56 protein-coding genes and 1 pseudogene (2 of these 57 only partly in view) are annotated in these 56,102 nt (G+C 73.4%); 23 read left to right on the top strand and 34 right to left on the bottom strand.

The annotated features are described in order from the left end of the window. Positions 1–195 carry the beginning of a serine hydroxymethyltransferase gene (gene glyA, locus PH191_RS01665; RefSeq protein WP_274192896.1) on the bottom strand. 1,110 nt of this gene lie to the left of the window's left edge, so the window shows 195 of its 1,305 coding nt (coding positions 1–195); the start codon lies at positions 193–195; its stop codon lies off the left edge, out of view. A gap of 112 nt (positions 196–307) precedes the next feature. Here glyA and PH191_RS01660 point away from each other — a divergent pair, with 112 nt between their 5' ends. Further along, positions 308–571, top strand: a complete 264-nt coding sequence (locus tag PH191_RS01660) for a hypothetical protein (protein ID WP_274192895.1) — start codon at positions 308–310, stop codon at positions 569–571. A 27-nt stretch (positions 572–598) separates the two neighbouring features. Here PH191_RS01660 and PH191_RS01655 read toward each other — a convergent pair whose 3' ends face one another. Further along, positions 599–985 (bottom strand): ATP-binding protein, encoded by a 387-nt coding sequence (locus PH191_RS01655; RefSeq protein ID WP_274192894.1) that lies wholly within the window; start codon positions 983–985, stop codon positions 599–601. A gap of 102 nt (positions 986–1,087) precedes the next feature. On the opposite strand from PH191_RS01655, the gene PH191_RS01650 reads away from it, so the two are divergent. The 3 genes from PH191_RS01650 (at position 1,088) to PH191_RS01640 (ending at position 5,289) form a co-directional block, all read left to right on the top strand. Then, a complete protein-coding gene (locus PH191_RS01650; protein ID WP_274192893.1) occupies positions 1,088–3,400 on the top strand; it encodes a molybdopterin-dependent oxidoreductase in 2,313 nt (770 codons plus the stop codon). Between the two features lie 177 nt (positions 3,401–3,577). After that, positions 3,578–4,759: an MFS transporter gene (locus PH191_RS01645; RefSeq protein WP_274192892.1), complete on the top strand. Its 1,182-nt coding sequence runs from the start codon at positions 3,578–3,580 to the stop codon at positions 4,757–4,759. 119 nt (positions 4,760–4,878) lie between these two features. Continuing rightward, positions 4,879–5,289 carry a hypothetical protein gene (locus tag PH191_RS01640; RefSeq protein ID WP_274192891.1) on the top strand — a complete coding sequence of 137 codons (411 nt, stop codon included), beginning with the start codon at positions 4,879–4,881 and terminating at the stop codon, positions 5,287–5,289. Positions 5,290–5,302: 13 nt separating this feature from the next. Here PH191_RS01640 and PH191_RS01635 read toward each other — a convergent pair whose 3' ends face one another. After that, entirely contained in the window at positions 5,303–6,079 is a 777-nt protein-coding gene (locus PH191_RS01635; protein ID WP_274192890.1) for a class I SAM-dependent methyltransferase, read from the bottom strand. 115 nt (positions 6,080–6,194) lie between these two features. Here PH191_RS01635 and PH191_RS01630 point away from each other — a divergent pair, with 115 nt between their 5' ends. After that, a complete protein-coding gene (locus PH191_RS01630; protein ID WP_274192889.1) occupies positions 6,195–7,139 on the top strand; it encodes a Dyp-type peroxidase in 945 nt (314 codons plus the stop codon). A 113-nt stretch (positions 7,140–7,252) separates the two neighbouring features. On the opposite strand, the gene PH191_RS01625 is transcribed toward PH191_RS01630, so the two are convergent. The 14 genes from PH191_RS01625 to PH191_RS01560 form a co-directional block, all read right to left on the bottom strand. After that, positions 7,253–7,894 carry a class II aldolase/adducin family protein gene (locus PH191_RS01625; RefSeq protein ID WP_274192888.1) on the bottom strand — a complete coding sequence of 214 codons (642 nt, stop codon included), beginning with the start codon at positions 7,892–7,894 and terminating at the stop codon, positions 7,253–7,255. After that, a complete protein-coding gene (mtnA, locus tag PH191_RS01620) occupies positions 7,891–8,940 on the bottom strand; it encodes an S-methyl-5-thioribose-1-phosphate isomerase (RefSeq protein WP_274192887.1) in 1,050 nt (349 codons plus the stop codon). Before mtnA ends, PH191_RS01625 begins: the two co-directional genes overlap by 4 nt. 61 nt (positions 8,941–9,001) lie before the next feature. Next, the gene (locus PH191_RS01615) at positions 9,002–9,469 is read right to left on the bottom strand and encodes a BLUF domain-containing protein (protein WP_274192886.1); all 468 of its coding nucleotides are present in this window, start codon (positions 9,467–9,469) and stop codon (positions 9,002–9,004) included. Positions 9,470–9,566: 97 nt separating this feature from the next. Further along, positions 9,567–9,938 (bottom strand): hypothetical protein, encoded by a 372-nt coding sequence (locus PH191_RS01610; protein WP_274192885.1) that lies wholly within the window; start codon positions 9,936–9,938, stop codon positions 9,567–9,569. A gap of 95 nt (positions 9,939–10,033) precedes the next feature. Continuing rightward, a complete protein-coding gene (locus PH191_RS01605) occupies positions 10,034–11,356 on the bottom strand; it encodes an FMN-binding glutamate synthase family protein (protein WP_274192884.1) in 1,323 nt (440 codons plus the stop codon). 46 nt (positions 11,357–11,402) lie between these two features. Further along, positions 11,403–12,110, bottom strand: coding sequence for a glutamate synthase (locus PH191_RS01600; RefSeq protein ID WP_274192883.1), 708 nt, complete (start codon positions 12,108–12,110; stop codon positions 11,403–11,405). Further along, the gene (locus PH191_RS01595; RefSeq protein WP_274192882.1) at positions 12,098–12,991 is read right to left on the bottom strand and encodes a class II glutamine amidotransferase domain-containing protein; all 894 of its coding nucleotides are present in this window, start codon (positions 12,989–12,991) and stop codon (positions 12,098–12,100) included. Before PH191_RS01595 ends, PH191_RS01600 begins: the two co-directional genes overlap by 13 nt. A gap of 28 nt (positions 12,992–13,019) precedes the next feature. Continuing rightward, on the bottom strand, positions 13,020–13,283 hold the full coding sequence (locus PH191_RS01590; protein WP_274192881.1) for a hypothetical protein: 264 nt from the start codon (positions 13,281–13,283) through the stop codon (positions 13,020–13,022). Beyond that, positions 13,280–13,957, bottom strand: a complete 678-nt coding sequence (locus tag PH191_RS01585) for a hypothetical protein (protein ID WP_274192880.1) — start codon at positions 13,955–13,957, stop codon at positions 13,280–13,282. Before PH191_RS01585 ends, PH191_RS01590 begins: the two co-directional genes overlap by 4 nt. Before the next feature lie 2 nt (positions 13,958–13,959). Further along, positions 13,960–15,411: an APC family permease gene (locus PH191_RS01580; RefSeq protein ID WP_274192879.1), complete on the bottom strand. Its 1,452-nt coding sequence runs from the start codon at positions 15,409–15,411 to the stop codon at positions 13,960–13,962. Further along, positions 15,408–15,590: a hypothetical protein gene (locus PH191_RS01575; protein ID WP_274192878.1), complete on the bottom strand. Its 183-nt coding sequence runs from the start codon at positions 15,588–15,590 to the stop codon at positions 15,408–15,410. The genes PH191_RS01580 and PH191_RS01575 overlap by 4 nt, the downstream gene beginning before the upstream one ends. Further along, positions 15,587–16,030, bottom strand: a complete 444-nt coding sequence (locus PH191_RS01570) for a hypothetical protein (protein ID WP_274192877.1) — start codon at positions 16,028–16,030, stop codon at positions 15,587–15,589. Before PH191_RS01570 ends, PH191_RS01575 begins: the two co-directional genes overlap by 4 nt. Next, positions 16,027–16,326: a hypothetical protein gene (locus tag PH191_RS01565; RefSeq protein WP_274192876.1), complete on the bottom strand. Its 300-nt coding sequence runs from the start codon at positions 16,324–16,326 to the stop codon at positions 16,027–16,029. The genes PH191_RS01570 and PH191_RS01565 overlap by 4 nt, the downstream gene beginning before the upstream one ends. A 168-nt stretch (positions 16,327–16,494) precedes the next feature. Continuing rightward, entirely contained in the window at positions 16,495–17,214 is a 720-nt protein-coding gene (locus PH191_RS01560) for a FadR/GntR family transcriptional regulator (protein ID WP_274192875.1), read from the bottom strand. A 134-nt stretch (positions 17,215–17,348) separates the two neighbouring features. Here PH191_RS01560 and glnT point away from each other — a divergent pair, with 134 nt between their 5' ends. The 6 genes from glnT to purU are packed head-to-tail and all read left to right on the top strand — an operon-like array spanning position 17,349 to position 24,710. Continuing rightward, a complete protein-coding gene (gene glnT / locus PH191_RS01555) occupies positions 17,349–18,713 on the top strand; it encodes a type III glutamate--ammonia ligase (RefSeq protein ID WP_274192874.1) in 1,365 nt (454 codons plus the stop codon). Between the two features lie 47 nt (positions 18,714–18,760). Continuing rightward, on the top strand, positions 18,761–20,053 hold the full coding sequence (locus tag PH191_RS01550; protein WP_274192873.1) for a sarcosine oxidase subunit beta family protein: 1,293 nt from the start codon (positions 18,761–18,763) through the stop codon (positions 20,051–20,053). Positions 20,054–20,100: 47 nt separating this feature from the next. Continuing rightward, a complete protein-coding gene (locus PH191_RS01545) occupies positions 20,101–20,373 on the top strand; it encodes a sarcosine oxidase subunit delta (protein ID WP_274193650.1) in 273 nt (90 codons plus the stop codon). Further along, a complete protein-coding gene (locus tag PH191_RS01540; protein WP_274192872.1) occupies positions 20,370–23,204 on the top strand; it encodes a 2Fe-2S iron-sulfur cluster-binding protein in 2,835 nt (944 codons plus the stop codon). Before PH191_RS01545 ends, PH191_RS01540 begins: the two co-directional genes overlap by 4 nt. After that, the gene (locus PH191_RS01535; RefSeq protein WP_274192871.1) at positions 23,197–23,853 is read left to right on the top strand and encodes an aminomethyltransferase family protein; all 657 of its coding nucleotides are present in this window, start codon (positions 23,197–23,199) and stop codon (positions 23,851–23,853) included. Before PH191_RS01540 ends, PH191_RS01535 begins: the two co-directional genes overlap by 8 nt. Continuing rightward, positions 23,850–24,710 carry a formyltetrahydrofolate deformylase gene (gene purU / locus PH191_RS01530; protein WP_274192870.1) on the top strand — a complete coding sequence of 287 codons (861 nt, stop codon included), beginning with the start codon at positions 23,850–23,852 and terminating at the stop codon, positions 24,708–24,710. The genes PH191_RS01535 and purU overlap by 4 nt, the downstream gene beginning before the upstream one ends. A 3-nt stretch (positions 24,711–24,713) precedes the next feature. On the opposite strand, the gene ypfJ is transcribed toward purU, so the two are convergent. After that, positions 24,714–25,733: a KPN_02809 family neutral zinc metallopeptidase gene (gene ypfJ / locus PH191_RS01525; RefSeq protein WP_274192869.1), complete on the bottom strand. Its 1,020-nt coding sequence runs from the start codon at positions 25,731–25,733 to the stop codon at positions 24,714–24,716. 337 nt (positions 25,734–26,070) lie between these two features. On the opposite strand from ypfJ, the gene PH191_RS01520 reads away from it, so the two are divergent. From PH191_RS01520 to PH191_RS01490, 7 genes are read left to right on the top strand one after another with little or no spacing between them, the layout of a single operon-like run. After that, a complete protein-coding gene (locus PH191_RS01520) occupies positions 26,071–28,494 on the top strand; it encodes a molybdopterin cofactor-binding domain-containing protein (protein ID WP_274192868.1) in 2,424 nt (807 codons plus the stop codon). A 10-nt stretch (positions 28,495–28,504) separates the two neighbouring features. After that, positions 28,505–28,981 (top strand): (2Fe-2S)-binding protein, encoded by a 477-nt coding sequence (locus PH191_RS01515; RefSeq protein ID WP_274192867.1) that lies wholly within the window; start codon positions 28,505–28,507, stop codon positions 28,979–28,981. Between the two features lie 58 nt (positions 28,982–29,039). Next, positions 29,040–29,312, top strand: coding sequence for a Sec-independent protein translocase subunit TatA (gene tatA / locus PH191_RS01510; RefSeq protein WP_274192866.1), 273 nt, complete (start codon positions 29,040–29,042; stop codon positions 29,310–29,312). Between the two features lie 3 nt (positions 29,313–29,315). Then, positions 29,316–30,206: a twin-arginine translocase subunit TatC gene (gene tatC / locus PH191_RS01505; RefSeq protein ID WP_274192865.1), complete on the top strand. Its 891-nt coding sequence runs from the start codon at positions 29,316–29,318 to the stop codon at positions 30,204–30,206. Between the two features lie 11 nt (positions 30,207–30,217). Then, positions 30,218–30,580: a Sec-independent protein translocase protein TatB gene (gene tatB, locus PH191_RS01500; protein WP_274192864.1), complete on the top strand. Its 363-nt coding sequence runs from the start codon at positions 30,218–30,220 to the stop codon at positions 30,578–30,580. Positions 30,581–30,619: 39 nt separating this feature from the next. Next, positions 30,620–32,134, top strand: a complete 1,515-nt coding sequence (locus tag PH191_RS01495; RefSeq protein ID WP_274192863.1) for a flavin-containing monooxygenase — start codon at positions 30,620–30,622, stop codon at positions 32,132–32,134. Further along, the gene (locus tag PH191_RS01490) at positions 32,127–32,702 is read left to right on the top strand and encodes a P-loop nucleotide/nucleoside kinase family protein (RefSeq protein WP_274192862.1); all 576 of its coding nucleotides are present in this window, start codon (positions 32,127–32,129) and stop codon (positions 32,700–32,702) included. Before PH191_RS01495 ends, PH191_RS01490 begins: the two co-directional genes overlap by 8 nt. 228 nt (positions 32,703–32,930) lie before the next feature. Here PH191_RS01490 and PH191_RS01485 read toward each other — a convergent pair whose 3' ends face one another. Together PH191_RS01485 and PH191_RS01480 are read right to left on the bottom strand one after the other, a co-directional pair. Continuing rightward, positions 32,931–34,793 carry an FAD-dependent monooxygenase gene (locus tag PH191_RS01485; protein WP_274192861.1) on the bottom strand — a complete coding sequence of 621 codons (1,863 nt, stop codon included), beginning with the start codon at positions 34,791–34,793 and terminating at the stop codon, positions 32,931–32,933. A 134-nt stretch (positions 34,794–34,927) separates the two neighbouring features. Then, entirely contained in the window at positions 34,928–35,986 is a 1,059-nt protein-coding gene (locus PH191_RS01480; protein ID WP_274192860.1) for a YihY/virulence factor BrkB family protein, read from the bottom strand. Positions 35,987–36,171: 185 nt separating this feature from the next. Here PH191_RS01480 and PH191_RS01475 point away from each other — a divergent pair, with 185 nt between their 5' ends. Then, positions 36,172–37,143: a mechanosensitive ion channel family protein gene (locus tag PH191_RS01475; RefSeq protein ID WP_274192859.1), complete on the top strand. Its 972-nt coding sequence runs from the start codon at positions 36,172–36,174 to the stop codon at positions 37,141–37,143. 117 nt (positions 37,144–37,260) lie between these two features. On the opposite strand, the gene PH191_RS01470 is transcribed toward PH191_RS01475, so the two are convergent. Genes PH191_RS01470 through PH191_RS01460 form a run of 3 tightly spaced genes read right to left on the bottom strand, consistent with a single transcriptional unit; the run spans position 37,261 to position 39,385 of the window. Next, positions 37,261–38,508, bottom strand: coding sequence for an alpha/beta fold hydrolase (locus PH191_RS01470; RefSeq protein WP_274192858.1), 1,248 nt, complete (start codon positions 38,506–38,508; stop codon positions 37,261–37,263). Continuing rightward, positions 38,505–38,747: a hypothetical protein gene (locus tag PH191_RS01465; protein ID WP_274192857.1), complete on the bottom strand. Its 243-nt coding sequence runs from the start codon at positions 38,745–38,747 to the stop codon at positions 38,505–38,507. The genes PH191_RS01470 and PH191_RS01465 overlap by 4 nt, the downstream gene beginning before the upstream one ends. Next, positions 38,744–39,385, bottom strand: coding sequence for a VOC family protein (locus PH191_RS01460; RefSeq protein ID WP_274192856.1), 642 nt, complete (start codon positions 39,383–39,385; stop codon positions 38,744–38,746). Before PH191_RS01460 ends, PH191_RS01465 begins: the two co-directional genes overlap by 4 nt. Positions 39,386–39,593: 208 nt before the next feature. Between PH191_RS01460 and PH191_RS01455 the strand changes: the two are divergent. Beyond that, positions 39,594–40,409 (top strand): annotated as a pseudogene (locus PH191_RS01455) (enoyl-CoA hydratase-related protein). Here the strand turns inward: PH191_RS01455 and PH191_RS01450 are convergent. The 4 genes from PH191_RS01450 to PH191_RS01435 form a co-directional block, all read right to left on the bottom strand. Beyond that, on the bottom strand, positions 40,373–41,578 hold the full coding sequence (locus PH191_RS01450) for a CaiB/BaiF CoA transferase family protein (protein ID WP_274192855.1): 1,206 nt from the start codon (positions 41,576–41,578) through the stop codon (positions 40,373–40,375). The pseudogene PH191_RS01455 and the gene PH191_RS01450 overlap by 37 nt on opposite strands. After that, the gene (locus PH191_RS01445) at positions 41,575–42,876 is read right to left on the bottom strand and encodes an MFS transporter (protein ID WP_274192854.1); all 1,302 of its coding nucleotides are present in this window, start codon (positions 42,874–42,876) and stop codon (positions 41,575–41,577) included. The genes PH191_RS01450 and PH191_RS01445 overlap by 4 nt, the downstream gene beginning before the upstream one ends. A gap of 115 nt (positions 42,877–42,991) precedes the next feature. Then, positions 42,992–44,011: a LysR family transcriptional regulator gene (locus PH191_RS01440; protein WP_274192853.1), complete on the bottom strand. Its 1,020-nt coding sequence runs from the start codon at positions 44,009–44,011 to the stop codon at positions 42,992–42,994. A gap of 40 nt (positions 44,012–44,051) precedes the next feature. Continuing rightward, positions 44,052–44,783, bottom strand: a complete 732-nt coding sequence (locus PH191_RS01435) for a TetR/AcrR family transcriptional regulator (RefSeq protein WP_274192852.1) — start codon at positions 44,781–44,783, stop codon at positions 44,052–44,054. A gap of 110 nt (positions 44,784–44,893) precedes the next feature. Here PH191_RS01435 and PH191_RS01430 point away from each other — a divergent pair, with 110 nt between their 5' ends. From PH191_RS01430 to PH191_RS01420, 3 genes are read left to right on the top strand one after another with little or no spacing between them, the layout of a single operon-like run. Then, a complete protein-coding gene (locus tag PH191_RS01430) occupies positions 44,894–45,259 on the top strand; it encodes an ArsR/SmtB family transcription factor (RefSeq protein WP_420791733.1) in 366 nt (121 codons plus the stop codon). Next, entirely contained in the window at positions 45,256–45,723 is a 468-nt protein-coding gene (locus tag PH191_RS01425) for an SRPBCC family protein (protein ID WP_274192850.1), read from the top strand. Before PH191_RS01430 ends, PH191_RS01425 begins: the two co-directional genes overlap by 4 nt. Next, a complete protein-coding gene (locus PH191_RS01420; RefSeq protein ID WP_274192849.1) occupies positions 45,720–46,151 on the top strand; it encodes a nuclear transport factor 2 family protein in 432 nt (143 codons plus the stop codon). The genes PH191_RS01425 and PH191_RS01420 overlap by 4 nt, the downstream gene beginning before the upstream one ends. A 19-nt stretch (positions 46,152–46,170) precedes the next feature. On the opposite strand, the gene PH191_RS01415 is transcribed toward PH191_RS01420, so the two are convergent. The 7 genes from PH191_RS01415 to PH191_RS01385 all read right to left on the bottom strand — a co-directional run. Then, complete coding sequence (locus tag PH191_RS01415) at positions 46,171–46,929, bottom strand: maleate cis-trans isomerase family protein (RefSeq protein WP_274192848.1); 759 nt, start codon at positions 46,927–46,929, stop codon at positions 46,171–46,173. Beyond that, the gene (locus PH191_RS01410; protein ID WP_274192847.1) at positions 46,926–48,533 is read right to left on the bottom strand and encodes a (2,3-dihydroxybenzoyl)adenylate synthase; all 1,608 of its coding nucleotides are present in this window, start codon (positions 48,531–48,533) and stop codon (positions 46,926–46,928) included. Before PH191_RS01410 ends, PH191_RS01415 begins: the two co-directional genes overlap by 4 nt. Next, complete coding sequence (locus tag PH191_RS01405; protein ID WP_274192846.1) at positions 48,530–50,188, bottom strand: FAD-dependent monooxygenase; 1,659 nt, start codon at positions 50,186–50,188, stop codon at positions 48,530–48,532. Before PH191_RS01405 ends, PH191_RS01410 begins: the two co-directional genes overlap by 4 nt. A gap of 12 nt (positions 50,189–50,200) precedes the next feature. Beyond that, positions 50,201–52,522 carry a hydantoinase B/oxoprolinase family protein gene (locus tag PH191_RS01400; RefSeq protein WP_274192845.1) on the bottom strand — a complete coding sequence of 774 codons (2,322 nt, stop codon included), beginning with the start codon at positions 52,520–52,522 and terminating at the stop codon, positions 50,201–50,203. Between the two features lie 3 nt (positions 52,523–52,525). Beyond that, positions 52,526–54,661 carry a hydantoinase/oxoprolinase family protein gene (locus tag PH191_RS01395; RefSeq protein WP_274192844.1) on the bottom strand — a complete coding sequence of 712 codons (2,136 nt, stop codon included), beginning with the start codon at positions 54,659–54,661 and terminating at the stop codon, positions 52,526–52,528. 204 nt (positions 54,662–54,865) lie between these two features. After that, the gene (locus tag PH191_RS01390; RefSeq protein ID WP_274192843.1) at positions 54,866–55,681 is read right to left on the bottom strand and encodes an alpha/beta fold hydrolase; all 816 of its coding nucleotides are present in this window, start codon (positions 55,679–55,681) and stop codon (positions 54,866–54,868) included. Between the two features lie 104 nt (positions 55,682–55,785). Beyond that, positions 55,786–56,102, bottom strand: the end of a protein-coding gene (locus PH191_RS01385; protein WP_274192842.1) for an SDR family NAD(P)-dependent oxidoreductase. The gene runs 511 nt beyond the window's last position; the window shows 317 of its 828 coding nt (coding positions 512–828); the start codon falls outside the window, past its right edge; its stop codon occupies positions 55,786–55,788.

Here is a 56,102-nt window from a genome sequence, read left to right as displayed (position 1 = left end):
GGTCAGGACCGAGCCCTGCGCCTCCATCACCGCCCGGGGCGCGAAGTTCTCGCTCGCGATCATCTCGAGCGTCCGGTGCTGACGGCTCCGCTCGTCGGCGATCCGGGCGTGCACCTCGGGATCCGCCTGCGCGAGCGACCGGTCGAGGACCGACGCGACGGGCGTCCGACCCTCGGGGGCGATTGTGACCGACATCCGCGATCCTCATCGTAGCCAATTGATATATCTGCTGGCGCAGACTGTAGACACAGCGGGTCGGCAGGGTCAACACTCGTGCCGTCGCCGACGACAGGACGGAGGTCAGGGGATGACGACGGAGACGTCAGGGGACGCGAGGGTCGCGGCCGGGAGCGCCGCCGACTGGTGGGAGGCCGGCTTCGAGATGGGCCGCCTCGACCAGCAGCTCGCCGCGCGGGTGCTCCCGGACCGGGTCGGGCTGACGATCCGCCGGGTCAACCGCGGCGGCGCCGAGGTGATCGCCCGGCGGCGCGGCTACGCGCTGCACGTCCAGGAGGTCGAGGAGCCCGATGCCCTGTGGGCGGAGTTCTGGCCGATGGACGAGCGCCCCTGACGGCTGGAGCCGCCCGTCAGGAGCCGTTCAGGGCGAGGTCAGCTCGAACCAGACCCGCTTGCCCCCGTCGCGCTCCTCGCTGCCCCACCGGTCGGCCAGCTCCGCGACGATCTGCATCCCGCGGCCCCGCGGGGCGGTGTGGTCGAGCTCCCGGACCACCGGGCGGATGGTCGAGCCGTCGGCGAGCCCGACCCGCAGCCACCCGTCGGAGACGGTGACGTCGAGCTCGAGGACGACGTCGCTGCCGGCGTGGTCGACGGCGTTGGAGATGAGCTCGGTGACGAGGACCTTCGCGTCGACGTGCAGCGTCGCGTCGAGCGACCACGCGTCGAAGAGCTCCCCGAGCAGGCGGCGGGCCCGACCGGGAGCGTGTGGCGACGGCGGGAACTCGAACGACGCGCGGAACGTGCCCACAGCCGTGGCCTCCCCGGTGCCGGTGTCTCGACGCCCTCCAGTGTCTCGCGCGACCGGTCGGGGATGGCGCCGGGTCCGTGGTGCGGGCGAGGATCGTCGGCGATGACCATCCACGGGTCCCACTGGGGCGCCTTCCGCCCGCGTGTCGAGAGCGGGCGCCTCGTCGAGGCCGTCCCGTTCGAGGGCGACACCGACCCCTCGCCGCTGCTGCGCTCGGTGCCCGGCGCGGTGCACGCCGGCAACCGCGTCACGCGGCCCGCCGTGCGCGGGTCGTGGCTGGACGGCACCGGCGGTCGGCGCGGCGCCGACCCGTTCGTCGAGGTGTCCTGGGAGACCGCGCTCGACCTGGTGGCCGGCGAGCTGCGCCGGGTCCACGCCGAGCACGGCCCGGAGGCGGTGTTCGGCGGCTCCTACGGGTGGTCGAGCGCCGGGCGGCTGCACCACGCGAAGACCCAGCTCAACCACTTCCTCGCCTGCGCCGGCGGCTACTCGGGCCAGGTGTCGAACTACAGCTACGGGGCCGCCGAGCGGCTCCTGCCCCACGTCCTCGGGGACACCGCCCCCGTCACCGGGCAGGTCGCGACCTGGGACGACATCGCCGCGCACACCGACACCGTGCTCATGCTCGGGGGCTTCCCGGCGAAGAACGTGCAGCTGGAGTCCGGGGGCACCGGGGACCACACCGCGCGCCTCGGGCTGGCGCGGGCGCTCGAGGCCGGCACCCGGGTCGTCAACGTCAACCCGGTCCGCAGCGACGCCCCCGACCACCCCCGCGTCGACTGGGTCCCGGTGCGGCCCGGCAGCGACACCGCGCTCCTGCTGGCCCTGATGCGCCGCCTCGACGTCCTGGGCGCCGTCGACGAGGAGTTCGTGGCGCGGTGCACCGTGGGCGACGACCGCCTGCGCGCCTACCTGCGCGGGGACGTCGACGGGCTCGACAAGACGCCCGCCTGGGCCGCGGCGCTCACCGGCGTGCCCGCCGCGACGATCGAGGGTCTCGCCGACCGGCTGCGCACGGGGCGCACCCTCATCACGGCCACCTGGGCGCTGCAGCGGGCCGAGCACGGCGAGCAGCCCTACTGGGCCGTGGTCGCCCTCGCCGCCTACCTCGGGCAGATCGGCCTGCCCGGCGGCGGGTTCGGGTTCGGGTACGGCTGCGTCGCACGCTTCGGCGCCACGTACCGGACGTTCGGGACGCCGGCCTTCACCGCGCGCTACAACGACTGCCCCGTGCGGGTCCCCGTCGCGCGCCTGAGCGACATGCTGCTGCACCCCGGCGAGGAGTACGCGTTCGACGGGGCCGTGCACCGCTACCCGGACGTGCGGCTCGTCTACTGGGCCGGCGGCAACCCGTTCCACCACCACCAGGACCTCAACCGCCTCGCCCGGGCCTGGCAGCGCCCCGAGACGGTGGTCGTCCACGAGCCGTGGTGGACCCCGACCGCACGCATGGCCGACATCGTCCTGCCCGCCACCACCACCCTCGAGCGCGACGACATCGGGGCCGCCTCGGGGGAACCGTGGCTGATCGCGATGCAGCGCAGCGTGGACGCGCCGGGCGAGGCCCGCAACGACCGGACGATCTTCGCGGCCCTGGCCGAGCGGCTCGGTGTCGCGGACGCGTACACCGGTGGGCTCGACGACGCCGGGGCGCTGCGGGCGATGTACGACCGGGCCCGGCGCTCCGCCGCCGAGCACGGCCACCCGATCCCCGACTTCGACACCTTCTGGGCCACCGGGCACCACCGCTACGACCTGCCCGCGCCCCCACCGCCGTACGCGGCGTTCCGGCGGTCCCCGTCCGCGGCCCCGCTGGCGACACCGTCGGGACGGATCGAGCTGTTCTCCGCGACGATCGACGGGTTCGGCTACGACGAGTGCCCCGGCCACCCGACGTGGCTGCCGCCCACGGAGTGGGCCGGGAGCGCGACGGAGCGCTTCCCGATCCACCTGCTCTCGCCCCAGCCGGGCACCCGCCTGCACAGCCAGCTCGACATGGGCCCGGTGAGCACGGAGTCGAAGGTCGCGGGCCGGGAGCCGTGCGTGGTGAACGCCGCGGACGCGGCGGCGCGGGGCATCGCCGACGGCGACGTGCTGCGCCTGTGGAACGAGCGCGGCGAGACGTTCGTGGGCGCGGTGGTGTCCGACGACGTCCTCCCCGGCGTGGCCCTCCTGGCCACCGGCGCCTGGTACACCCCGCTCGACCCGGCCGCCGACGACAGCCCCGAGCTGCACGGCAACCCGAACGTCCTGACCCGCGACGTCCCCACCTCGCGCCTCTCGCAGGGCACGAGCGCCCAGACGGTGCTCGTGGAGATCGCCCGCGCCGAGAGCCCGGCCCCCTACCGCGACCCACACTCGCTGCCCGCGTTCGCGCTGCGAGGGGCACGTTCGGCAGGCGGCGGCGCTCGTTGATCATGTCGAACGTGCCGCTCGTGGCCGAACGCCTCGGGCCGGCGCGCGGCCTACGGCGACGGGTGGACCTCCCCACGAAGCTTCGGATTCCGAAGTATCGATCGGCGTGGGACGGATCGCCTCCACAGGACGAGATCCGTGATCGCGCGCGCAGGCGCGACAGGCCAAGCTGTGCCCGTGACTCGCGCCGCCGCGGTGTCGACGCCCGCGCGGGCGTTGTGGATCGTCGTGTTCGTCGTCGCCTACGGGACGAACGTGCCGACGCCCCTGCTGCTGGTCTACCGGGACACGCTCGGACTCGGTCCCACCGCCCTGACCGCCGCCTTCGGCGTCTACGCCGCGGGGCTCATCCCGGCGCTGCTGCTGTCGGGGCCGGCGTCCGACCGCCTCGGACGACGCGCGGTCGTGGTGCCGTTCGTCGTGCTCGCCGGCCTCGTGTCGCTGCTGTTCCTCGGGGCCGCGTCGTCGGTGGCGGTGCTCTTCCTCGGTCGGTTCCTCCAGGGCGCCGTGTCCGGGGTGGTGTTCAGCGTCGGGACGGCGTGGCTGGGCGAGCTGGTCGGCGAGCCGGGGCGCTCGGCGCGGCTCACGACCGTCGCGCTCGCCGCGGGCTGGGCGCTCGGGCCGCTGTTCACGGGGCTGCTGGCGCAGTGGGCGCCCGCCCCGACGGTGCTGCCGTACCTGCTGCACGTCGTCCTCATGATCGGCGCGATCGCCCTGCTGCGCGGCATCCCCGACACCCTCCCGCCGGACCGCCGGCGCCACGGCGGTCCCGTCGTGAACCTCGGGGTGCCGGTGGACGCCCGGCGGCCGTTCGCGCTGGTCGTCGTCCCGGTCGCGATCGGGGTGTTCGCCTTCCCGTCCACCGCGGTCACCCTGCTGCCACTGCTGCTCACCCCGCAGATGCCGTCGATCGCCGTCGCCGTCACCGGCCTGGTGGCGGGTCTGACCCTGGCGACGGGCGCGCTCGTGCCGCCGCTGGCCCGGCGCCTCGGGGCGGAGCGGGCGGGCCCGGTGGGTCTGGGGATCGGCGCGGTCGGGCTCGGGATCGCCCTCCTCGGGGTCGCGCTGACGGCGTGGCCGCTGCTCGTGCCCGTGGCGCTGCTGCTCGGCGTGGGCTACGGGCTGTGCCTGGCGTCGGGGCTGACGACGGTCGCGCGGCTCGCGGCCCCGAGCGAGCGCGGCGCACTCACCGGCACGTTCTACGCCTGCGCCTACCTCGGCTTCGGGGTGCCGTACCTGCTCTCGGCCCTCGCCGGCGCCGGCGGTCTCGCCGGGCCGCTCGCCGGGCTGGCGATCGTCTCGGCAGTGGCGGCGCTGCTGCTCGGGCTGCCCGCCGCGCGACGGCTCGTCACGCCCTGACCTGCACCGTCCGGCCTGCACCGTCGGGCTACCTCCCCTGGGTCCGACGCCCGAATTGTGGTAACCAGTTCCGTCACCGCACCGTGCACCGCGCACGGTCCCCGGGCAGGGAGACGGACATGTCCCACGCTGCGCGCCCGGCGCGTCCCGCCAGCAGCTCGTCCCGCTCGGTCATGGTGTGGCGGCTGCTCAGCGCCCTCGCCCTGCTGGCGATGGGCGGCATCCACCTCTACCTGGTGCTCACGAGCACCGGCGGCGTGCTCGGCATGCTGTTCGTCCTCAACGCGATCGGCGGCCTCGTGCTGGCGATCGCGATCACCGTGCTGCAGGGACGGCTCCTGCAGGTCGCCACGGTGCTGGGCCTGCTGTTCATGGCGGGCACGCTGGCCGCGCTGGTGGTCGCCCTGACGGTCGGGCTCTTCGGGATCGAGTCCAGCCTGGACTACGCCCTGGCGCCGACCACCCTCGTCGTCGAGACGGCCGGCACGATCGTCCTGCTGATCACCACTGCACTCGTCCTGCGCCGCTGACGGGCCCGCCGGATCAGGCGGGTGGGCGGCCCGGGACCCAGCCCTTGACGAAGGCGAAGTGGTCCTCGAACCGCAGCACCGGGGTGTCCCGGTAGGACCGCCGGAACTGCGCGATGCCCTCCTGCAGCTCCTCGTCCGAGAACTCGCCGAGCACCGACATGTACCGCGCCTCGAGCATGCGGACGTAGCGCTCGCGCTCGATGGCCACGTGGAACGTCCGCTGGCTCACCGACGCCCGGAGCCCGGCTGCGGACACGATCTCCTGGATGTCGGCGGGGTCCGGCTGCAGCTCCCCGAAGCGCTCGTGCGCCGCCCGGAACAGCGGGTGGTGGATGGCCTTCGGCAGCATCACGACGAGGATGCGGCCGTGGCGTGACAGGAGCCGGACGAGACCGTCGAGCGTCCCGCGCCGATCCGTCATGTGGTGGATCGACTCCTTGATGATCATCGCGTCCAGCGGCGCCGACTCCGGGAGCGCGACGCGTCCGGACGCCAGGTCCTCGGCGCTGGCGTGCAGCGGCTGCAGGGACGGCGACCTCGGGAGCTGATCGAGCATCGCCGACACCGGGTCGACGCACAGCACGGGCCGGGTCGGGCGGACGTCGTCGGCGATGTGGCGCGTGTAGAGGCCGGTGCCGCAGCCGATGTCGGCGATCGCGTCGGAGCGCGTCAGGCGCAGCGCGTCGCTCATGGCGTGGGCGAGCTGCCGGACGTAGTCGGGGTCGTAGGTCCAGTGGTCGTTGTAGGTCGCGGCCACGCGCTCGTAGTGCTCGGCGATCTGTTCGGTCACGGCGGACTCCCCTCGCGCGTTCCTGGACGGCGGTGTCGCGGCGACAGCCTGACAGGTCGGCGGCCCGGTGGCGGAACCCTGCTCCTGCGCCGACAGCGCCTCTAGGGTGCGGCGCATGGTCCACGGTGAGCCCCAGCCGGTCCTGGCCCCGATCACGGAGGCGTCGATCTTCCTGACGCTGACGTTCGACGCCGGGGGCGACGCGGCGGCGGTGCGCGATGTGCTGTCCGACGTCGCCGGCCTCAAGCGCTCGGTCGGGTTCCGGCTCCCGGAGGGCGAGCTCACCTGCGTCGTCGGGATCGGGTCGCAGGCCTGGGACCGGCTGTTCGGCGGCCCGCGCCCGGCGTCCCTGCACCCGTTCCGCGCCCTGCACGGTGCGCACGAGGCGCCGTCGACGCCCGGAGACCTCCTGTTCCATCTCCGCGCCCACCGCCTGGACATGTGCTTCGAGCTGGCCCAGCTGCTGGTCACGCGCCTGCGGCCGCACGCCACCGTCGTCGACGAGGTCCACGGGTTCCGCTTCTTCGACGAGCGCGACCTGCTCGGCTTCGTCGACGGCACCGAGAACCCCGACGGCGCCGCGGCCCGCGAGGCGGTGCTCGTCGGCGACGAGGACCCCGGGTTCGCCGGCGGCAGCTACGTGATCACCCAGAAGTACCTGCACGACATGGACGGCTGGAACGCGCTCACCGTCGAGGAGCAGGAGCGCGCGATCGGCCGGACCAAGCTCCAGGACATCGAGATCCCCGACGACCAGAAGGCGCCGAACTCGCACGTCGCGCTGAACGTCATCGAGGACGAGAACGGGCAGGAACAGCAGATCCTGCGCGTCAACATGCCCTTCGGCCACGTCGGCGCCGGGGAGTACGGCACCTACTTCATCGGCTACGCCCGGGATCCCGGGGTCACCGAGCGGATGCTGGAGAACATGTTCGTCGGCACCGCCGAGGGCCACCACGACCGCATCCTCGACTTCTCCACCGCGGTCACCGGCGCCCTCTACCACGTGCCGACGGCCGACTTCCTCGACGACCCGCCCGACGGTCCCTCGGACTCGTGATCGACGACGAGGCGCTCGCCGCGACGTCCGTCGGCGAGCGGCGGGCGCCGGCGTGCTCCGCAGGCGGATGCCGTGACCCGTCCCTCCTGGCGCGGCCCTGCGCCCGACGGGCCTCAGGCGCGCGGCTGCGGCCCGTAGTCCGCGAACGCCGCCGTGGCGCCCGCGATCTGCGCCTCGTCGAGCAGGCGCGGCTCGCCGAGCTTCCGGGCCTCGACGTAGAGCCGGCAGAGCCACTCGAGGTACTCGGTGCGCGTGTAGGCCTGCGCGAGGTCGGCGCCGTACGAGGTGGCGCCGTGGTTCGCGAGGATCACCGCGGACCGCCCGGCCAGGCCCTCGACCCCGAGCCGGGCGAGCTCCTCGGTGCCGTACGGCGCGTAGGGCACGACGCGGACCGGGCCGCCCAGGTGCGCGATGATGTAGTGGATCGCGGGGAGCTCGTCGACCAGCGTCGAGAGGACCGTCGCGAACACCGGGTGGGTGTGCACGACCGCCGTGGCGTCGGTCTCCCGGTACACCGCGGTGTGCATCGGCAGCTCCGACGACGGCCGCAGCCGCGCGTCGACGGGCCGGCCATCGAGGTCCACGACGCTGACCGTCTCGGGGGTCAGCTGGTCGTAGGGCAGCCCGCTCGGGGTGATCGCGAGGAGGTCGCCGGCGCGGACCGAGAGGTTCCCCGAGGTGCCGACGGTGAGGGCGTCGGCGTCCATCCGCCGGGCGTGGGCGACGACGGCCTCGCGCTCGTCGCGCAGCTTCACCGAGCGGCTCCCGAGGTCACCGGCGCTGGAGCCGGCGCCGGGACCTCGACCGTCCAGACACCGTCCCGGAACGTCGCCGCCTCGGTGACCACCGCGGCGAGCAGCGCGCCGGGCGTGACGTCGAAGGCGGGGTTGTAGACCGGGGTGTCCGGCGGCGCCGTCGGCACGCCCGCGACGGTGCGGACCTCGTCGGCCGCCCGCTCCTCGATGACGATGTCGGCGCCCGACGGCGTCGCGTGGTCGACGGTCGACTCGGGCGCCACCACGACCACCGGGACGCCGTGGCGCGCCGCGGCGCAGGCGTGCGCGTAGGTGCCGATCTTGTTGGCGGCGTCGCCGTTGGCCGCGACGCGGTCGGCGCCGACGATCACGACGTCGACCAGCCCCCGCGCGATCGCCGACGGGCCCGCCGAGTCGACGCACAGCCGGTGCGCCACGCCCATCTCCCGCAGCTCCCACACCGTGAGCCGCGCCCCCTGGAGCAGCGGGCGGGTCTCGCAGGCCAGCACCTCGGCGATCCGGCCCCGCCCGGCGAGCTCGCGGACCGCTCCGAGCCCGGTGCCCCAGGCGACGGCGGCGAGCGCCCCGGAGTTGCAGTGGGTCAGCACCCGCAGCGGGCGGTCGGGACACAGCGCGGTGACGAGGTCCGCGGCGCGCCGGCCCATCCGCCGGTTGGTCGCCTCGTCCTCGTCGAGGAGCGCGCACGCCTCGGCGAGCACGGCGTCGGGACCGTCATCGAGCCGTGCCAGGGCCCGCTGCACGCCGCGCCGCAGGTTCACCGCGGTCGGACGGACCGCCGCGACCCGCTCCGCCTCGTCGCGCACCCGGGCGGGGTCGCCCGCGTGACGACGGGCGGCGAGCGCGACCCCCAGCGCCCCGGCCGCGCCCAGCGCGGGCGCGCCGCGGATCGTCAGGTCGGCGATCGCCGCCACCAGCTCGTCCACGGTCGCGAGCCGGCGGATCCGGTACTCGCCCGGCAGCGCGCGCTGGTCGACGGCGCTGACGGCGCCCTCGCCCGAGCCGTCCCAGTCCACCGTGCGGTCCATGCCACCACTCTCGTCGCGACCCGGGTACGGGCGCCAGCGACCTGACGGTGTCGCCCGGAGATCAGGCCGGCTGGGCCCCGCTGCGGGCGGCCTCCCGCATGTCACCCAGGACGGCCTCCTGGTCCGGCGTCGTCGGGCGCGGGGCGGCCGGGGAGATGCCGCCCTTGTCCCGGTTCATCAGCAGGGGGATGTCGGGCTCGTCGCCGTCGCCCACCCGCGCCATCGACCAGCGACCGAACACCCGCTCGGCGGCGGGGTCCTCGCTGATGATCGCGACGCGCTCGTGGCGGGCGTCGCGGTGGATGCGGTCGTAGAGATCGCGCACCACGGTCTCGTCGCCCTCGAGGGTCTGCACGAAGAACTCGTCCCACACGAGCAGCGCGCCGGTCACGCCGAGGCGCTTGTTGTTCGACCGGGCGACGCTGAAGATCTCCCCCAGCTCGGCCTTGCGGACGTCGGACGTGATCCGCATGTGGCTGCGGTAGATCAGCCGGAAGACGGTCTCGGACGCAGCGGGGGTGTCCACCATGGCTTCGGGCTCCTGGTCACGTCGGGGCGGGACGGGCCCGGTGGGCCACGACGGCGACGCTAGCTGATCGTGACCCGGAGCACACCGGTCCGGGTGGTCAGCGCCCGTCCAGCACCGCGATCGGCGCGGTGGGCTGGTGGGTCGCGTAGCGCCGCGGGCGCCCGTCGCGCGGGGGTGGCGTCGACGTCGGCACGCCGCGGGTGTCGGCGGAGGCGAGGATCTCGGCCCCGAACGCCCACCCGGTCCGGCGGGCGGTGCGCGCGGCCTCGGCGAGGTCCTCGAGCGGCCGGCCGCTCACGCCCTCGGCCACCGGCCTCGACCCGGGACGCGGCCCGGCGGGACCCATCTCGGGCCGCGCCTCGGGCACGACCGGCGCCCGGGTCTCCGCGCGGTGGGAGCCGTGGGCCTCCTGGACCACGGGCGGTCCGTCGTGACGCCGGGTCGACCGGCCCTTCCGATGGTGCCCCATCGCCGACGCTCCTCGGGGTGAGCCGTGCCGTGACGCCGTGCCGTCACCACCGAGAACGAGCGACCCGCCGAAAGGCGACGGGGATCGGACGAGGGCTACAGGCCGTGCCCCGGGATCCACGACGTGCCCGCCAGCGGCACCCGGGCCATGGCGGCCGCCTCGATGGTCAGCGCGACCAGGTCCTCGGGCTCGAGGTGGCGCACGTGCCCCTTCCCGCAGGCGCGGGCGAGCGTCTGGGCCTCCATGGTCAGCACCCGCAGGTAGTTCGCCACGCGGCGCCCGCCCTCGACGGGGTCGAGCCGCGCGGACAGCTCGGGATCCTGGGTGGTGATCCCGGCCGGGTCGCGCCCGTCCTGGAAGTCGTCGTAGTACCCGGCCCCCGACCCGAGCGCCTCGTACTCCGCGGCGTACTGCGGGTCGTTGTCGCCCAGGGCGATCAGGGCGGCGGTGCCGATCGCGACGGCGTCGGCGCCCAGGGCCATCGCCTTCGCCACGTCGGCGCCGGTGCGGATGCCGCCCGAGACGATGAGCTGCACCTTCCGGTGCACGCCGAGCTCCTGCAGCGCCAGCGCGGCCTGCGGGATCGCGGCGAGGATCGGGATGCCGACGTGCTCGATGAACACCTCCTGCGTGGCGGCCGTGCCGCCCTGCATCCCGTCCACCACCACGACGTCGGCGCCCGCGGCCACGGCGAGCTTCACGTCGTAGTACGTGCGGGTCGCGCCGACCTTGACGTAGATCGGCTTCTCCCAGTCGGTGATCTCCCGCAGCTCGCCGATCTTGATGGCGAGGTCGTCGGGACCCGTCCAGTCGGGGTGCCGGCACGCCGAGCGCTGGTCGATACCGGGCGGCAGCGTCCGCATCTCGGCGACGCGGTCGGAGATCTTCTGGCCGAGCAGCATCCCGCCGCCGCCGGGCTTGGCGCCCTGACCGAGCACGACCTCGATCGCGTCCGCGGCCCGCAGGTGGTCGGGGTTCATCCCGTACCGGCTCGGGAGCAGCTGGTAGACGAGCGTCTTGGACTCGCCGCGCTCCTCGTCGGTCATGCCGCCGTCGCCGGTCGTGGTCGACGTGCCGACCTCGCTGGCCCCACGCCCGAGGGCCTCCTTGGCCTGGGCGGAGAGCGCGCCGAAGCTCATGCCGGCGATCGTGACGGGGATGTCGAGGTGCAGGGGCCGCGTGGCGTGGCGGTCGCCGAGCACGACATCGGTGTCGCAGCGCTCGCGGTAGCCCTCGAGCGGGTAGCGCGACATCGACGCCCCGAGCACCAGCAGGTCGTCGAAGTGCGGTACGGCGCGCTTGGCGCCCCAGCCGCGGATGTCGTAGACGCCCGTGCGGGCGGCGTGCTGGATCGCGGCGATCGTGGCGCGGTCGAACGTGGCCGACTCGCGCAGCCCCCGCTCGGCGGGATCCTTCATCGGGTCGAGCTCCGCTCCGCGTCTGCCGCCGTCAGTAGCCCCGCCATCAGTAGCTCCCGTGGTCGCCGGTGAAGTGGTAGAGCCCGCGGGCCGAACCGAAGCGCCGGAACTCCTCGGGCCGATGATCGAGTCCGGCGGCGTCGAGCAGCTCTCCGAGCTCGGCGACGTGCTCGTCGCGCAGCGGCTTCTCGACGCAGTCGGCGCCGAGGGTCCCGACGGAGCCGCGGACGTAGAGCCGCGCCTCGTAGATCGAGTCGCCCAGCCCGTCGCCGGCGTCGCCGCAGACGACGAGCCGCCCCGCCTGCGCCATGAACGCGCTCATCGGGCCGACGGAACCGCCGACGACGATGTCGATGCCCTTCATCGAGATCCCGCAGCGCATCGACGCCGAGCCCTCGATCACGAGCAGCCCGCCGCGCCCGGTGGCCCCGGCGGACTGCGATGCGTCGCCGCGCACCCGCACGGAGCCCGACATCATGTTCTCCGCGACGCCGTTGCCCGCCGAACCGTCGACGACCACCCGGCCGAGCTTGTTCATCCCCGCGCAGAAGTAGCCGGCGTGGCCGCGCACCGCGACGTCGATCTCGTCGTGGATGCCGGCGCCGAGGGAGTGCGCGCCCTGCGGGTGGAGCACCTCGTAGGAGGTCGCGGTCGGGGCGTGGAGCTCGGCGTTGAGCGCGCGGACCGTCGTCTCGTGCAGGTCGAACACCACGGGGGACCGGGCGTCCGCCTCGGCCCGGCTCAGCGCTGCCATGCGTAGACCTTGCCGGGATCGGGCTCGAAGACGCGGGCCTCGTCGATCCCGGGGAGGTCCGCCAGCGCGCGGAACTCCGACGCCATGGCCACCCAGCGGGGGTGCTCGGCGATCACGGCCGGCTTGCACGCGATCTCGTCGCGCACCACGGCGAAGCCGTCGGCGGTGGTGACGAGCAGCGTGTAGAAGCCGTCGAAGGTCTCGCCGAGCCGCAGCAGGGCCTTCTCGAGGTCGTCGCCCTCGGCGAGACAGGCCGCGACGAAGCGGGCGCCGACCTCGGAGTCGTTCTCCGAGTCGAACGTGACGCCCTGGCGCTCGAGCTCGCGGCGGATCGTGGCGTGGTTGGAGAACGAGCCGTTGTGCACGAGGCACTGGTCGGCGCCGACCGAGTACGGGTGGCAGCCCTCGGGGTTGATCGCCGACTCGGTGGCCATGCGGGTGTGGGCGACGCCCTGCCAGCCGCTGACCTCGCGGAGCCCGTAGGTGCGGGCGAGATCCTGCGGGTGCCCGGCACCCTTGTAGACGACGAGGTCGTTGCCGCTGCCCACCACGAGCGCCTCGGGCGCCGCGGCGGCGACGGCGGCCGTGAGCGCCTCGACCCCGACCGGCGCGCTGAGCACCGTGGTGTCCCCCGCCACCTGCGCGGTGACGGTCGGCGTGCCCGGCAGGAGGGCACCCGCCGACGCCGCGAGGTCGCCGGGCGCCCGCAGCACGGACACCGCGGAGTGGCCCTCCGGGTTGCGCTCCCCGTCGCCGTAGACCGCGATGCCCACCGAGTCGGGCCCGCGCTCGGAGACCCCGCAGAGCATGTCGTCGAGGAGGCGACCGAGCATCGGCGCCAGCTCGGGGTCGCGGAGGTGGAGACCGATGATTCCGCACATGGGAGTCGGGCCTTCCTGCGATCGGGGACTACTGCTGCGAAATTACGTTGCTTCGTACGAAACGTCGAGTGGCCCAGGTGTAGGCGTCCAGCAGGCTGATCGCGTACACGAACAGCCCGCCGGCGAGGCGCCCGACCAGCGAGATCTCCGGTGTCGTGAGCTGCCAGGTGATCGCACCCAGGAGCACCGTGTAGAAGGCGAACATGAGGCCCCGCACGGGCATGCGGAGGAGCACGTGACCCATCCCGGGGAGCACGACGGCGACGGCCAGCACCAGCCAGGAGCGGGTCACGACAGGACCTCCCCGGCCGACACGCGGTCACCGGTCGCGTCCAGCACCGCCACCGCCCGCAGCACCGCGTCGGGGTCGACGCGCGGGTGGTCGAACACCGCGCGCCGCGCGCTCCGGTAGCTCGCCTGGTCGCCCTCGGCGACCCGCAGGACCACCCGGAGCCCGCCCCGGCCCACGCCCAGCTCCTTGGTCGCGGGGTCCCCGCAGAGCTCCGTCGCGGGCGCGATCAGGTCGGCCAGCACCTCGGGCGACGGCGCCCGGTCCGCCGACGCGCACGCGACGCGCACCGGGCGGGGCAGCCCGGGCGGCGGCGCCAGCTCGTGGGCGAACCCCGCGTCCGGCGAGAAGAACTCGGTGCCCAACGGGCGCAGCAGGACGTTCACCGTGCCCTCGACCGCCAGGGCGCGGTGCACGACGAGCTCCACCCAGAGCACGGGCAGCTTGCGCAGCGTCACCGCGTCGACGATCGGCCGCAGGGTCACGGGGTGGCCGCCGAGACGGCCGGTGAGCACCGGGTAGCCGCCGCTCTCGCGGGTGAGGCGCGCGTCCTGCACCCGCGGCACCACCCGCTCGAAGAGCCGCGCGCGGTCCGCGGCGTCGGCACGCTGCGACCGTCGGTGCAGGACCGAGAGGACCACGACCGCCACGACGATCACCACCAGGGCGCCGGTCATGCTCAGTACCCCTCGGGACGCGGCAGGTCGGCGGTGAACTGCGCCCCCCGTCGCACGAACTTGTAGCGCCGGAGCACGAACCAGATCGACGCCAGCAGGTAGAAGGCCAGGATCGACAGGAGCGCGGCGCCGTAGCCCAGGAACGTCGCGAAGAAGACGACGGCCGAGAGCGCGAGCAGGGCGATCGCCGGCGCCGGGTGCAGGGGCAGCGTGTAGGCCCGGGTGATCTTGCCCAGCGGCCACAGCCGCCGGAAGCGGATGAAGCTCGGCCCCATGAAGCTGTACATGAGCAGCCCCGAGAGGATCGAGAACGTGATCACCGTCGACAGCAGCGTCGGCTCGGAGAGCAGGACCGGCAGCAGCGCGAAGGCGATCGCCACCGGGACGAGGAACACGATCGCCCGGAACGGCGTGTGGTACTTCGGGTGCACCGCGCCGAACCACTCCGGCAGGTAGCGGTCGCGGCCCATCGAGAACCACGCCCGCGAGGCGTCGTTGATGCACCCGTTGGCCGAGGCGAGCGTGGCGCACAGCGTCCCCAGCAGGAGCAGCACGACCAGGACGTCCTGCCCCGAGACGAGCGCGGCGTCGAACAACGGCGTGATCGCCGTGCCCAGGTAGTGCCACGGCAGCGTCCCGGCGCAGACGAACCACGTCAGGGAGGCCGCGATGATCAGGGTCATGATCCCGGCGAGGCTGCCCAGCGGCACCGAGCGCGGCGCCGAGCGGCACTCCTCCGCGGCCTGCGCGGTGCCCTCGATGCCGAGGTAGAACCACATGCCGAACTGGAAGGCCGCGATCACGCCGATCCACCCGTAGGGCAGGGCGTTCGTCGCGTCCCCCGCGAGGCCGGCCAGGTCGAGCTCGCCCGACGGCGACCACGCCCGCAGGCCGACGAACAGCACGAGGATCGTCGCGAACGCGAACCCGGTGATGACGAGGTTGAGCGTCAGCGAGGCGAACACCCCGCGGTAGTTGAGGAACGCCAGGGCGAGGATCGCGAGTACCGCGAAGGGATAGGGCGAGAGCTCCTGCTCGCTGCCCATGAGCCCGGACAGGGTGCTCAGCAGGTCGGACAGGACGTTGGCGTTGGCCGCCTCGAGCATGGTGTACGCGAGCGTCAGGTAGAGCCCGACGTTGAACGCCATCAACGGCCCGACGGTGTGCTTGGCCTGCGCGTACTGCCCGCCGGCGGCCGGGATCGCCGAGGTGACCTCGGAATTGATCATGACGATGCACGTGTAGAGCAGCCCGACGACCCAGCAGGCGACCAGGGCGCCGTACATACCGCCCTTCTCCACCGCGAAGTTCCAGCCCATGAACTCGCCGACGAGCACGATCCCGACCCCGAGGGCCCAGATGTGCATCGGCGCGAGCACCTTGCGCAGGGCCGGCCGCTCCTGGGCCGCGGTGGTCGACGGTGCGGCGACGGGGGCGTCCTCGGTGGCGCTCATGCCGACCTCACCCCCGACCCCTCGACGGTGCCCGGCGGCTCCTCGAGCGGGTCCGGCGCGTTCACCAGGGTCGACTCGTCGTGGTGACGGGCGACCTTGAGGACGTCGAGGACCAGCCAGCCCGCGATGAGCGCACTGACCACCCAAGCGATCAGTTCCACCACGGCCACGGTGCTCATGACTGCCTCCCGGACTCGCCGTCGACGTCGCTGGGCCCGAACTTCTCCTCCACGACCTCGCGGTACTCGCGGAACGACACGCGGTAGACGAAGCCGAGGTAGAGGGCGAGCAGCACCGCCGTCCCGAGCAGGGCCAGGACGTCGATCTCGTACTTGTCGGCGCCGGCCTGGTTCGCCTCGACGCCCGCCGAGATCGTCTCCAGGTCGGCGACACCGGTGTCGATCATCTTCTGGTACTGCACGCGCTCGCCCGGCGTGATGGGGAGCTCGGCCAGCGGACGCACGGCGCCGCCGCCGGTGTCCTCGGACTCGATCAGATAGGTCGTCCCGAACAGGGTCACGAAGATCAGCGCGAGGACGACGAACGCGTCCAGGAGCTGGCCCCGGACCGACTGCTTCGGCGGCTCGTAGGCCGCCCGCCGCCCGGCGTCCGCGGTCACGAGACGCTCCCGTGCTTCGCGGCCCGCTGGGCGTCGAGGTTCTCGATGTCGGGTCGGTAGACCTGGTCCTTCGCCGCCCGGTAGCGCCGGATCAGCGCCGCGGCCGAGGCGGTGTTCAGGCCGCCGAGCGCCACCATCGCGACGCCGAGGACCACCAGCAGCGTGGTCCCGGGCACCGTGGGCGCCGCGGCGAGGAAGACGAACACCAGCACCACCCACATGGCGACGGTGCTGCCGATCGCGAGGAGCCGGTCGCGGCGCAACAGCCCCGCGATGCGGTCGTCGAGTGAGCTCATGACCGTGCCTCCGATCGCGCCGTGGCCGCCGTGGGCACGGGTCGATGACGGGGTCCGCTGCCGGGCCGGCGCGAGCGGCCCCGCATTGGTCTCATCTGCAGACCAAGAACGAGCTGACAATAAGAGACCCACGCCACACCGTGTCAACCCCATGTGAGGTCACGACCGTCAGTCGGTGGGCCACTCCGCGTCGTCGGCGGCGCCGAACACGATGAACCGCAGCTGGCGGCGCGCCCGCTCGAGGTGCGCCCGCATGGCCTCGGCGGCCTCGCCCTCGTGACCGGCCGCGACGGCCTCGTAGATCGCCTGGTGGTCGCGGAGCGTCTCCTCGACCGGCTCCCGGAACGGCAGGAGGTCGCGGGGACTGAAGAGCTCACCGCGCGCGGCCTCGACGGCCTCCTCGAGCCGCTCGTTGCCGGCGGCGCGGGCCAGCGCGACGTGGAAGCGGGAGTCGGCCTGCCGGAAGGCCGTGCGCCCGATGACCCCGCTGAGCGCCGCGATCGCGTCGCGGATCGGCACGAGGCCGGCCTCGGTGTGCCGGCGGGCGGCGAGCGTGGCGGTCTCGGTCTCGAGCGCGATGCGGAAGTCGAGGATGTCGTCCATCTCGCCGACCTGCTCGCGCATCCGGGACCGCCAGGCCTCGGCCGGGCGCCGCAGTTCGGTGACGTACGTGCCGCCGGTGGAGCCCCGCCGGACCTCGACGTAGCCGTCCTCGCGCAGCTGCCGGATCGCCTCCCGCAGGCTGATCCGTGCGACGCCCAGCTGCTCGGCGAGATCCCGCTCCGCGGGCAGGCGCTCCCCCGGGCTCACGTCGCCGCGGTGGATGCGCATCCGGAGGTGGTCGGCCACGGCCTGGGCCAGCGTCGTGGAGGTGACCTGCCGGGCCATGGCGGGAGGCTACCGCGTTCCGGTCACGGTGCGTGTCCGAGCAGACGGGTTGTGCGCGGGCGACCGTGACGGGGTTGACACCTTTCGGCGCGGGCGTGAATGGTTCTAAGTCCACACCTTCCCGGGGAGGCGGCATGGACTCTGCTGACGACAGGGCACGCAGCGACCTGCGGGAACGCGCCGAGGCGGACGGCATCGAGTTCTTCCTGGCGATGTTCGTGGACCTGCACGGGAAGCCGTGCGCGAAGGCCATCCCGTTCTCGTCGTTCGACCTGCTCATGGACGGCGGGGCCGGGTTCGCCGGCTACGCCGCGGGCGACCTCGGGCAGTCGCCGGCCGACCCGGACGTGCTCGTCGTCCCGGACCCGGCGTCCTACACGCCCCTGCCCTGGAAGCCGGGCGTCGCGGTGCTGCACTGCGACCCGCACGTCGAGGGCAAGCCCTGGCCCTACGCCCCGCGCGTGATCCTGCGCCGCCAGCTCGCGGAGCTCGCGGAGAAGCGCGGCTGGGTGCTCAAGACCGGCACCGAGCTGGAGTACAGCCTGCTGCGCCGCCGTGAGGACGGGACGCTGGAGGTCGCCGACCCGCTCGACACCGCCGCGAAGCCCTGTTACGAGGTCAAGGGCCTGACGCGGATGTGGGACCACTTGTCCACCGTGTCGCGGAACCTCAACACCCTCGGCTGGGGCAACTACGCGAACGACCACGAGGACGGCACCGGCCAGTTCGAGAACAACTGGCACTACTCGGATGCGCTGACCACGGCCGACCGCACCATCTTCTTCCGGTACATGATCCACATGCTGGCGCACGACGCCGGCATGGTCGCCACGTTCATGCCCAAGCCGTTCAGCAACGTCACCGGCAACGGGCTGCACATCCACCAGAGCCTGTGGTCGCAGGACGACACGCCGCTGTTCGAGGACGAGTCCGACCCGCTGGGCCTCTCGCCGCTCGCCCGCCACTACCTGGGCGGGCTGCTCGAGCACGGCCGGGCGGTCGCCGGGATCATCTGCCCGACGGTCAACTCCTACAAGCGCATCGGCGTCGGCGCCCCGACCTCCGGCTCCACCTGGGCCCCGGCGTACGTGGCCTACGGCGGCAACAACCGCTCGGTGATGCTGCGCGTCCCCGAGGGCGGACGCATCGAGCACCGGGGGGTCGACGGCTCCGCCAACCCCTACCTCGCCGCCACCGCCCTGCTGGCGGCCGGCCTCGACGGCATCGACCGCGAGATCGACCCGGGCGCCTGCACCGACGACAACCTCTTCGCCCTGCACTCCGACGAGGTGCGCGCCCGCGGCATCAAGCACCTCCCGAAGACGCTGGACCGCGCGGTCGAGGAGCTCGTCGAGGACGACGTCCTGCGCGCCGCGCTGGGCAAGACCACGGGCGGCGACTTCATCGACTACTTCGCCGCGGTCAAGCAGCAGGAGTTCGACGAGTACCACGCGTCCGTGTCGGACTGGGAGGTCCGGCGGTACCTCACGCAGGCCTGAGAACCGGTGCGCGACTTCCCGGCCCGCAACCCTCGGAAGGACCCCGGGTGACCAGCACGAACGGCAACGGCCACCGCAACGGCATCGGGCGCGTGCGGGGCTACTCGGCGTGGAGCCTCCTGCGCCACGGGCTCTCGCGCTCCGACTGGCCGCGGGCCTGGCACGACCGGGAGCTGCGCCCCAGCTACGACGCCGTGATCATCGGCGGCGGGGTGCACGGCCTGGCCACCGCGTACTACCTCGCGAAGAACCACGGCATGACGAACGTGGCGGTGCTGGACAGGTCCTACATCGGCGGCGGCGGGTCGGGCCGCAACACCTCGATCCTGCGCTCGAACTACCTCACGCCCGAGGGCGTGCGCTTCTACGACCGCTCGGTGAAGCTCTACGAGCACCTGGCCGCGGATCTGAACTTCAACGTCATGTTCTCCCAGCGCGGGCACCTCACGCTGGCGCACAACGACGCGTCGATGCGCACGATGGCCTGGCGCACCGAGGTCAACAAGCTCCAGGGCGTCGAGTCCGCGGTGATCGGGCCGGGCGAGGTGAAGGAGCTCGTGCCGTACCTCGACACCTCGGCCGAGACCCGCTATCCGATCCTCGGCGCGCTGTACCACCCGCCGGGCGGCGTGGTCCGCCACGACGCGGTGGTGTGGGGCTACGCCCGCGCCGCCGACGCGCACGGCGTGCACATCCACCAGAAGACCGAGGTCACCGGGATCGACGTCGAGCGCGGGCGCGTCACCGGCGTGCAGACCACCCGCGGGCGGATCGCGACGCCGGTGGTGCTCAACGCCACCGCGGGCTGGTCCAGCCTCATCTCGGACATGGCCGGGGTGGCCATGCCGGTGCAGACGTTCCCGCTGCAGGCCGCGGTCACCGAGCCGGTCCGCCCATTCCTCGACACCGTCGTCGTCTCGGGGACGCTGCACGTGTACGTCAGCCAGACCGACCGTGGCGAGCTGGTGTTCGGTGCGAGCGTCGACCCCTTCGCGTCGTACTCGATGCGCGGCTCGCTGGAGTTCACCGAGGGCATCGCCGGGCACGTCCTGGAGCTCATGCCGGCGCTCGCGAAGATGCGCCTGCTGCGCCAGTGGGCCGGGCTCTGCGACATGACACCGGACTACTCCCCGATCATGGGCCCGACGCCGGTCGAGGGCTTCTACGTCGACGTCGGGTGGGGCACCTACGGCTTCAAGGCCGGCCCGGTCTCCGGGGAGGCGATGGCGGCCTGTCTCGCCGAGGGCAAGCCGCCGGAGATCATCTCGGCCTTCGGGCTGGACCGCTTCCTCTCCGGGCGGCTCGTCGGGGAGAAGGGGGCGGCCGCGGTGGGCCACTAGTCGCCGGCGCCCCTCGTCCTTCGCCCGTCATGAGGTGACCTGTCGTGATGCTGCTTCCCTGCCCCTGGTGCGGGCCCCGCAACGCCGGAGAGTTCAAGTACGCCGGTGAGGGCGGCGCGCGACCCGACCCGGCGACGACGACGCCCGAGGAGTGGCGGCGCTACCTGTACTTCCACGCCAACACCCGCGGCTGGGTCACCGAGAGCTGGTACCACGGCGCCGGCTGCCGCCGCTGGCTCGTCGTGGAGCGGCACACGCTCACGCACGAGGTCCGCGAGGTCCGGGACGCCGTGCAGGTCGCCCGGGAGGGAGCCCGATGAGCATCCTGCCGACGACACGGCGCCGCGGCGCCGACGACGCCACCGACCGGCGCCTCCCGCCCCGCGAGGGCGAGGTCATCGACCGGCGGCGCACCGTCGGTTTCACCTGGAACGGCACCCGCTACACGGGCCACCCCGGCGACACGATCGTCTCGGCGCTCGCGGCCGCGGGCGAGCGCGTGTTCTCGCGCAGCTACAAGTACCACCGGCCCCGCGGGCTGCTCACCGCGAGCTACCTCGACCCGGGCACCATGGTGCAGGTCGGCGACGAGCCGAACGTCCGCGGCGCGCACCGCCTGCTCACCCCGGGCCTCGAGGTCAGCTCGCAGAACACCTGGCCGTCCCTGCGCTTCGACGTCAAGGCCGTCAACGGGCTCGCCGAGCGGTTCCTGGCCACCGGCTTCTACTACAAGACGTTCATCAAGCCCGAGCGGCTGTGGCCCGCGTACGAGAAGGTCCTGCGCACCTTCGTGCACGCCGGCGAGGTGCCGCCCGACACCGACCGCGGCTACTACGACAAGCGCCACGCCCACCCCGACGTGGTGGTCGCCGGCGGCGGACCCGCGGGGATGGCCGCCGCGGTGGCGGCCGCCCGCGCCGGCGCGTCGGTGATGCTCGTCGAGGAGGAGCACCAGCTCGGCGGGCACCTGCGCTGGGGCGGGCCGGGCGACCGGGCGGCGCTCCGGGATCTCCGCGCCCAGGTCGCCGCGCAGCCCGGCATCGAGGTGCTCACCGACTCGGTGGTCGCCGCCCGCTACGACGACAACTGGATCCCGATCGTGCAGCGCAGCCTGCCCGGCGTCGACGAGCGGCTGATCAAGGCCCGGGCGGGCGCGTTGGTCGTGGCCCCGGGGCTGATCGAGCGCCCCTACGTCTTCGCCGGCAACGACCTGCCCGGCGTGGTGCTCTCGACCGCCGTGCGACGGCTGATCAACCTCTGGGCGGTGCAGCCGGGGCAGCGCGCCGTGGTGCTCACCGCGAACCCCGAGGGCGACGCCGCGATCGCCGACCTCGAGGACGCGGGCGTGGAGGTCGCCGCCGTCGTCGACGCGCGCCGGGGCGAGACGATCACCGCCGCCCACGGGCGGCAGGGGGTGCGCGCGGTCGAGCTGGGCGACGGCAGCCGGGTCGAGGCCGACCTGCTCGTCACCGCCGTGGGGTGGACCGCGCCGACGTCGTTGCTCAACCAGTCCGGCGACAACCCCGTCTACGACCCGCGCACCGCGCGGTTCCGGCCCGACCCGGCGCGCATGCCCGAGGACGTGCTGGCCGCCGGCGGGATCGTCGGCGAGGGCGACGTCGCGCAGGTGGTGGAGCACGCCGACGCGGTGGGCCGCGAGGCGGCGCGGCGGGCGCTGCGGACAGCGGGGACCGCCGTGACCGTCCCGGATCTGGCCGTGGCCGACCACCCCGAACTGTTCACGAACGGCACCGGCGGCTTCGTCGACCTCTCCGAGGACGTCTCGGCCAAGGACATCATCACCGCCGCGGCGGAGGGCTACGACTCGGTCGAGCTCGTCAAGCGCTACACCACCGCCACCATGGGGCCCGGCCAGGGCAAGCTCGAGACGGTCAACACCGTCGCGGTCCTCGCCGAGGCCACCGGCAGCACGATCGCGGAGACGGGCACCACCACGTGGCGCCCGATGTACGCGCCGGTGACCCTGGGCGCGCTCGCCGGCCGGCCGCGCGAACCCGTGCGGTACTCCCCGATGCAGCCGTGGCACGAGCGCCACGGCGCGGTCCCGCTCGTCGCCGGCCAGTGGATCCGTCCCGACCACTACGGCGACCCCGCCGGCGAGGTGACGGCCGTGCGCACCGCGGTCGGGCTCATCGACGTCACCCCCATCGGCAAGCTCGACCTGCGCGGGCCGGACGTACCGGAGCTGCTCGAGCTGCTCTACGTCAACAAGTGGCAGAAGCTCGGCGTCGGCCGCGTGCGCTACGGGGTCATGTGCGCCGAGGACGGGGTGGTGCTCGACGACGGCGTCACCGGACGCCTGGGCGAGCAGCACTACCTCATGTCGACGACGTCCTCGGGTGCCGCCGCGGTGTGGGAGTGGGCGGAGCGCTGGCTGCAGACGGCACGCCCGCAGTGGCAGGTGCACGTCACCCCGGTGACCACGGCGTACGCGAGCATCAACGTCGCCGGGCCCCGGTCGCGCGAACTGCTCGGCCGGCTCACCGACCTGGACCTGGGGTCCGAATCCTTCGGCTACATGAGCGTCCGCACCGGCACGGTGGCCGGCGTCGCCGACTGCGTGCTCTGGCGGATCGGGTTCACCGGCGAGCTGTCCTTCGAGGTCCACGTGCCGGCCGCGTACGGCCTGCACGTGTGGGAACAGCTGATGGCCGCCGGCGAGGACCTCGGCGTGCGCCCCTTCGGCGTGGAGGCGCAGCGCGTCCTGCGCCTGGAGAAGGGGCACGCGATCGTCGGGCAGGACACCGACGGCCTGACCCAGGGCTTCAGTGCCGGTGTCGACGAGCTGATCAAGCTCGACAAGCCGGACTTCGTCGGCAAGCCTGAGCTGGTGTGGCAGCACGGCCGCGACACCCACCCGCGCCTGGTCGGCCTGCGCACGCTCGACGGGACGATCGTGCCCCCGGAGGCCAGCCAGATCCTCGACCGCGCCGGCGGCATCGCCGGGCGCGTGACGTCCAGCCGGATGTCCCCGACGCTCGGGCGCTCGATCGGGCTGGCCCAGCTCGACCGCGAGCTGGCGGCCGTCGGCACCCGTGTCACCGTCCGCCTGCCCGACGGGCGCGACGTCGTCGCCGAGGTGACCGACCGCGTCCACGTCGACCCCGAAGGAGAGCGCCAGCGTGTCTGACACCGCTGCACCCCTGGCACGCAGCCCGATCGCCCCCTCCCCCGCCACCGTCCTCGACGGGTGGGAGGTCAGCGCGCGCGCCGCGACCGGCGCGTCCACGCTCTCGGACGAGACCCCGCTCGCGAAGGTGCTCGTCCGCGCCCCCTTCGACGGTGCGGGTCGCGAGGCCCTGGGCGTGGGGTTCGGGCGCACGCTGCGCACCGACCTCGGGTCCGGAGCGGTGCTGCTCGTCGGGTCCGCCCCCGGGGAGTGGCTCGCGCTCGGCGCGCCGGGCACGGCCCCGGCGCTGCGCACCGCCCTCGAGGAGCGCCTGGCCGGCACCGGCGAGCTCACGTCGGTCCTCGACCTCACCCACGGCCGCGCGCTGGTGCGGCTGCAGGGCCCGGCGGCCACCGCCGTCCTGGCCGGCGTCTGCGCGATCGACCTCGCCGACACCGTCACCCCCGACGGGACGGCGCTGCGGACGTCGGTCGCGGCCGTGGTCACCGACGTCGTGCGCGACGACGTCGCCGGCGTGCGGTCCTACCTGCTGCACTGCGAGCGCTCGTCGGGCCAGTACCTGTGGGACGCGCTGCTCGACGCCGGCTCCCGCTCCGCGGTGGAGGTCACCGGCTTCCGGGGGCTCGGGTCCGGCGGGACGGCCCGGTGAGCGACACCGACGTCGGGCGGCTGGTGGTCTCCTGCCGCGACCAGCCCGGACTGGTGGCGGCGATCAGCTCGTTCCTGCACGCGCACAACGCGACGATCGTGCAGTCCGACCAGGACACCACCGACCCCGAGGGCGGGCACTTCGTCATGCGGCTGGTCTTCCGGCTGCCGGGCCTCGAGGAGGCCCTCGACGAGCTCACCGCCGAGTTCGGCGAGGAGGTGGCCGACCGCTACGACATCACCTTCCGGCTGCGCATCGCCGCCGAGCGCACGCGGGTCGCGGTGTTCGTCTCGAAGCTCGACCACTGCCTGCTCGACCTGCTGTGGCGGCAGCGCCGCGGCGAGCTCGGCGTCGACATCGTCCAGGTCGTGTCGAACCACCCCGACCTCGCCGACGAGGTCGCCCGGTTCGGCGTGCCCTACGCGCACATCCCCGTCACGCGGGACACCAAGGACGTCGCCGAGAAGCAGCAGATCGAGCTGCTCGACGGCCGCGTCGACCTCGTCGTCCTCGCCCGCTACATGCAGATCCTGAGCGGCGGCTTCCTCAACGCCCTCGGCGTGCCCGCGATCAACATCCACCACTCGTTCCTGCCGGCGTTCGTCGGCGCCGGGCCCTACGCGCAGGCGAAGGAGCGCGGGGTGAAGCTGGTCGGCGCCACGGCGCACTACGTCACCGAGGACCTCGACCAGGGCCCGATCATCGAGCAGGACGTCGCCCGCGTCTCGCACCGCGACACCGTCGCCGACATCACCCGCCGCGGCGCGGACGTCGAGCGCAGCGTGCTGGCCCGCGCCGTCGCCGCGCACTGCGCCGACCGCGTCGTCGTCACGGGACGGACGACGCTCGTCTTCTGATTCTCAGCCCAGGTCGTTCGTCCGGAACGTGTCGCAGCGGGCGGGGTCGCCGGTGGTGAACCCCGTGGTGAGCCACTTCTTGCGCTGCGCCGACGTGCCGTGGGTGAACGAGTCGGGGTCGACGGTGCCGCCGCCGAGCTGGCCCTGGATGTAGTCGTCGCCGATGCGCGTCGCGGCGTCGACCGCGGTGTCGAGGTCGGCCTGGGTGATCTCGGTGATGAACGCGGGCCGCCCACCCTGTGGCCTGGTCGCGTTGTTCATCCAGACGCCGGCGTAGCAGTCGGCCTGCAGCTCGACGCGCACCGCCGCCGACGACGCGCCCTGCCGGGCCGACGCGGACTCGGTGGTGCCGAGGGTGCCGAGCTGGTCCTGCACGTGGTGGCCGTACTCGTGGGCGAGCACGTAGGCGTTGGCCAGCGGGCCGCCCTGAGCGCCGAACTGCTGGCGCAGCTGGTCGTAGAAGGTCAGGTCGATGTACACGAGGTCGTCGGCCGGGCAGTAGAACGGCCCGGAGCTGGAGTCGGCGCTGCCGCAGCGGGTGTTCACCCGGCCGCTGAAGAACACGGTGTCGACGTTCTGGTAGCGCGGCTGCGCGCCCCGCACCCTCGACGCGATCTGCGCGTAGCCACCGCCCGCCCAGTACGCCTGGATCGAGTTGATGTCGGCGACGATCGCGCAGTCGGGGTTGGTGTTCGCGTCCGCGCCGGTGCGGCACTCGCCGGCCAGCTCCGACGTGCCCGCCACCGCCGGCCCGCCGGGTTCGCCGAACGCGCCCGCGATCGACGACCCCTGGCCGCCCCCGCCACCGAGGAACGTCACGGCGAGGAAGCCGACCACCACGACGACGATGAGGACCCAGCTGACCTTGCCGCTGCGTCCGCGGAAGAGCAGCCCGATGAGCAGCGGCAGGAGGCCGCCACCACCGCCCCCGCCGAGTCCCCCGAAGCCCGAGCCGGACCCGCCCTGGCCACGGGTGTCCGTGACCTCGGAGGCGTCGAGCTGGGCGTCGTCGTCGTAGCGCATCGGCAGGCCCGTCGGGGTGGAGGGAGGTGTGGAGCCCTGATCCTGGCCCAGACCGGGCCGTCGGCGCGCGCATCGCCGTGAGGCGCCCGCGCCGAGATCCGGTTCCGGCGGAAAAGTCCTGATCACGGACGTGATCGAGCTTGTTCGCCGACACAGTTTAATGATCTTGACAGGCGTCCGTTACCGTCCCGTGATCGAAGTCGTTAGTCCTTCAAGCGCTATGGACTACACCGAACGGCTCCACCACGCCGAAAGGACCGCGATGCCGGCCAAGCACCGCTCCGCCCCGCGACCGTCCCGCCGACCGGCGGACAGGACGCGGCCCACCGTCGCCGGCATGGAGCGTCGCCGCTTCCTCGGGTACCTGATCGCCGCCCCGACCCTCGCGGTCGGCGTGAAGCTGACCGCCGACTCGGTCCTCGAGGCCAACGCGCTGCCCTCGCCGGCCCCCGAGGTGTCGGAGGTCTACGACCTGTCCGACCTGCTGCTGGACTCCACCCGCGCGACGGCGAACCTCATCACCGTCGTCGTCAACGAGGACGGCACCGTCTCGTTCAGCATCCCGCGGGCCGAGAGCGGCCAGGGCATCACGACGACGGCGGCGGTGCTCATCGCCGAGGAGATGGGCATCGACGTCTCCGACGTCAACGTCACCCTCGCCGACGCGCGCCCCGAGCTGCTGTTCAACCAGCAGACCCAGGGTTCGGCGTCGGTCATCTCCATCTACACGCCGGTCCGGGTGGCGGCGGCGCTGGCCCGCGGGCAACTCGTCGAGGCGGCGGCGACGATCCTCGGCGACGAGGCCGAGAACCTGCGCACCACCGGCGGCCGGGTGCTCTCCACCGCCGGGTCGAGCGTCCCGTTCGCCGAGCTGGCCACCGCGGCGGCGAACTCCGTGACGCGGGAGGCGATCACCGAGCTCAAGCCGGTCGACGACTTCACCGTCATCGGCACCGACACGCGCCGCGACGACGTGCGCGCGGCGGTGACCGGGAGCAAGAAGTACACGATGGACCTCGACGTCCCCGACGCACTGCCGACCATGATCGCCCGGCCGCCGACGATCAAGGGGACCGTGGAGTCGGTCAACAACCTCGACCAGGTCCGCACCATGCCCGGGGTCACCGACGTCGTCGAGATCTCCACCGACGCGGAGCCCGGCCGGGGGACCACCTCGTCCGCGGTCGCGGTGCGCGCCCGGACGTTCGGGCAGTGCATCGACGCGGTCAACGCCCTGGACATCACCTGGGGCGGGGGCAACGTCGACGACGAGTCGGACGAGACGATCCTCGAGCAGCTGCGCGCGGCCGACGCGCCGGCCAACCTGCCCTCGCCGACCCCGCTGGACGAGGTGGGCGGAGTGGTCCCCCTCGCCACCGACGCCCTCGGGGCCGTCGGCCCGGTCGAGGCGCTCGAGCAGGAGTTCGTCTTCTACTGGCGCAGCAACGCCGCGATGGAGCCCAACGTCGCCATCGCCGACGTCCGCGACGGCGAGGCGGAGGTCTGGACGCCCAGCCAGATCCCGATCGTCACCCAGAGCCAGCTCGCCCAGGTCCTCGGCATGACCCCGGCCCAGGTGACCGTCCACGTCCCCCGCGGCGGCGGCGCCTTCGGTCGCCGGCTCTTCAGCGACGCCGCGCTCGACGCCGCGCGCGTGTCGCAGGAGATCGGCAAGCCCGTGCGGCTCATGTGGCACCGCGCCGACGAGTGCCGGGCCGGCCGCGTCCACCCGATGTGCATCTCGCGGGTGAAGGCCACCTACAGCCCGGGCCTCGGCGAGGTCGTCAGCTTCGAGCAGCGGCAGACGAGCGTCGCCACCGACTACACCGAGTCCTTCGGCGACATGATCACGTCGCAGGCCGCGAAGCTGCCGTTCGCCAACGAGCTCACGCTCTCGCAGACCGTCTTCCTGCTGACCGCCAGCGTGCCGTACGACCTCGGCGCCATCGTGTTCGGCTACAACGAGATCTTCGACTTCGACCGGTTCGCCACCGGCAGCGTCCGCAACCTCAACAACCAGGACTTCCGGCCCGCGCAGGAGCTCATGGTCGACCAGCTCGCCGAGCGCCTGGGCAAGGACCCGATGGACTTCCGGATCAACCGCGTCGAGGACGAGCGGGCCAAGGCCGTCCTGGAGGCGGTCCGGGACGAGGGCGACTGGGGCCGGGACCTGCCCGAGGGCGTCGCCCAGGGCGTCGTCGTGCACAACGAGTACAAGGGCTCGGTCGCCGTGCTCGCCGAGGTCGACACGCGTCCGGCGACGGCCGAGCGCGAGATCCGCGGGGCCACCACCGGCCCGCGGGTCCGCAAGGTCACCGTGGCCGTCGACGTGGGCCTGGCCATCAACCCGCTCGGCCTCAAGGCCCAGATGGAGGGCGGGGTCATGACCGGGATCTCCCACGTGTTCACCGGCAGCCTGCACCTGCGCGACGGCAACTTCCTCGAGGGCAGCTGGGACGACTACCGCTACACCCGGCACTGGAACGCCCCGCCGGAGATCGACGTGATCGTCATGCCGCCCAGCGGCGACCGGCCCGGCGGCGCCGGCGAGCTCGCCGTGGGTGCGGCGACGGCCGCGGTGGCCTGCGCCTACGCCCGGGCCGTCGGGGAGATGCCCACCAGCTTCCCGATCGGCCACACCAAGGACGTGCCGTTCGAGGTCAAGAAGTTCGTCCCGCCGCTGCCCCCGTCCCCCACGGACGGCCTCACGGCGTACCCGACGCCGTCCGCGGCCGGCCCGGCGTTCAACCCCGCGAGCTGAGGAGCCCCGCATGCCTCCCCGCACCTTCAAGGTCAACGGCCGCCCCGTGACGGTCGACATCGAGGACGACGTGCGCCTGCTCTGGGTGCTGCGCGACGTCCTCGGCATCACCGGGCCCAAGTACGGCTGCGGCATCAACGTCTGCAAGGCCTGCACCAGCCACATCAACGGCCGGGCGTTCAACCCCTGCTCGGTGCCGGTCAGCGCGATCCAGCCCACCGACGAGGTCACCACGATCGAGGGCCTCCCCGACACCGTCGGCGCCGACCTGCACCCGATGCAGGAGGCGTGGATCGACCGGGACGTCCCGCAGTGCGGCTACTGCCAGCCCGGCCAGATCATGGCCGCCGTCGACCTCGTGAAGAAGGTCGAGGCCGACGGCGGATCGATCACCGACGACGACATCGACGAGATCCGCAACATGTGCGCCTGCGGCACGTACTCCCGCATCCGGGAGGCCATCAAGCAGGGCGCCGAGAACATGTAGCGCTCCTGCTCCCCCGTCTCCACCCCGCTCCCCCTGATCTCTGTCGGAAGGAACCGTCATGACCGGAGCCCTCAGCCCCACCCACTGGCTGGTCATCCTCGTCGTCGTCCTGCTGCTCTTCGGCGCCAAGCGCATGCCCGACGCCGCCCGCGGCATCGGCCGGTCGCTGCGCATCTTCAAGGCCGAGACCAAGGCCCTGACCGACGACGGTGAGTCCCCGGCGCCCGCACCGGCGCCCGCCGCCGTCGAGGCCGGGCCCGCGCGGCCCGCCGGCATGACGCCGGCGGCCGACCCCGCCCCGGCGAGGTCCACCGACGCCTCGACGGTCTAGGCCGTGCCGGACCTGGGGCGGCTGCGGTCGAGCCGGTGGTGGCCCGGCCGCCGGCGCCGGAACCCCGACGCCACGATGTCGGTGCTCGACCACCTGCTCGAGCTGCGTCGCCGACTTGCCTGGGCGCTGCTCGCGGTGGCGGTCGGCACGGTGGCCGGGTTCGTCTGGTACGAGAACGCGGTCTTCGGGGCGCCCACCCTGGGCGCCCTGCTGCTCGAGCCCTACTGCTCCCTGCCGTCGACGGCGCGCGCCGGGTTGGGCGCCGGCGAGTGCCGGCTGCTCGCCACCGGACCGTTCGACCAGTTCGTCCTGCGGCTCAAGGTCGCGATCACCGCCGGCGTGGTCCTGTCCTCGCCGGGGTGGCTCGGGCAGCTGTGGGCGTTCGTCACCCCCGGGCTGCGGCGCCGCGAGCGCCGGGGCGCGGTGCTGTTCGTCAGCAGTGCCTCGGTGCTCTTCGCCGGGGGCGCGGTGATCGCGTACCTCGTCGTCGCCGAGGCGCTCGGGTTCCTGCTCATGGTCGGCAACAGCGTCCAGACCACGGCGTTGCGCGGCGACGAGTACTACTCGCTGGTCCTGTCCCTCATGGTGGTCTTCGGCGTCGCGTTCCTGACCCCGCTCGTGGTGATCATGCTGAACCGCGTCGGGGTCGTCTCCTACCGGAAGCTGGCGAGCTGGCGCCGCGGCATGATCTTCGGCGCGTTCCTGTTCGCCGGGGTCGCGACGCCCGGCGGCGACCCGATCTCCATGGCGGTGCTGGGCGCCGCGCTCTGCGTGCTGCTCGAGGCCGCCACCCAGGTCTGCCGGCTGCACGACCGACGCCGCGCCCGCCGCGACCCCGGCTGGGAGGACCTCGACGACGACCAGCCGTCGCCCCTCGAGAAGGAGGTGAGGTAGCCGTGTTCGGGATGAGCATGGGTGAGCTGCTCCTGCTCGCCCTCGTCGGCTTCTTCGTGATCGGCCCGGAGCGGCTCCCCGCCGCGATCCGCGCGGTGGCCGGGATGGCCACCCAGGCCAAGCAGTACGCCACGGCGGTCAAGGACCAGGTGGGCGAGGCCGCCGACCTCGCCGAGGTCCGTCGCCAGCTCGACGAGCTGCGCGAGCCGCTCGCCGAGATCCGCTCGGCGGACCCGCGCCGTGCCTGGCGCGAGGCGTTGCGGGACGAGCCCGCCGCGCCGGCACCCGCCCCCCGGCCCGTCCGGCGGTCGGGGAGGCCGGGGATGCCGGTGGCCCCGCCCGCAGGAGCGGCGAGCGAGGCCCCGGTGCCGTAGCGCCTCGCCGCGCACGCCGGGGCGCGGCAGGATGCCGGCATGCAGGTCGTGATCCACCGACCGACCGACCGGGACGGTGAGGTGACGGTGGAGGAGCTCGACGCCGTCGTGATCGGCGCGGGCGTCGCCGGGCTGTACCAGCTGCACCTGCTGCGCGCGCAGGGTCTGCGCGTGCGCGCCTACGACGCCGCCGAGGACGTCGGGGGCTCGTGGTGGTGGCACGGCTACCCGGGCTCACATCTCGACTCCGAGGGGCCCGGGTACCAGTACCTGTTCTCCGAGGAGCTCTACCGCGACTGGGGCTGGAGCGAGCGCTACCCCGCCGGGTACGAGGTGCAGCGGTGGCTGCGGTTCGTCACCGACCGGCTCGACCTCCGCCGCGACCTCCGCCTCGGCACCCGGATCGTCGACCTGCACCTCGACGAGGAGCGCGGCCGCTGGACCGTGCGCACCGACCGTGGCGAGACCCTCGACACGCGGTTCGTCGTCGCCTGCACGGGCCTGCTGCCGGAGCGGACCATCGACCTGATCGGCGGGGGCTTCGCGGGACCGGTCCTCGACACCGCGCACTGGCCGGAGGGCCGGTACGACCTCACCGGACAGCGGGTCGGCGTCCTCGGGAGCGGCGCGGCGGCGGTCCAGCTCGTGCCGACGATCGTCGATCAGGTGTCCCGGCTGACGGTCTTCGCCACCCGTCCCGTCGACCTCCTGCCCCGCGCGAACCCGGTGTTCGGCTGGCGCGAGCGGGACGCCTACCGGAGCCGGTTCGCCGCGCTCCGCGACACCGTCGTCCACACCCTCACCGGCGACGAGGAGCGCGCGCCGGTGCTCGGCGACGGGACGAGGTCGGCGTGGACGGGTGCCCTCGGCGCTCCTGGGGACGCGGGCGAGGCCGTGCGGGCGGCGATGCGCGCACGGCTGTCCGATCCCGGCCTCGCCGACGTGCTCGTGCCGCGGGGCGTGTTCGGGGTGCGGCCCGTCCGCCTGGACTCCGGCTACCTCGAGGTGTTCGGCCGCGACGACGTCGACCTCGTCGACCTGGCGCACACGCCGATCGACCGCCTCGTCCCCGAGGGGATCGAGCTGTCCGACGGCACGGTGCACGCGCTCGACGTGATCGTCCTGACCTCGACGTTCGACGGCGGACCGGACGCCCTGACGCGGGTCGACGTGCGCGGACGCGGCGGGCAGGTGCTGGCCGAGGAGTGGGGACGGGAGGCGCGCAGCACGCTGGGGCTCGCGAAGCACGGCTACCCGAACCTGTTCACCACCGCCGCCCCGCTCACGCCGCCGTCCGACCGGTGCCTCATGACGACCTGCCGGCAGGTGCAGGTCGAGTGGATCGCGCAGGCGATCGCCGACCTGCGCGCCGCGGGCGTCGGCACGCTGGAGGCGACGGCGGCGGGCGAGGACGCCTGGATCGCCCACCACCACGAGGTCGCCGGCACGATGCCCGTCGCGTCGTCGTCCGACTACGCCGGCGGCATCGGCCTCTACCGGGAGCGGTGCCTGCGCGAGGCCGCCGCCGGCTACCCCTCCTTCCGCCGTGCCTGAGCCGGCAGAGGTCTGGGTGGTGGCAGGGCCGCCCGGGTCGGGGAAATCGACGGTGGCCGACCGGCTGCTGGCCCTGCTGCAGCCCGTGCCGGCCCTGCTGGACAAGGACACGATGTACGGCGGCTTCGTGTCCGCGACGCTGGCGGCGGCCGGGCGTCCTCCCGGCGAGCGCGAGGGGCCCTGGTACGACGAGCACGTCAAGGTGCACGAGTACGGCGGGATGACCGCCGTCGCCCGGGAGATCCGTGCCCGCGGGTGCCCGGTGCTGCTGAGCGCACCGTTCACGGGCCAGATCCGGGACCTCGGGCGCTGGCGGAGGTGGGTGGACGAGCTCGGCGGCGAGCCCGTGCACCTGGTCTGGGTCGCGTCGGACGCCGCCACGCTGCGCCGGCGGATCGCATCGAGGGGCCGGGACCACGACGCGGGCAAGCTCGCGTCCTTCGACGCCTTCGCCGCGCGGATGCAGCCGGACGTCCCGCCGCCGGTGCCCCACCTCGCGGTCGACAACCGCACCGACGGCCCCGAGGGCATCGACGCCCAGCTGCGGGCGGGGTGGGGCCGAGAGTGACCGGCCGGACGCTTCGAAATCCGAAGCTTCCGGGCTTCGGGCCGGCCTGCTGCGGGCCGACGCCCGGGCCTGACCGAGGAGGCCGCCACACCCGACTCCGGGGGCCGAGGACCACCAGCTGGAAGCTTCGAAAACCGAAGCGTCCTCCGGGACGGGGTCGACCTGCCGTCGAAGCCCGGGGACGAGGAGGGAGCCCACGCGCCGCGTCGCCGCGTCGGGAGGGGTTGGCTACCGCGCCTCGGTCAGCACCCCCGCGAAGAAGGCCGCCAGTTCGGCGTGCGCGTCCAGCGGCAGGACGTGCGCCACGTACTGGTCCGGGCGCACGATCACCGCGCAGCCCGCGCGGTCGATCCCGCGCAGGTCGAAGACGTCGACGGCGGGGTCGGGGCAGAAGGCCTTCTCGTAGTCGACGAGACCGAAGCGCCCCTTGCGCGGGAGCAGGGCCGGCGGCAGGTCGGTGACGGCGAGGTCGCGGTGCCCCTGCTGGAACACCGCCCGGACGTCGATCACCTCGTCGGGCTCGGCGCCGGGCGGGGTGTGGCGCACGACCGGGGACGCCGGCGAGGCGAGGAACGCGCACAGCGCGCGGAGCCGGGACCCGTCGCGGTCGGCGAAGAGGTGGAGCCGCCAGGCGCCGTCGGCCCGGGCGACGTGCCCGAGGTGCATCGGCTTGGCGTCGGCCAGCCGGATCACCGGCGCGGAGTGGAACCGCATGCCCACCGGCAGACCCTCGGCGAGGTGCTGGTGCGGCGCGCCGGACGTGATCATCGACGGCGCGTAGCGGACCGCGACGCCCGCGGTGAAGCGGCCCTGGTCCCGGAAGTAGCGCTGGAACTTCTCCGGGTCCGCCCCCTGCCCCCCGGGGTGGGCGCTGAACATGGCCGCGAACTCGCGGTCGAAGTCGATCAGCTCCCGCGCGACCTCGTGGCGCTCCTCGGAGTAGGTGTGCAGCAGCTCCGGGCGCGCCCGGCCCCGCAGGACGGCGGCGAGCTTCCAGCCGAGGTTCCACGTGTCGGCCATCGACACGTTCATCCCCTGGCCGGCCTTCGCGCTGTGGGTGTGGCAGGCGTCGCCGGCGATGAACACCCGCGGCAGACGGTCCTCGGAGCCGGCGGGCACGTCGTCGAACCTGTCGCAGAGCCGCTGCCCGACCTCGTACACCGACCACCACCCGACGTCGCGCACCTCGAGCACGTACGGGTGGAGGATCCGGTTGGCGACGGCCGCGAGCGTCTCGGGCGTGACGTCGCGGACGCCGTCGACGGAGTCCAGCTCGATGTAGAGCCGCACCATGTACCCGCCCTCGCGCGGGATGACCAGGATGCTGCCCTCGGCGGAGGTGATCGCGCTCTTGAGCCGGATGTCGGGGAAGTCGGTGACGGCCAGGACGTCCATGACGCCCCAGGCCTGGTTCATCGGGTCGCCGACGAGCTCCCGGCCGATCGCGGTGCGGGTGGCGCTGCGGGCGCCGTCGCACCCGACGACGTAGCGGGCCCGGATCGTCGACGTCTCGCCGGTCGCCTCGCCGCCCTCGACGTGCGCGAGCGTCACCGTCACCGGCTCGTCGCCGGTCGCGACCGCGATCCCGTCCACCTGCAGGCCGTAGAGGGGCTCGAGCCGGGCCGCCGACCGCGCCATGTGCTCGCGCAGGTAGGTGAGCATCCGCGCCTGGTTGACGATCACGTGCGGCATCTCGGACAGGTCGTCCTCGACGTCCTGGATCCGGCCGGTGCGCCTGATGGCGGAGGGGTCGTCGGGGTCCGGGCGCCAGAAGGCCACCTCGTTGACCTGGTAGCCCTCGGCGATGACGCGGTCGGCGAGGCCGAACGCCCCGAACATCTCGACGGTGCGGCACGCGACCCCGTCGGCCTGCCCGATCTCGAGCGGGCCGTCCCGGCGGTCGACGACCACCGTGCGGAGGTCGGGGAAGCTCGCCATCTGCGTCGCCAGCACGAGGCCGGCCGGCCCGCACCCGACGACGAGGACGTCCGTGGTCTCCGGGAGCCCGTCCGGGCGGTCGCGCACCGAGGGATGCGGCTCCTCGAGGAACGGATCGCCCGTCCGGTAGCCGTCGACGTAGAACTGGACCACGTACCCACCGTAGGAGCGTTTCTGCCCCTGGACCGCGCCCTGCGTCGCGCAGTTCCTTCGCGAAACGCCATTTCGGCCCGGAAGTGGCGACGTGGTGTCGTCCATCGGCACCCCGCGGGCGAGCGTCGGGTGTCTCAGGCGTCGACGGCGTCGTCCGCCTTCGCGGCGCCTCGGGAGCCCATCGGCTGCGGGGGCCCGCGCGTGGTGTCCTGCTCCGTCTGGTACTCGGCCTCCGAGTTCACCTCGGCGCCGAGCAGCACGATGTAGCTGGTCAGGTAGAGCCACAGCAGGAACACGACGACGCCGGCGAGGGCGCCGTAGGTCTTGTTGTAGCTGCCGAAGTTGTCGACGTAGAGGCTGAAGGCCACGCTGCCGACGACCCACAGCAGCGTCGCGACGACCGACCCCGGGGTCACCCACCGGAAGCGCGGGGCGTCGCGGTCCGGGGCCACGCGGTACACCACGGCGAGCCCGAGGACGACGAGCCCGACGAGCAGCACCCAGCGCACGACCTGCGCGAGGATGCGGCCCGCCGTCCCGAGTCCGTCGAGCAGGACCGGGGCGACGGCCACGAGCGCGACGGCCACGACGACGAACAGGATCGCTCCGACCGTCAGCGCCAGCGCGAGGGCCCGCAGCTTCACGGCGCTGCGGCCCTCGTCCTCGTCGTAGGCGATGTTGATCGCCGCCATCAGGTTCTGCGTGCCGCTCGACGCGCTGAACAGGGCCGCGAGCACCGAGATGACGAGCCCGACGGTCAGGCTCCCGGTGCCGGCGTTCACGACCGACGCGATCTGGCCGACCACCAGGTCCCGGGCACTGGCGGGCAGCGCCGAGCTGAGGTTCTCGATCGTCGCCGCGACCTGGGCGGGGTCGGCGACGAGCCCGTAGAGCGACACGAGGGCGATGAGCGCCGGGATGATCGCGAGGAAGCCGAAGAAGGCGACACCGCCCGCGAGCATGCTCACGTTGTCGGCGCTGCTCTCGGCGAAGGCGCGGCGGACGATCTGCCACCAGCCACGCGCCGGCACCTCCTGCGGAGATCGCGCGCGTGCCCCGGGCACGCCCGGCGCCTCGCCGGAGGTCCCGGTCGCGGGCACCGGTGGGCGGCGGGACGGGCCGTCCTGGTCGGGACTCCGCACGATCTGGCGGACGACGAGCACGGCGGAGAGCAGTCGGATGACGGCACCCACGATGGCCCTCCTCGGGGATCGGATGCCGCCGCAGATACCCGATACGTGCCCGGTCCCACCATCGAGTGGTGTGACGCCTCCGCGCCGCCGGGCCGGACACGACGAACGGGGGACGAAACGGTTACCGCCGACGCCGATCGGGGACCACGGGTATTCCGCGACCGATTGAGGAGAAGGAGAACCGTATGCCACCCGCATCGTCCGGAGGCGGTGGATTCAATATTCTGCAGAGCCTGCAGAATGCCTTCACCACCCTGCTGAACTACGTACCGAACATCATCGGTGCGCTGCTCGTCCTGCTCATCGGTTACATCATCGCGCGGCTCCTCCGGGCCGGGATCACGAAGCTGCTGCGGCGCGTCCGCCTCGACGAGCGGCTGACCCACGGCCGCGGTGGCGAGTACGTCGGACGCTTCTCCCCCGACGGCAGCCCGTCCAAGCTCGTCGGTCTGGTCGTGCAGTGGGTGCTGCTCGTCTTCGTCATCGTCTCCGCGGTCGGGACGCTGAACATCCCCGCCGTCACCGGGTTCGTGAACCTGGTGCTCTCGTACCTGCCGAACGTCCTCGCCGCCGTGCTGATCTTCCTGGTCGCCGCGGCGATCGCCGCCGCCGTCGGTGGACTCGTGCACCGCACCATGGGCGACACGCCCACCGGCCGGGTGGCGCGCAGCGCCGCCCCGACGCTGGTCATGGCCATCGCCGTCTTCATGATCCTCAACCAGCTCGGCATCGCGCAGACGATCGTCACCGCCACCTACATCGCCCTGATCGGCGCGGTCGCGCTGGGCTCGGCGCTCGCGTTCGGTCTCGGCGGGCGTGACGCCGCCGCCGACCTGATCAACTCCGGCTACCGCAAGGCCCAGCAGCAGTCCGACCAGGTGCAGCGCGACATGCAGGTCGGGCGCGAGCGGGCCGAGGCGGACGCCCGGGCCCACGCCCCGAGCGGGATGCGCGGCAACGGGCACGACGGTGCTCACGACGGGGGGGCTCCCCCGACCGCGCCGACGCCGCCGCAGGGGACGGCCGTCCCCGGGGGCAACCCGTACGCCCAGCCCGGTCAGGCGGGTCCGGCGACCCGGCCCGGCGACCCCTACGGCGCCGGCGCCACCGAGCCCGTGTCGCCCGGCACCCCGCCGGGAGGCGCTCCTCGGCGCTGACGCCCCGACGACCCGCACGACCGCCCCGGCGCGCCCCGCGTGCCGGGCGGTCGTGTGTCCGGCGGCGTCGCGACGACTCCGCCGGGAGTGCTGCGGAATGCTTCGGTTGCGGGAACGTCAGGTCGGCGGCGCGAGCTCGTGACGCGCGCCGACCCACGTCGCGATCCGCTCCGCGGCGAGCGCGTTGCCCGTGGGTTCCCCGGGCGCGATCGCGCCGCCGAAGTGCGTCCCGCGCACGCTCTCGTGCGTGAGGTCGGTGCTGCCGAGCGCGGCGACCATGCGGCGCGAATCGGACGGGAAGGCGGCCTGGTCGCCGGTGAGCTCGAGGAACAGCGTCGGCACCGTGACGCCGGGCGCGCACCGCACGAAGTCGGCGTTCGAGCTCAGGCCCGACCACGTCGAGAGCCACGCCTCCGGCGTCGTCAGCCGGCCGAACCCGACCTGCCCGTAGTTGATGAGGTCGGGCCGGGCGCCGAAGAGCGAGCCGTAGGGCCGGTCGCTCGGGTCGAGCGAGAGGTCGACCGTGCGGGGGTCGGCGTCGGTGCGGAACACCGTCATGATCTCCGGCGCCAGCGCCCGACGACGATCCGCGACCGCACCCGTGCGCTTGTGCAGGGCCCGCGCCTCGGCGGTGCGGGCGAGGTGCGCCTGGGCCCGTGCGTCGAGGCGGGCGACACGCGCGACCTGCGCCGCCCGGTAGCGCTCGAGGAACTCCGCGGAGTACGAGGCGCTGGTGGGCGGCTCGGCGAAGCCGTTGCGGGGGTCGAACGCGTCGAGCTCGGGCACCGCGGCGAGGGGGTCGGTCTCGTCGGCGACCGAGGGGTCGATGCAGCCGAGCAGCAGGCGCCCCTGCCCCGGGTGCGGAGCGAGGAACACGACGCCGTCGACCGTCGGCATCGTCGCGTCGGCGAGCGCCGTCGGCCGCCCGCCCGGCGTCGTCGCGATCCGGTCGGCGCCCGCCAGCCCGGCCTGCTCGAGGTAGAAGGCGAAGAGCGTGCCGCCGCCGGAGTGCCCGAGCGGGACGATCGAGGTGTAGCCCTGCTCGCGCAGGAGCACCATGCCGGCCGCGACGTCGAGCAGCGCCTGCTCGTGCACCAGCGTCAGGTCGTTGTTGACCGAGCGGGTGTGCTGGGTCCACACCGCCGTCCCGGCCGCGAGCAGGTGTGGGACCAGCGCGTGATGGGTGACGTCCTGGCGCGGGTGCACCAGGGCGACGACCGTCCGCGCGCCCGGCACCGTCGCGAGCACACCGCGCACCGTGGCGCCGTCGGCGGTGGTCAGCTCGTGGACGCTCGTGACCGTCGCGGCCGGACGCTCGTCCACCGCGACGTAGCGCCCCGCACCGAGGCGGGTCGGAGCGCTCATGCCGGGTCGACCCGCAGGGCGTCCTTGTCGTGCTGCACCACCGTGCCGCCGGCCACGCCCGCGATGCAGCTGTACCAGACCGCGTGCCGGCAGCCGGTGGCGCGACGGTCGACGACGATCGACTCGTCGGCGGTGATCTCGAAGTACGGGCCAACCCTGCCGACGGCCGCGCCCGCCTCCGCCGCGACCTTGGCCACCGACGTGTTCTCGGGGACGTCGAGGACGTAGAACGCGGTCATCGGTCGGCCTGCGCGAGCTCGCGCTGCGCCTGCTCCCACGCGCCGGCCCGCTCGACGATCAGCTCGGCCTTGCGGGCGAGGAGCTTGCCGAACGACGGCTCGGGCTCGGCGACCACGTCGAGCAGCGCGTCGATCGTCAGGGTCGCGTCGAGGTCCTCCTGCGGCGTCACGGGACGCATCGCGCGGGTGAACTCGACCATGTAGCCGTTGGGGTCGTGCGTGTAGATCGACTCGATCGTCTCGTGCTGGATCTGCATCTCGACCGGCCACGAGGAGTCGTCGAGCCGTCGGCGGTACTCGAGGAGGTCGTCCTGGTCGTCGACGTGGATGGCGAGGTGACGCGAGCGCACGAAGAACTCCGGCACCTCGGGCCCGAAGCCGGCGTAGACGTCGCCGCGCGCCTGGTCGTGGATCGGCTCGAGGCCGAAGTAGTAGAAGAACGCGATCCGGTCGTCGTTGCCGATGTCGAAGAAGAAGTGGATGAAGTCCGGGTGGTCCTCCGGGCCCCAGCCCGCGGCACAGATCGAGTGCACGACCGGGAAGCCGAGGACGTCGCGGTAGAAGCGCACCGTCCCGGCGGGATCGAACGTCGGGAACGCCGTGTGGTCCACGCCGCGGACCTTGTGCTCGAGTGTCATCGTCGAACCTCCTGCCCTCAGGCTAGGAGAGCTCGACGCAAGCGTCAATCTTTCGACGTTGTCGTCGTACCGCGCTGCCTGGGAGTAGTCCGGTGATAGGGCCGAACTATCACCGGGCGCGATCTTTCGTCTTTGACCCGCGCTACGGCACCTCCTTGACTGGTCCGGGGCCGCACCGGGCGGCCCGACCCCGGGGAGGAGGTCCGGCGTGCCCGCGTTCGTCGACCGCACGAGAGCCGGCAGTGTCGTCCGTCTGACCCTGTGCCACGAGAGCCGCGGCAACGCCGTGTCGGTCGACCTCCTCGAAGACCTCGACCGTCGGCTCGAGGAGATCGAGGCCGACCACTCGGTCCGCGTGGTCGTCCTGACCGGCCGGGGCCGCGCGTTCTCGGTGGGTGCCGACCTCGCGGCTCCCCCCGAGCAGCGGTGGCTGCGGCGGGACACCGTCGCCGCCGACCTGTCCCGGCTCCGCCGAGCGACGCGCATCGTCGAGCGCCTGCACCTCCTGCCGTCGGTGACCGTGGCGGCGGTCAACGGGGCCTGCGCGGGCGCCGGCCTCGCGCTCGCCCTGGCCTGCGACCTCCGTGTCGCCACCTAGGGGGCGGTGGTCAACACCGCCTTCCTCAGCGCCGGGCTGCCCGGCGACTTCGGCGGGATCTGGTTCGCGACCCGCATGCTCGGTGCCGCCCGCGCCCGGGAGCTCTTCCTCCTGCCGGGCAAGCTCTCGGCGTCCGCCGCGGCGGACGCCGGCCTGGTCTCGCGGGTCGTTCCGGACGACGGTCTCGAGGCGGCGACCGACGACCTCGCCCGCCGCCTCGCGGCGAACGCCCCGGGTGCCGCACGGGCGATGAAGCAGAACCTGCAGACGGCCGCGACGACGACGCTCGCCGACTACCTCCGTGTGGAGAGCGAGCGCATGGTCGCCGGCTTCCACGGCGACGAGGCCCCCGAGGCGGCCCGGGCGTTCCTCGAGCGCCGGACGCCGGTTTACGCCGACGGCAAGGAGGTCGCCGCCGGGACGTGAACGACGCCCGCGGCGGCGAGCGCGTCCACCTCGTCCGGGGTGCAGCCGATCTCGGCGAGGACGTCCGCGGTGTGCTCCCCGAGCGCAGGGGCGTGGCGCGCCCGAGCCGGCCGGCCGTCGCCGTCCCGCCAGGGCACACCGACGACGCGGTGGGGACCCGCTGCCGTGGAGACCTCCGTGAAGATGCCGGTGGCCAGCACGTCGGGGTTGCGCTCGACCTGCTCGTAGGAGTCGATCGACGCGGCGACGAGTCCGTGGCCGACGAGCAGGTCGAGTGCCGCACGGCGGGGCATCGCCCCGAACGCGACGGAGAGCTCGGCGAGCAGGGCGTCCCGGTGGACGACGCGGTCGGCGTTCGTGGCGAACCGCGGGTCCTCGGCGAGGTCCGGTCGCTCCAGGACGGCGCACAGGCGCGCGAAGTGGGCCGGGGTGTAGGCCGACACCACGATCGGTCCGTCGGCGGTGTCGACGAGATCGGCGGCGGGCGCCACGGTCGGCTGCCCGTTCCCCTTGCGGCTCGGTGGCTGACCGGTGGCGAAGTACTCACCCCACACCGTGCCCTGCAGAGCGATCGCCACCTCGAGCAGCGACACCTCCACGTGCCGCCCCTCACCGAAGCGCAGCCGGCCGATGTAGGCGGCGAGCACCGCCTCGGCGAGCACGTGTCCGGCCGCGGCGTCGACCACCGGGAAACCGACGCGCTGCGGGGGTCCGCCCGACTCGCCGGTGATCCACATGATCCCGCTCTCCGCCTGCGCCGCGATGTCGAAGCCAGGACGGTGCGCCGACGGCCCGGACCGGCCGAAGCCGGTGACCGTGCCGTACACGACCGTCGGGTTGGCCCGCCGGACGGCCGCCGGGCCGAGGCCCGCGGCGTCGAGGGCCCCGTGCCGCGAGTTCTGCAGCACGATGTCGGCGCGTTCGACGAGCCGCTGCGCGAGACGGCGACCGTCCGCCGAGCGCAGGTCCACCGCGATCGCGCGCTTCCCGCCGTTGTGGGTCCGCACCATCGCGTCGCCGTAGACACCGATGTGCCGTGCACCCTCCCCCGCGACCGGTTCGAGCTTGACGACGTCGGCACCCATCTCCACGAGCGCCTGGCCCGCGACGGGAGCAGCGATGAACTGGCCGAGGTCGACGACCCGGACCCCGGAGAGCGGGGCGGTCACGCGGTCGCCCGCTCGAGCCGGGCGGCGTCGCGCTCCGGGTCGATCAGCGGGACCGAGAGCAGGCCCCCGACGACGATGACCACGCCGCTGATGGCGAACCCGACCCCGTACCCGGCCGCGCCGCCACCGGCGCCCTCGACGGCGAAGCCCAGGACGAGCGGGGCGATCACCCCGGCCATGCTGTAGATCGCCACCAGGACGCCGAGCACCGCGCCCCGGTGGGCCGGGTCGACCAGGTCGGCGACGACGGTGAGCGCGACGCCGTAGGACGCCGAGTTCAGCGAGAACGCCAGGACGGTGAACACCATCTGGGCGAGGCCCGGCCCGACGACGGTGAGGAGGACCATGCACGCCCCGCCCGTGACCACGAAGGCGGCCGAGAGCCAACCGCGCGCGATGCGGCGGGCGACGCCCCGGGCGACCATCCGGTTCGACAGCAGTCCGGCGCCGATGGCCGCGACCGCGGCGACGGCGTACGGGAGGGTGACCAGCCGGCCGGCGCTCGTGGTGTCGTAACCGAGGCCCTGCTCGAGGTACAGCGGCAGCCAGGACACCCGCAGCGTCGTGGTCCAGTAGCCGACGAAGGTGAGCAGGCCGACGCCGAGGATCGTCGGGGTGGCGAGCTGCCGGCCCACGAGGCGCCAGTCGGTGCGCTTCCGGGGAGCGTCCGCCGCGGCCGTCTCCTCCGGGGAGGGCCGGCCGAGGACGGCCCACGCCACCACCCACAGCAGGCCGAGGACGATCAGGACGCCGAACGCGGCGTGCCAGCTCCACGCCACGATGACCCAGGTGAGCACGGGTGCGGCGACGAGCGGGCCGACGGAACTGCCGGCGCTGATGACCCCGGCCGGCAGGGCCCGCTTCTCGGCCGGGAACCACGAGTGCACGACGTGGGTGGCGAGCGCGTAGGCCGGACCCTCGGCGAACCCGAGCACGACGCGGCAGGCGAGCAGGACACCGAAGCTCACCGGCGTCAGCAGCGGCACCATCGTGAGCACCCAGACGACCATGAGCGCCGGCATGAGCCAGCGCGTGGAGACCCGGATGCTCAGCGCGCCGACGATCAGCGCACCGGCCGCGAAGAGCCAGAAGAAGGCGCTCTGCACCAGGCCGAACTCGGCCGGACCGATGCCGAGGTCGCGCATGACCCGGCTCCCGGCGAAGCCCAGGACGGACTTGTCGGCGAAGTTGAGGACCATGAACGCGAAGGCGAGCGCGGTCGCCGTCCACGCTCCACGCCGGACGCCGGCGGAGGTCCGGCCCGGGGTGGCGACGTCGACGTCGGGCGTGGGCGGCATGGGGGTGCTCCCGCGGATCGAGAGACCGCGCGGTGTGCGCGATGTGTGGCGCAAGTCAAGGACACTGCTTCGACAGGGTCAAAGACGTGCTGAGCGGCCCACTGATCGGCGATGCCTATCGATCCTCGTGGGCGGGCACGGGCGGGTCCGAGGCGAACCCCGACCGCAGTCGGTGACGCACCGACCGCTCGGTGGAGGCCGCCGCCTCGATCAGGCCTGCCCCGGCCCGGCGTCGCCGGTCGACCGCCCGGCTCCACGACGCGACGCCGTCGCGGGTGTGGGCCAGGAACGCCGCGGCCGCCGCGGTGAGGGCGCCCGGGCGGTGGAGCAGGCCCACCTCCCGGGTCAGGGGCGGATCCAGCTCGCGCACCACGGCGTCGTGCAGCCGCGCGTCGAGAGCGAGACGCAGCGGCACCACGGCCGCGCCCGCGCCGTTGAGGACCATCGGGATGACGGCGCCGCGCTGTGGGACCTCGACCGCGACCGACGGCTCGACCCCGTGGGCGCGCAGCGTCGACTCCACCCACTCCCGCGTGGTCGCGTGCCGCTCCCCCATCACGAGGGGGACGCCGCTCAGGGAGGGCAACGACACCGTCGGCGGGAGCGCCTCCTCGGTGCCGGGCGGGGTGATCAGCACGAAGTGCTGGGTGAGGAGCCGCTCCTGGGTCAGGTACTCCTCCGGCAGCGGCAGGACCGTCACGCCGATCTCGCACTCGCCCGTGCGCACCAGGTCGGCCACCTGTGCCGCGTAGCCGCGTTCCTCGACCCGGGCCGTGACCCCACGGTTGGCCACCCGGAACCGCGCGACCCAGATCGCGGTCGGGTCGGCGGAGAGGTCGGCGAGCGAGGCCACGTCGAGCCGGCCGGCCTCCACGTCGGCGACCTCGCGGACGGCGTCGTGGGCGGCGTCGAGGGTCCGCAACATCTGGCGGGCGGGACCGATCAGTGCTTCCCCCGCGGGCGCGAGCACGAGCCGGCGACCGATGCGGTGGAAGAGGTCCGCCCCGAGATCGTGCTCGAGCTTGCGGATGGCCTGGCTCAGCGACGGCTGGGCGACGTGCAGGGCAGCAGCCGCCCGGTGTACGCCCCCTTCCTCGACGACGGCGAGGAAGTAGCGGAGTTGCCGCAGGTCCACGTGGCGACCGTACGGCGTTCCGTCGGTCGGAGCGGGCGCCTCAGTGCCCGTCCGAGCCCTTCGTGATCACGCTCTCCAGGTAGTCCAGGTCCTGGCGCAACAGCCGCAGCGCGGCCGCGGGGTCGTCGGGACGCGGCGCGTCGGGCGTGCGGTCGGGGGCCTGCGCGACCAGCGCGAACGCCATCTCCGCCATCTGCTCCGCGACCTCCTCGGGCGACTGCGGACCCGCGGGGTTGAACCACCACGCGACCCAGTTGCACATGCCGATCAGGGCGAGCGCGGTCGTCCGCACCGGGCGCGGGCGGAACTCGCCGCTGCGGACGCCCTGGTCGACGATGCGACCGAACCCGTCGAGCACGCGGCGCTTCGCGGCCTCGTGGGCGACGGCGAGGTCGTCGGGGAGCTCCGACTCCGACCGGATCACCAGCTGGAACCGCGCCGCGTGCCGGGCCTGCTGCCCGGCGATGAGCCGGACGAGCTCGCGCAGTTTGGTCGGCGCGTCGGCGTCGCGGTCGGCGATCTCCTCCGTGGCCGCCGCCGGGGCCTCGGTGATCTCGGTGACGAGCCGCGCGAGCAGCTCGTCCTTGTTCTTGACGTAGTAGTAGAGCGACGGCCGCGTCATGCCCATGGCGTCGGCGATGTCCTGCAGGCTCGTACCCGCGAAGCCGCGCTCGGCGAAGAGCCGCGTGGCCTGCTCGTAGATCTGGGCCTCGACCAGCTCGCGACGAGGCCTCCGGACAGGGGCCTCGTCCGACTGTCCCGGCGCGCTCATGAGCGGTGACGATACGGCGGGCACCTGCGCCCACGCTCGGGGCAGACAGGGAGCGAGACATTCACAAGTAGCTCCTTGCACAAATGGAAACTTGTCGTCAGACTCGGCAGGTGCCTCCCTCGCCCACGGCTCCCGAGCACGACCTCGACACGGCTTTCGCCGCCCTGAGCGACCCCGTCAGGCGCTCCTTGGTGACTCGTCTCGCCCACGGCGACGCGACGGTCGGAGAGCTCGCCCAGCCGTTCAGCCTGACCCAGCAGGCGATCTCCCATCATGTCGCCGTCCTGCGCCGCTGCGGCCTCATCGAGCAGCGGCGCGAGGGCACCCGGCGGCCCTGCCGCCTCCGGGTGCAGAACCTCACGCTGCTCCGGACGTGGATCGACGACCAGCGCCAGGTCTGGGACGACCGGCTCGACGCCCTCGAGCAGCACCTCGACCGTGAACGCCCCCACCAGCGCGGCGGGGCGGGTCGTTGAGCGCCGGCGCCACGCTGCACGGCGACGAGCTGATCGCCCGACGCCACCTCGCGGCAGACCCCGAACGCGTCTGGGTCGCCTTCACGTCCCCCGAGGGCATCGCGGCGTTCTGGGGCGGCACGCACGCGACCGTGGCACCCGCGTCCGTGACCGTCGATCCACGCCCCGGTGGCGAGCTGGCGCTCGAGACCCGCGGGCCCGACGGCTCGAGCCGATGGCTCCGATTCGTCTACATCAGCGTCGCCGCCCCGCGTGAACTCGTCTTCGACGAGCCGGTGACCGGCCTGCGGACCACGGTCACCCTCGACCCCGTCGGCGACGGCACCGATCTCACTGTGCAGCAGCGTCGTCTGCCTCCCGAACTGCGCACGGCCCGGGCGGCCGACGGGCTCGCTGCGATCCTCGACGCCCTCGCAGCACACCTGGAGCAGGGCGAGACCGGACCGGGACCCGAAGCACCATGAACGCTCACTACGCACAGATCGACGCCGACCAGATGATCGAGGAGAAGCGCGTGACAGGCATCGCGAGCACCATCGACGGGGCGACCCAGCGCGACGTCGTCGCGCAGTACTTCGACGGTTTCCGGACCAGCGACCATCCGCGGATCCTGGCCACTCTCGCCGACGACGTCGAATGGGTCATCCACGGGCACCGCACCACCATCGGCAAGTCGCAGTTCGACAGCGAGATCGAGAATCCCGCTTTCACCGGCAGTCCGGAACTGGATGTCCAGCGCGTCCACGAGGACGGGAACGTCGTCGTCACCACCGGCGAGGGTCGTGGCGCGACGGTCGAGCACGGGCCGTTCCACTTCGCCTTCAACGACGTGTTCACGTTCCGCGACGGCCTCATCGCCCGCGTCGACTCCTACGTCGTCCCGCTGACCTGAACGGCAGGGGACAGGGGACTCACCGGGGTGCTTCCGCCCCTGCTCTCCCTGCGAGCAGCAGGCCGGCGTCAGGCAGCTCCGTCGGCAGGCCCAGCGCACGGAGCAGACAGAACGCACCGGCGGTCGCGGCCGAGAGCACCGGGAGCCCGAGCTCGGCCTCGGCGACGGCCACCAGTGGCAGCGAGGGCATCTGGACGCAGCAGGAGATCACCAGGGCGTCGGCGCCGGACAGGTCGAGCCCGCGGACGGCGCTGAGCACCCGGTCGCCCGGGATGCAGCCGACCTCGGCGTTGTCGCCGACCTCGAGCGCCACCCAGTCGACGACCTCGACGCCCTCCGCCTCGAGGTACGCGACGACCAGCTCGGCCAGCGGCCGCAGGTAGGGCATGACGAGCGCGACCCGGTGGTACGACGCGGCGGCGAGGGCCTCGACCAGGGCGCCGGCGCTCGACACCAGCCCGGCCGGCAGACCGCGCTCCGCGAGCTGCGCGGCGACCTCCGTCTCGACCCGCCGGTGCTCGCCCGCGCCCTGCGCCATGACCGCGACGAGGCAGGCGTAGAGCAGCGCGTCGACCCCGGCGTCGGCGAGCTCGTCGACGCAGCGCCCGCGCTGGGCGTTCATCGCGACGAGCTCCTCGGGCGAGACCGTGTGCATGCGCATCCGGCTGCCGTGGAAGGAGAACGTGGCGCTCGCGTGGCGGGCCAGCAGGGCCGGGACCTCGGTCTCCACGGTGACGTTCGAGCTGGGGACGATCATCCCGATGCGGTGGTGGCTCACGGGTTCTCCAGACGCGTGGCGATGTCGGCGGCCATGGCCAACTTGTCGAGCTTCCCGACCTTCGTCCGCGGCAGGGCCTCCAGGAGCTCCACGCGCTCCGGCCACTTGTACTTCGCGACGTCGAGGGCGCGGAGGTGGTGCTGCAGGTCGGTGAGGGTGACGGGGGTGCCGTCGGTGGCGAGGTAGGCGCAGCCCCGTTCCCCCAGCCGCGGGTCGGGCATCGCGACGAGGGCCGCCTCGACGACGTGCGGATGGGCGAGCAGCAGCAGCTCGACCTCCTCGGCGCTGATCTTCTCGCCGCCCCGGTTGATGAGGTCCTTGATGCGGCCCTCGACCGAGAACGCGCGGAGCCCGTCGATCGTCGTGGCCTTCGCGAGGTCGCCCGTGCGGTAGAAGCCGTCGGCGGTGAAGGCCTCCGGTCTGTTGATCCCGTAGTAGGCGCGCAGCGTGTACGGGCCCCGGCAGCACAGCTCGCCCACCTCGCCGTCGGGGACCTCGTCCTCGCCCCCGGGCTCGAGCAGCCGGACCTCGTCGAGCGGGGAGATCGGTGTCCCGACCGTGGTGCGGCGCAGCTCCGGGGACGCGTCGAGCGGCGTCACCAGGAACATGCCCTCGGCCATCCCGAAGAGCTGGCCGACCGCGACGCCGTCCCGCCCGGTCGCCGCGAAGAGCTCCTCGGAGACCTTCGCGCCGGAGAGGACGACCGTGCGCAGCGACCCCGCGAGCGCGGGGTAGAGCGGGTGCTCGGGTGCGCGGTAGTGGACGTGCCCGAACAGCACCACCGTGGTGCGTTCGGCGACGAGCACCGGCATGGCCGTCTCGAGGTCGTGGTCGGTGAGCACGAGGCACGCGCCGACGCTGTGCGGGGCGTGGACGCCGCACACGATGCCGGCGTTGTGGATGATCGGGATGAGGTGACCGACGCGGTCGTCGGCACCCCAGCCGAGGAACGCGGCATAGGCCCGGGCGTTGTACCAGTACTCGGCGTGCAGGCGCGGGATCAGCTTGGGCACCCCCGTGGTGCCGCCGGAGAGCTGGAAGACCGCGACGTCGTCGGGATCGATCGCCCGCTGGATCGCCTCGACGCGTCGACGGGCCTCGGTGGGGTCGACCTCGGCGACGGGCAGGTCGCCGAGGACGAGGACGTGGCGCACCGTCGGGTGCTCGCGCGCCTGCTCGTGGGCGAACGCGACGAGGTCGGTGCCCCGCGTACCGGCCTCCACGAGGTGCGCCCGCGCGCCGACCGCCCGGCTGATGTGGGCGATCTCGTGGCCGCGGTGCGCGGCGAGGGTCGCGACCGGCACGAGCCCGGCCTTGAGCAGCGCATACCAGGCCACGACGGCCTCGAGGCGGTTCGTGATCTGGACGATCACGGGGTCGCCCGGTTGGAGGCCGAGGTCGGCGAGGCCGACGGCGATGCGGTCGGTGCAGGCGTCGAGCTCGGCGTAGGTCAGCCGTCCCTCCCCCGTCACCACGGCGGCGTTCCCGGGGTGGGCGACCGCGACGGCGTGGAACTCGTCGGCGACCGTCCGGGTCCCCCAGAGACCCGCGTCCCGGTAGGTGGCCGCGACCTCGGTCGGGAAGTACTGCTGCGTGGCGGTCATCGAGTCCCTCCCCCGTCGCTGCGCTCGCCCCGGACCTTCTTCCCGTCGCTGCGCTCGCCCCGGACCTTCTTCCCGTCGCTGCGCTCGCACCGGAACGCCACCAGGTGCGCCCGGTCCGCGGCGAGGCCGTCGGCCAGGTCGGCGCGCAGCTCGTCGGGTCCCGCGACGACGACGAGCGCGTCCGTCCGGCGGCGGAGACGCTCGGCGACCTCGAGGCGCGTGAGCAGACTCGAGCGGTCGTCCCCGCCCGTGAGCCAGACGCAGCCGGTGACCGTCCCGCCGCGACGCACCGCGTCCTCGACGACCGCCTCCGAGCCGGCGGGCCGGGCGTCGGTGCCCACGTCGAGGACGGTGGCATCGAGCGCACCAGGGTCGTCGGCGACCACCCGGGAGTCGAACCCCCGGGCCCCGACGGCGGCGTCCCCCGCGACGGGTTCCTGTCCCGGCGTCGAGGGTCGCCACGGCCGTGCGAGCACCCACTCCGCCAGGGAGTCACCGCTCGGCTCCTCCCCCGACCACTGAGCGAGCGCGGCGTGCACCACCTCGGGTGACCCCGCCGCGAACCGATCGAGCGGCACATTGCCGGATCGGCTCATGTAGGCGACCAATAGTTGCTCGACCGGGAGCTCGAGACGCTCCGGGAACGTGTCCCACCACCGCCGCGAGCGTTCCGCGATGTCCTGGATGCGACCGACCGCGGGACGGCGCGCCTCGGCGTACGCGGTCAGGGCCGCGTCGAGGTCGTCCCCGGTGTCCAGGGCCGTGACCAGCGCGATCGCGTCCTCCATCGCGAGCTTCGTCCCCGAGCCGACGGAGTAGTGCGCCGTGTGCGCCGCGTCCCCGAGCAGCACGGTGCGCCGGTCGTGCCAGCGCGCGCAGCGCACCGTCCGGAACCGCAGCCAGCGCGTCCGGTTCCCGATCAGCCGGTGCCCGTCCAGGTGCGGCGCGAACACGTCGGAGAGGTAGTCGAGCGCGGCGTCGTCGGAGGCGTCGGCCGGCGTGGTCTCGGTGCTCTCCCTGAACCCCGCCTTCCGCCACGTCGCCTCGTCGGTCTCGACGAGGAACGTGCTGCGGTCCGGCGCGTACGGGTAGGCGTGCGTCACGAACACGCCGTGCTCCGTGCGCTCCGGCGCGAACAGCGCATGGTCCAGGGCGACGTCCGTCCCGGCCCACAGGTACCAGCCCGTCCCGGGCTCGACCTCGGCGCCGAACGCCTCCGGGGACGCCGAGCGCGTCGCGCTCCCCACCCCGTCCGCGGCGATCACCAGGTCGGCGTCGAGCTCGTCGGCGGTGCGCCGCACCCCGAACTCGAGCTTCACCCCGGCGTCCTCGGCGTGGCGCTGGAGCACGCTCCGGAGGTCCGCGCGCCCGACGGCGACCAGGCTCGACACGCTCATCCCGGCCTCCCGGGCGCCGACGCGCATCCGCATGTCGTGGGAGTAGGAGCCCGCGAGGATGTCGCGCAGGGTCGCGGGGTCCGCCTCCTCGAGGCGACGTTGGGTCCGGGCGGCCAGCCCGACCCCGAAGCCGAAGGTCTCGTCGGGCACGCCCTGCTCGTGCACGACGACCTCGGTCCCGGGACGGGCGAGCTTCAGCAGCCGTGCGGCGTAGAGCCCGCCGGGGCCCCCACCGAGCACGGCGACGCGGTGCAGCATCTCCGGGTGCTCCTACCGGCCCGCGTCGGCGAGGACGCGGCTCGCGCGAGTGATGTCGTCGACGTGGTCGACCGGGACGACCGCGGTGGAGATCGCGGTGAAGCAGCCCGGGCAGCAGTACTGGCGGAACTGCACGGCCTGGTCGACGTAGAAGTCGGCGTCGGGCGCGATCTGCGGTCCGGCGTCGGTGGCCGGGCCCTCGTAGCGCACGAGGTCCAGCGCGCCCTCCGTGCCCGTGCCGAGCAACGTCGCGCAGTGCCGGCACGCCACCTGCTGGTCCGCGCCCGCCCCGACCGTGACGAGGTTGTCGTCGAGGCGACGCCCGCCGGAGACGTCGATGGTGGCGCGCCGACCAACACCGGACACGGCACGCGACCGCCGCGCGTCCCGCATCTCCCCCCGCAGCCGCTCGGTGGCCGGGAGGTCGGGGGCACCGCTGCCGTCGAGGACGACGCCGTAGGCCGCCGGCGCGTTCTGCGCGCCGACCTTGAGCTCGCGCACGTCGCGGGCGACGTCCTCGGGGTCACGGGTCAGGGGGTCGCCGTACCCGCCGCCGCCCTGCCAGAACATCGTGAACACCTCGCCGGGAGCCACGTAGGTCTCGCCGTAGCAGGGACAGGTCTCCTGCTCGCCGCCGATCTCGTCGAGGTCCGCGGGCAGCCGCCCGTCGGCGAGCACGGCGGACAGGTCGCTGCCGCGCGCGATCCGCTCGACGCCGGTGTTGCCGGGGTAGCCGCCGGCCAGGCCGTTGTTCTGGCTGACGGCCTTGCCCGCCGACGCCAGCACGAGACCGATCGGGAAGCTCGTCCCGTGCGGGGTGATCGCCATCGACGCGGACACCCCGCCGCGCCGCCGGCCCGGGCCGCCGGAGTCGGGCTCCTCGCGGCGCCACAGCGCGAGCACCGGGTAGAGGAACTCCGTCATCTCGACGTCCGGCACCCGCCCCATCGGGATGCAGAACAGCCCTCCGGTGTCCATGCCGTCGGCCTCGGGCTGCGCGCCGTAGCCGCCGGCCATCGGGTCCATCATGATCGACAGGAACGGGTTCGGGACCGGCCCGCGCTCGTCGAGACCCGCGATGACGGCCGTGTCCCAGGTACCGCAGCACGTCGCCTGGACGTGCATGCCCGGCTCCGGCGACTGGTCGAGCATCTGCGAGAGGCACTCGGCGACGAGGTTGCCGGTGAGCCAGGCGGGCCCGATCGGGCCGCGGCTGACCGCCGCCGGGAAGCTCGCGTTGTTGATCGTGCCTTCCTCGGCGACGAGGTCGAAGCAGCGCATCAGCCCGCCCGCCGACCACGGGATGTCGCCCGCGAGCAGCGGCAGCAGGGCGAGCATGACCCCGCCGCGCATGCCCGCGTAGGTGCAGTTGATGACGCCGGTCTGCGGGTCGGTGCCGGTGAAGTCGAACGTCAGGTGGTCGTCGTCCTTGGACATCGCCACCGTGATCTTGTGCAGGTTCCGGTCGCCGGTGTGGGACTGGTCCTGGTAGCCGGTGGCGCGCCACGTGCCGTTCGGCAGGCCGCGGAGCTTGCCGCGCAGGCGCGACTCGGCGTCGGTCATCATCCGCTTCATGACGGCCTTGACGGTGTCCGCGCCGTACTGCGCGATGACGGCGAGCAGGCGGTCACGCCCGACGGTGTTGGCGCCGACCTTCGCGCGCAGGTCGAGCCCGATCATCAGCGGCACCCGGGAGCGGCGCACCCACATGTCGGCGACGTCGTCCTGCAGGAGGCCGTCGCGCACGACCTTCGTCGGCGGGGTGGGCAGCGACTCGGAGAACACGTCCTGCGCGGCCGGGGAGAACGAGCCGAGGCCGACGCCACCCAGGTCGGGCTGGTGCGCGATCGCCGAGGTCCAGCCGAAGAGCTTTCCCTCCCAGAACACGGGCTGGTAGACCATCGCGTCGTTCTGGTGCAGCCCGCCGCCGACCCACGGGTCGTTGCACAGGAACATGTCGCCCTCGGCGATGCCGGGGTTGGTCGCGCGGTGCTGCAGGGTCCAGTAGATGGCCAGGTCGACGGCGCCGACGAGCATCGTGTTGTAGAGCCCGACCTGCACCTCCTGGCCGAGCTCGTCCGAGACCGCGAAGTCGAAGTCGTTGGCGTCGGTGACGATCGGCGAGCCGGACATGCGCTTGAGCGCCTCGCCCATCTCGTCGGTGACCGACCAGAGGCGGTGGCGCACGACCTCGTAGGTCAGCGGGTCGAGCGCGTCGATCTGCTCCTGGGTCACCGTGTGCACCGGGAGGCTCGCGGGCAACGACGCGGCGAGCGTGGCGGGGTCGACGGGGCGGCTCGAGAACCTCTCGGAGCCGGGGACGGCCATGGCCATGGGTCAGGCTCCTTCGGGAGACACGGCGTCGGAGGACACAGCGGGGCGGAGGGTGAGGTTGCCGAGCCCGTCGACGGTGCCGGTGCGTCCGGCGGGGACGACGACGGTGGTCGTCGGCACCTCGACGATCGCGGGGCCGGTGAGAACGTGGCCCGCGCGCAGGGCGGCGTAGTCGTAGACGGGGGTGTCCTCGAAGCCGCGGGTGATGTCGAGGTGCACGGGGCGCCGGCCCGTCTCGGCGGCGGCCGGGTCGGGGCCGTCGGCGGCGGGCAGCGCGGGGAGCTCCGGCGAGAACGGCAGGACGCCGCGGCCGCGCACGCGGTAGGTGATCGCCTGGACGCCGGCCTCGCGGAAGCCGGAGCCGGGGCCGAACAGCTCGGCGTAGCGGGTCTCGAAGTGGGTGGCCGCCTCGTCGAGCGCGGCCTGGTCGAGGGGTCCGCCGGTGACCGGGACCGTGACCTCGGCGAGCTGCATCGCGTAGCGCATGTCGATCTCGCGGTGGATCTCGACCGACTCGAACGTGAGCCCCTGGCGGTCGAGGCCCTGGCGCACCTGGTCCTCGAGCTGCGCGAAGTTCTTCTCCGCGCGCACGGCGTCGACGGGCAGCTGGGCGGGGTCCGACAGCTCGCTCGCGAGCTCGATGTCCGACGCCGCGAGCCCGTAGGCGGAGAACGCCGAGGCGACGGCGCCGAGCGGTACGACGACCTCGTCGACGCCGAGGTGGGCGGCGTACGCGGCGCAGAACGCGGGCCCGGAGCCGCCGAAGGCGTAGAGCACGAAGGTGCGCGGGTCGTAGCCGGCCTCGACCACGGTCTTGCGCAGCAGGTCGCCGGTCTGGGCGTTCTGCGCGGCGTGGATCGCGGCCGCGGCGTCCTCCACCGACAGCCCCAGCGGCTCGGCGACCCGGACGCGGATGGCCTCGCGCGCCCTCTCGAGGGAGAGCGCCTTGCGCCCGCCCAGCAGGCCACGCTCCGGGAGGATCCCGAGCACGAGGTTGGCGTCGGTGTTGGTCGGCTCGGTGCCGCCCTGGTCGTACGAGGCGGGGCCGGGCACGGCGCCCGCGCTCTCCGGCCCGATGCGCAGATTGCCGCCGGCGTCGACCCACGCGATCGCCCCGCCGCCGGAGCCGATGGCGTGTACGCGCAGCGTCGGGACGTTGATCGGGTGGTGGTTGATGACGGTGGTCGTCTCGCGCTCGGGACGGCCGTCGACGACGATGCCGACGAGGAACGTCGTGCCGCCGACGTCGGTGGAGATGATGTTGCGGTGGCCGAGCTTGCGGCCCAGCGCCATCGAGCCGACCACGCCACCGGTGAGCACCGAGCCGACCGTGCTGATGGCCTGCGCCGGGGCCTCCGCCGCCGCCACGGCACCGCCGTTGCTCTGCATCACCAGCAGCGGCCCGGCGAGACCGCGCTCCCGCAACGCGGACTCCAACGATGTCAGGTAGTCGCGCAATCCAGGACCGACCTGCGTGCTCATGATGGTGGTGGAATTGCGCGCGAACTCGCGGATGCGCGGACTGACCTCGCTGGAGAGCGCGACGTACACGTCCGGGTCGATCTCGTGCACGAGTTCGCGGAGGCGGCGCTCGTGCACCGGGTTGCGGAACGACCACAGCAGCGACACCGCGATCGCCCGGACGCCGTCGGCGAGCAGCGCGCGGATCCGCTCGCGTGCGCCGTCCTCGTCGAGCGCGACGACGACCTCGCCGTCGCGGTCGAGCCGCTCGACGACCTCGAGGGCGTGGCGCTTCGGGAGCAGGTGGTGCTGCTTGTCCTGTTCGAGCACGTGCTGGAGCTCGTGCGGCGAGCGCCCGAGGTAGCGGCCCTCGACGTTCATGATGAAGATCGAGTCCCGGTGCCCCTGGGTGGTCAGGAAGCCGACCTCGGGTACCTGCCGGGTCACCAGCGCGTTCAACGACGACGTCGTCCCGTGGGCGATGTGGTGCGTCTCGGCCAGCATCTCCTCCACGGGACGACCCAACTGCTCGGCGAGCAGCTCGAGCACGTCGAGCACCCCGCGCGAGTAGTCCGGCGGCGTCGACGGGGCCTTGGCCGCGACCACCGACCCCGACTCGTCGTCGAGCACCACATCGGTGAACGTGCCGCCCACGTCGACGCCGATCACGTAGGCCATGGCCACTCTCCTCGTTGAGCCGGAGCGTGACCCGAGCCACGCGTTTGACGGTGTCGTTGACTATCTGACACCAGCGAAGGCACGTCAAGGGGAGCGACGACCCCAGGAGCTCCACGCCGAGCTCCTGGGCTCAGCCACGCACGACACTTCGGTTCTCGAAGTGTCGTGCGTGGACGACTCGGTCTCCCGCCGCCGTCCGGGGCATCAGCCCTCCCCGACCTCCAGGAACGTCGTCACGACGTCGAGCACGAGCGCCGTGCGGGCCATGCCGTTGAAGTGCGTCGTGCCCGGGAAGACCGCGAGCTGCGAGGCCGGGACGCCGACGAAGTCGCCGTTGACGTCGCCGCCGCGCAGGCGCAGGAAGCGCACCGCGTGCTCGAGGTGGACCGCGTCGCAGTCGCCCACCGTCATCAGCGTGGGCGCCGCGATGCCCTCGATCTGCGCGTCGCTCCAGCCCGGTCCGCCGTCGAACGCACCGAGCTTGTCGAGCAGCCCCTGCAGGCCCTCGGGGTGCGGCGACTTCGCGCGGTAGGAGTCCGCCATCGGCGTCCCCTCGATCATCTCGACCGTCATCTCCCCGACGGCGGCGTTCTCGGGGCGCATGCCGTCGGGGGTGAAGGACACCGACGACACGACGGCGCGACGCACCAGCCCCGGGTGGTTCACCAGGAGCTCCAGCGCCACCGCGCCGCCGACGCTGAAGCCGAACACGTCGACCTGCCCGACGCCGAGGTGCGCCAGCAGCGCGACGACGTCACCCGCGAGGGCGGCACTCGAGAGCGGCCGGTCGAGGTCATTCGTGCGCCCGTGTCCCTGGAAGTCGGTCGCGATGACCCGCCGGTCCGCCGACAGGCCGGGCAGCACCGCACCGAACTGCAGGTCGATGTCGAACAGGCCGCCGTGCAGGAGCAGCAGGGGCGTGCCGTCGGCGTCCGCGGGGCCGTGGAGCTCGTAGTACATCTGCAGGTCGCCGACGGGGGCGTAGCCGGTGCTGGTCGGGGTGCTGGTCGGGGTGCTCATCGGGGGCTCCTCGGGGTGGGGCGGAGAGGGTCTCGCCCGGGCGTCGAACGACGCCGCCCCGTTTCGACAGCGGCCCCCGAGAAGTGTCGCGAGGACTTTTCTCCTCAGGCCCCGAAGGCCTCCATCCCCCTCTTGAGGGCGGGCAGCAGCAGCGTCCGCGGGGCGAGGCGCCCGCCGGCGACGGAGAGCTGGTTGACCAGCCCCGGGGTGACGCTGCGGTCGCCGCGCGCCATCGCCGCGACACCCGCCTCGGCGACGTCCGCGGCCTCTCCGACGACGAGGTCCGGCACCCGGTCGAACGCGTCGGTGCCGGCCGCCTCGGCGAACCCGGTCCGCGTGAGGCCGGGGCTGAGCGCGGTCAGGGTGATGCCGGTGCCGGCGAGCTCGGCGTGCACGGCCTCGGAGAACGACTGCACGAACG

Origin of the sequence: Actinomycetospora callitridis (assembly GCF_028737265.1) — a bacterium.
GTDB lineage: Bacteria > Actinomycetota > Actinomycetes > Mycobacteriales > Pseudonocardiaceae > Actinomycetospora > Actinomycetospora callitridis.
This window is presented reverse-complemented; position numbering and strand designations above follow the sequence as displayed.

Coding starts and splice junctions, on each gene's coding strand:
- PH191_RS01650 (WP_274192893.1), top strand. CDS start 1,088: ATGACCATCCACGGGTCCCACTGGGGCGCCTTCCGCCCGCGTGTCGAG.
- PH191_RS01420 (WP_274192849.1), top strand. CDS start 45,720: ATGAACGCTCACTACGCACAGATCGACGCCGACCAGATGATCGAGGAG.
- PH191_RS01445 (WP_274192854.1), bottom strand. CDS start 42,876: ATGCCGCCCACGCCCGACGTCGACGTCGCCACCCCGGGCCGGACCTCC.
- PH191_RS01605 (WP_274192884.1), bottom strand. CDS start 11,356: ATGAAGGATCCCGCCGAGCGGGGGCTGCGCGAGTCGGCCACGTTCGAC.
- tatB (WP_274192864.1), top strand. CDS start 30,218: ATGAGCATGGGTGAGCTGCTCCTGCTCGCCCTCGTCGGCTTCTTCGTG.
- PH191_RS01615 (WP_274192886.1), bottom strand. CDS start 9,469: ATGGTGGACACCCCCGCTGCGTCCGAGACCGTCTTCCGGCTGATCTAC.
- PH191_RS01410 (WP_274192847.1), bottom strand. CDS start 48,533: ATGACCGCCACGCAGCAGTACTTCCCGACCGAGGTCGCGGCCACCTAC.
- PH191_RS01575 (WP_274192878.1), bottom strand. CDS start 15,590: ATGAGCACCGTGGCCGTGGTGGAACTGATCGCTTGGGTGGTCAGTGCG.
- PH191_RS01470 (WP_274192858.1), bottom strand. CDS start 38,508: ATGAGCGCTCCGACCCGCCTCGGTGCGGGGCGCTACGTCGCGGTGGAC.
- PH191_RS01395 (WP_274192844.1), bottom strand. CDS start 54,661: ATGGCCTACGTGATCGGCGTCGACGTGGGCGGCACGTTCACCGATGTG.
- PH191_RS01565 (WP_274192876.1), bottom strand. CDS start 16,326: ATGAGCTCACTCGACGACCGCATCGCGGGGCTGTTGCGCCGCGACCGG.
- PH191_RS01495 (WP_274192863.1), top strand. CDS start 30,620: ATGCAGGTCGTGATCCACCGACCGACCGACCGGGACGGTGAGGTGACG.
- PH191_RS01540 (WP_274192872.1), top strand. CDS start 20,370: ATGAGCATCCTGCCGACGACACGGCGCCGCGGCGCCGACGACGCCACC.
- PH191_RS01465 (WP_274192857.1), bottom strand. CDS start 38,747: ATGACCGCGTTCTACGTCCTCGACGTCCCCGAGAACACGTCGGTGGCC.
- ypfJ (WP_274192869.1), bottom strand. CDS start 25,733: ATGCGCTACGACGACGACGCCCAGCTCGACGCCTCCGAGGTCACGGAC.
- PH191_RS01585 (WP_274192880.1), bottom strand. CDS start 13,957: ATGACCGGCGCCCTGGTGGTGATCGTCGTGGCGGTCGTGGTCCTCTCG.
- PH191_RS01580 (WP_274192879.1), bottom strand. CDS start 15,411: ATGAGCGCCACCGAGGACGCCCCCGTCGCCGCACCGTCGACCACCGCG.
- PH191_RS01475 (WP_274192859.1), top strand. CDS start 36,172: ATGCCACCCGCATCGTCCGGAGGCGGTGGATTCAATATTCTGCAGAGC.
- PH191_RS01660 (WP_274192895.1), top strand. CDS start 308: ATGACGACGGAGACGTCAGGGGACGCGAGGGTCGCGGCCGGGAGCGCC.
- mtnA (WP_274192887.1), bottom strand. CDS start 8,940: ATGGACCGCACGGTGGACTGGGACGGCTCGGGCGAGGGCGCCGTCAGC.
- PH191_RS01390 (WP_274192843.1), bottom strand. CDS start 55,681: ATGAGCACCCCGACCAGCACCCCGACCAGCACCGGCTACGCCCCCGTC.
- PH191_RS01560 (WP_274192875.1), bottom strand. CDS start 17,214: ATGGCCCGGCAGGTCACCTCCACGACGCTGGCCCAGGCCGTGGCCGAC.
- PH191_RS01515 (WP_274192867.1), top strand. CDS start 28,505: ATGCCTCCCCGCACCTTCAAGGTCAACGGCCGCCCCGTGACGGTCGAC.
- PH191_RS01405 (WP_274192846.1), bottom strand. CDS start 50,188: ATGCTGCACCGCGTCGCCGTGCTCGGTGGGGGCCCCGGCGGGCTCTAC.
- PH191_RS01630 (WP_274192889.1), top strand. CDS start 6,195: ATGGTCCACGGTGAGCCCCAGCCGGTCCTGGCCCCGATCACGGAGGCG.
- PH191_RS01640 (WP_274192891.1), top strand. CDS start 4,879: ATGTCCCACGCTGCGCGCCCGGCGCGTCCCGCCAGCAGCTCGTCCCGC.
- glnT (WP_274192874.1), top strand. CDS start 17,349: ATGGACTCTGCTGACGACAGGGCACGCAGCGACCTGCGGGAACGCGCC.
- PH191_RS01460 (WP_274192856.1), bottom strand. CDS start 39,385: ATGACACTCGAGCACAAGGTCCGCGGCGTGGACCACACGGCGTTCCCG.
- PH191_RS01520 (WP_274192868.1), top strand. CDS start 26,071: ATGGAGCGTCGCCGCTTCCTCGGGTACCTGATCGCCGCCCCGACCCTC.
- PH191_RS01545 (WP_274193650.1), top strand. CDS start 20,101: ATGCTGCTTCCCTGCCCCTGGTGCGGGCCCCGCAACGCCGGAGAGTTC.
- tatA (WP_274192866.1), top strand. CDS start 29,040: ATGACCGGAGCCCTCAGCCCCACCCACTGGCTGGTCATCCTCGTCGTC.
- PH191_RS01435 (WP_274192852.1), bottom strand. CDS start 44,783: ATGAGCGCGCCGGGACAGTCGGACGAGGCCCCTGTCCGGAGGCCTCGT.
- PH191_RS01400 (WP_274192845.1), bottom strand. CDS start 52,522: ATGGCCATGGCCGTCCCCGGCTCCGAGAGGTTCTCGAGCCGCCCCGTC.
- PH191_RS01595 (WP_274192882.1), bottom strand. CDS start 12,991: ATGTGCGGAATCATCGGTCTCCACCTCCGCGACCCCGAGCTGGCGCCG.
- PH191_RS01610 (WP_274192885.1), bottom strand. CDS start 9,938: ATGGGGCACCATCGGAAGGGCCGGTCGACCCGGCGTCACGACGGACCG.
- PH191_RS01600 (WP_274192883.1), bottom strand. CDS start 12,110: ATGGCAGCGCTGAGCCGGGCCGAGGCGGACGCCCGGTCCCCCGTGGTG.